Source organism: Chloroflexota bacterium, from assembly GCA_040902225.1.
Taxonomy (GTDB): Bacteria; Chloroflexota; Limnocylindria; order QHBO01; family QHBO01; genus CF-167.
In genome coordinates, this window is record JBBDXT010000007.1 from 221,769 (window position 1) to 279,439 (window position 57,671).

Below are 57,671 nucleotides of genomic sequence, written 5' to 3' on the forward strand. Positions count from 1 at the left end.
CTTGAGGTCTCGGTCGCAGCAGGGCGTTCGAGACGGTGCTGGCCGAATTGAAGCGGATCCCCCGTTTCAGTCGCGTAACAGACTTGGCCACGGCCATGCCAACAGCCAAGGGCCGCTGGCCTACGGAACCGTCAACGACGCTCGGGGGGCGCCCAACCGTGGATCAGCTCGTGGTGGTACCGAGGCGCGCCACCGTCCGCCGGCGAGCCGCGCGGGACCGGCGCCATGGGAGCCTTTCCCCGACGCGCGAGGGCGAAATACGGGCAGACGTCCGTCAGCGGGCAGAGGCCGCAGATCGGTCGCGGGGCCCGGCAGGTATCGCGCCCATGCCGAATCATCTCGACGTGGAACGGGTACATCTCGTCAGGCCGGAGTGCCGCCTCGAGCAGCAGGTGCGCGCGTTCGACATCGGTCCGGAGCGGGATCAGCCCCAGGCGCAGCGCGACCCGATGCACGTGGGTGTCGACCGGCAACGCGGGCCGGCCAAAGCCGAATAGGAGCACGATCGCCGCCGTTTTGCGTCCGATCCCCGGCAGCACCATCAGCCACGCCCGCGCCTCCTCCAGCGGCCACTCGCCGAGGAAGGAGAGGTCCCAGCTGCCGTGGGTGGTGCGTTCGACCTCCGCCAGGACGGCCTGGATGCGCCGCGACTTGGTGGGAGCCAGGCCACCGGGGCGAAGCACCTCCTCCAGCTCGTCGGTGGGAGCGGCCAGGACTTCGGGCCAGCTGGCGTACCGTGCCCGCAAGGCGGTGAAGGCCCTGAACGAGTTTGTGTCGGCCGTGTTCTGGGACAGGATGGTGAGGACCAGCTCGCTGACCGGGTCCACGCGCGGTCCCGCCCAGGTCGGGCGGTGATAGCGGTCGCCCAGCCGCTCGAGGACGAGGTCGACGAGGCGCCTGCGCGCGCGACGGTCGGCGGCGAGTTTCTGTGGGGAAGGCTTGCGGCGCGGAGGCATCGCGGATCAGGGCCTCGCCAGTGCCAGCCCGATCCCGACGCTGCGCGCCAGCCGCTCAGCGGCGTTCGTCAGCAGGCGATCGGTGTCGGCCATCGCCTCCTCGAGGGTCATCGGCCGGTCCCCAACCGGCTGGATCAGCCCGAACAGGCCGGACCCCTCGAGCGCCTCGGAGCCCGGCCCAAGCGTCCCGCACAGGAGGGCGACCGGGATGCCCTGCTTCCCCGCCAGGAGGGCGACTCCCATCGCCGCCTTCCCCGCCAGGGTCTGCTCGTCGGCGCGACCCTCGCCGGTGATCACCAGGTCGGCGTCCTCCAGGGCCGCAGCCAGGCGGACCATCTCGGCCACCACCTCGACACCCGGCCGCAGCGTGGCATTCGTGAAGCCGAGCAGCGCCGCGCCGGTTCCGCCTGCGGCGCCCGCCCCGGGCTGGTCCGCCACTGCCCGCCCGGTCACCGTCTCGATGGCCGCGCCGTAGATGCCGAGCGCCGCATCGAGGTCCGCCACAGCGTCCGCGTCGGCTCCCTTTTGTGGCCCGTACGTCGCGGCCGCTCCCGCCGGACCGGTCAGCGGGTTGGTGACGTCGGAGGCGACCACCACCTCGACCCGAGCCAGGCGCGGATCGAGTCCCGATGGGTCGATCACGATCAGCTCGGCCAGCGCCGCGCCGCCGGGCTTGAGGTCCGCTCCGCCCATGTCCAGGAACCGTGCGCCCACCGCGGCCAGCATTCCGCTCCCCCCGTCGGTGGTGGCAGACCCGCCGAGCCCCAGGATCACCTGCTTCACCCCGGCGTCGAGCGCGCTGCGCAGCAGCTCCCCGGTGCCACGGGTGCTCGCCATGCGGGCCGAGGCCGGCGTCCGCTCCTCCGTCGTCAGCTGCGCGAGGCCGGATGCGGCCGCCATCTCGACGAATGCGACGCGGCCGTCGTCGAGGAGGAGATAGTCGGCAGAGATCGGGCGGCCCAGCGCGTCGTGAGCGGCGACTGAGTTGCGGACCGCCCGCTCGCCGAGCGCCATCGCGACCGCCGCCAACGTCCCCTCGCCACCATCGGCCATCGGCGCCTGGACCACCTCGTCGACCGGTCGCGCCCGCAGCCAGCCGGCGGTGATTGCGCGGGCCACCGCGACCGAGTCGAGGGCACCACCGAAGGAGTCGGGAGCCACCAGGATGCGCAGCGGCGCGCCCATCAGCGCTTCAGCGAGCGACGCCGCTCCTGGTAGGCGGCCACGCTGCGCATCGGTGGACGAACCGCGTCGGCGACCTCGCGGACCTCGAGGTTGAATCGGTCCTTCTCCTGCCCGATCACCTTCATGCCGCGACCGACCTCGGTCAGCAGCTCGATCCGATGCCGCTCCTCGAGCTTGCTGATGGCGGCCTGCAGGATGGTGAAGCTCATCTGCGACAGGTTGGCGAGCGGCTGGTTGCGATGGATCCGTCGCTCGAGGTCGACCTGCCCGATGGAGGACAGCCCGGCCGTCTCGGCGATGTCGATCAGGAGGCCGATCTCGACTCCATAGCCGGTGAAGAACGGTACCGACTCGAGGATGGCGCGACGACCCGCGTATTCCCCCGAGAGCGGCTGGATGAATCCCGACAGCTCCGGAAAGAAGAGGTTGATCAGCGGCCGTGCCATCAGCTCGGTCACCCGTCCGCCACCCTCGGCGAAGAGGGTCAGGCCCTGGCGGATCGGGCGCCGGTAGAAGCCCTTCACGTACTGGATCCGCGGCTCGCGCAGCAGCGGACCGAGCAGCCCGTGCACGAAGCGCGGCTGGATATTGCGGATGTCGGTGTCGATCCAGGCCACGATGTCCCCGTCGAGCACGTGGAGGCTCTTCCACAGCGCCTCGCCCTTCCCGACGTAGGTGCCCATCTCCGGCAGGATCCGCGAGTGCCGCACCACCGGGACCCCGAGGTCCGCCGCGATCTCGCGGGTCCGGTCGCTGCTGTCGCTGTCGATCAGGACCAGCTGATCGAGAAGCGGGACGCGATCCATCAGCGCTGCCTTGATGCGCTTGATGACGAGCCCGATCGTCTTCTCCTCGTTGAGGGCCGGGAGCCCGAGGCTGATGGTGACGCCCTGCTTCTCCTTGAGCTCAACCAGCTTCGCCACGTCGCGGAACTCGGAGGCATGAAAGGTGTTCTCCGCGAACCAGCGGTCCACAACGGTGGGCAGTGCCCGACCGTCCTCGACGAACGCGTCGGCCGCCGCCAGCGTCCCCTCGGCGGCACGCAGCTCGTCGAAGAGCGAGACCGCCAGCTCCTGCTTGGTCTTGACCACCATCACGGTCGGCTTGGCGCGGGAGGCGACCGCCTCGGCGACTACTCCGAACAGGAAGCGACCATCGGGGGTCATGGTCGAGGGATTGGCCGATGCGCCCATCACCACCAGCTGGTGGTTGCTCGACTCGCGAAGGATGGCGGCACGCACCGACGCCGCCTCCCGGAGGATGCCGATTACCTTGCGTCCGCCGCGGTGCTCCGCCACGAAGCGGTCGAGCGCCACCTGCTCTCGGGCCAGCGCTCGCTCCCCGATCCCCTTGGGGACCACGTGCATGACCACCACCTGCGCCCCGAAGCGCTTGCCCAGGTCGCGGGCCAGTCGCATCGCCAGCTCGGCGTGGGGACCGCCGCGCACGGGCACCAGGATCGAGCTGACGTTGTCGAGGCCGCGCTGCTTCACCACGGCGATGTCCGACGGGGATTCCCGCACCACTGCGTCGATGGTTGGTGAGAAGACGGCCGACTCGGCCGGCCTGCCTCGAGTCGCGGTCGATCGCCTGGCGGCCGCTGGTGACGGGGGTCCGCCCCAGCCGAAGATCACGAGGTCCGCGCTCTCCTCGCCGACCGCCTCGATCACCCCGTCGGCGGCCCGGCGGCCGATGCGAACCATGGTCCGGAGCTCGACCTCCTCCTCGTCACCGAAGTCGAGGACGCGCTGCAGGAGGCGTCGCGCGGTGCGCGCGTGCGTCGCTCCCTCGGAGAGCGAGACGCCCTCCGGCACCTCGACGATTCCGAGCGCGGTGATCTCGGTTCGGCGTCCCTGACCAACCCCGGCACCGATGCGCACCAGGTCGCGCGCGGTGCGCGGATTGGCGAGGGGCAGCAGGATCCGGTACGGCTGGCGCCGGCGGGACGCCATCAGCCGGCCGCCTGGGCGCGCATCTCGCGCCAGCGCGTGACGAGGTACGGCTTGAGCTCCTCGAACTCGCGCGCCACCGCCTCGATCACACGTTCCGCCTGGTCGGTCGTCATCTCGATCGTCTCGGCGATGAAGCCTGCGGTCCGCCCGAAATAGAGCGGGGTCAGCGCCGCGAGGAGGCGCTCCCGGTCAGTGCCGGGCCGGTTGTAGGCCACGAGGGCGTCGTACAGGCACCGGATCCAGAGGTCGGCGGGGAAGTGGAAGGCGCCGGGCTCGCTCGGGATCTCGACCGACATGACGCGATCCAGCTGCTCGGACGAGAGGATCTGGGCCCAGGCATCCGCCTGTGACAGGCGCGCCGTCTCGAAGGTGTCGACCAGCTTGGCGTGGTTGACCTCCACCAGCTCCGGGGCGATCACCCGCTCGAATCCGTACTCGGGAATCGAATGCGAGCCGCGGACCTTGAGCCATCGGTCCTGGTAGCGGCCGGCGAGCCCGAAGAGGGTGCCGACCACCTGCCGGAACATCGGCCCCAGGTCGGAGGCGGGGTCCTTGGCGTCATGGATCTTGGCGCCCAGCCGCGTCTGGCAGACGGCGAACCCCTCGTTGATGGCCGAGTGCGTCATCCACACGTCGATCCCGAAGCGCGCGGTCAGCTCGTCGAAACTGTCGAGCTCCAGGTAGCGCTGCACCAGGTCGCCGCTGATCGCGAACTCGCCGCCGATCGGCTGGCGGATGCGCGCCCCGTAGAGCGCGCGGGTGAGCGGGTAGGCGATCGCGTTGGTGATCGTGCCGTCGTACTTGTAGCGCGCGTAGAGCGGCGCCACGAAGTCATAGCCGCCCTTGAGGATCGGTCCGGCCAGCAGCTCGATCCATTCGGGGGCGATGCTGCGCAGGTCGGAGTCGACCATCACCATCGCCTTCACCCCCAGCTCGCGCGCGACCTCGAACAGGGCTCGCACCGCGGTTCCCTTGCCGCTCAACCCGTGGTAGGTGAAGGTGATCCGCTGCAGCTTGTGGCGCGGGCTGACCAGGATGATCTTCTCGATGTACTCCGGACTCTCCGCGGTGATCGCCACGCGCGGCGTGTGGTCGGGAGAGCCGCCGTCGGAGTTGACCAGGATCGGCTTCAGGTCGGGGAAGTACTGCACCATCCCGGCCGTGGCGGCGCGCACCACGAAGCCGATCGTCTCGGCGTTGCCGAAGCTGGGGATGCCGACCATCAGGTCCGCCTGCCCCACGCGGCGGACCTCGGCGAGCCCGCTCGCGTCGAGCGCTGAGGGGATCGGCGTGGATCGAGTGGTCTTCAGCGGTGAGACCTCGTCATGCGCGGCAAGGGTAGCGCGCCGCGCGAGGCGGGTCAGGTCAGGATCGGCGATCAGGTCAGGATCGGTTGTAGAGCTTCAGCTCACCCTCTTCGACCTCGACCCCGACCTCCTTGCGGATCTGCTCCCAGGCGTCGAGGTCCCACTCGCCGACGAGGGTGATGGCCGTCCCCTCGCGACCGGCCCGCGCGGTGCGGCCGACGCGATGCACGTAGGTGTCGGCGTCCTCGGGGATGTCGTAGTTCAGGACGAACGGCAGGTCGGTGATGTCGAGCCCGCGCGAGGCGACGTTGGTCGCGATCAGGAACTGGATCTTGCCGGATCGGAAGTCGGCAAGCGTCCGGTCACGCTCACGCTGCGACAGGCCGCCGTGCAGCGCGGCCACGTTGCGCCCCTTGCGGGCAAGGGTGGCAGTCAGCCGGTCCACGCCGATCTGCGTGTGGCGGAAGACCAGGAGCCGATCGAACCCGAACTGATCGGTCAGTTCGGTGAGCGCGGCGACCTTGTCCTGCTCGGCCACGAAATAGACCAGCTGGCGCACCGTCTCGACGGTCCGCATCTCCGGCCGCACGATGATGTGCTCGGCCTGCTTGTCCATGAACCGATCGCAGATGCGCAGGACGGCGTACGGCATGGTGGCGGAGAAGAGCGCCGTCTGGCGATTGCGCGGGCAGCGCGACAGGATCGTCTCGACGTCGACGATGAAGCCCATGTCGAGCATGCGGTCGGCCTCGTCGAGGATGACGGTGTGCACCCGGTCCAGGCGCAGCTCGCCGCGGCGAATCAGGTCCAGCACGCGCCCCGGCGTCCCGACCACGACCGGCACGCCGCGCTTCAGGGCGGTCACCTGGCGGTCCATGCTCGAGCCGCCGTAGATGGCAACCGCGGCGACGTTGCGGAAGACGCCGATGCGGCGAATCTCTTCCGTCACCTGCACGCACAGCTCGCGGGTCGGCGTCAGCACCAGGGCCTGCACGAACCGGCCGGCGGGATCGACCTTCTCGACGATCGGGATCCCGAAAGCGGCGGTCTTGCCGGTGCCCGTCTGCGCCTGGCCGATCAGGTCCTTGCCGGCGCGCAGCGGGCCGATGGCGCGGGCCTGGACCTCGGTCGGGGCGGTGAAGCCCATCTTCTCGATGGCGCGGGCGATGGTGACCGGCAGCTCCATCTCCCCGAAGCGATGGGAACGCTGCGCCGCCAGGACGGCGGCCAGCAGGGGAGAGGATCCGGGATCGTCAGTCGAGGGATTGGCGTTGGGTGCTGGCGAGGGAGGCGGTGCCGCTCGGCGAGGCGCACGTGCGCGTCGGGGAGGGGCGGGCGAAGTGGTTTCAGGCAAACGGGGGCTCCGAGGGAGGGTGACTTGGCCTCGATCGTACCACGCAACAGGAGCCTAGGCCGAAGCCGGAGCCCCCGGTCGGGAGGCCTGCCGGTCCGCGCGGCCATCGGATTGCTGGCGATCGAGGGCTGCGCCGTCGGTCCGTGGACCCCTGGCGTAGCCGTTCGGGTGCGTCAGCTTCCATGCCCATGCATCGGCCAGCATCTGCTCGAGCTTGGAATGCTCCGGGTGCCAACCCAGGGCAAGCCGCGCCCGACGCGACGAGGCGACGAGCACAGGCGGGTCGCCGGTGCGGCGTTTCACGACGCGGGCAGGGATGGCGCGACCGGTCACCTTGCGGGCGGCCTCGACCACCTCGCGCACGCTGAAGCCCGCCGCCGAGCCCAGGTTGTACACCTCGAACGAGGGATCACCCTCACCGGTCACCTCGAGAGCGCGGAGGTGCGCGGCAGCCAGGTCGCGGACGTGGATGAAGTCGCGGATGCAGGTCCCATCAGGGGTCGGGTAGTCCTGGCCGAAGATCTGGACGTGCGTCGCTTCCCCGGCAGCCACCTTCAGCATCAGCGGCATGAGGTGCGTCTCGGGCTCGTGGTCCTCGCCGTTGCGCTCCGTCGCGCCGGCAACGTTGAAGTAGCGCAGGCTGATCGCCTGGAAGTCGTGGCTGGCCGCGAACCAGCGCATGGCGCCCTCGAAGGCGAGCTTCGAGGCCCCGTACGGGTTGATCGGCTCCGTTCGGTCCGATTCGGCGATCGGAACCCGGCGCGGCTCTCCGTAGACCGCGGCCGTGGAGGAGAAGACCAGCCGATTGACGCCGACGACGCGCATCGCCTCGAGCAGGGCAACCCCGCCGCCCACGTTCTTGCGGTAGTAGAGACCGGGGTCGGCCATGCTCTCGCCGACGAGCGACTTGGCGGCGCAGTGGAGGACCGCGTCGATGTGCTCCTGGCGCAGGATGTGCTCCAGGTGCCCCTGGTCCTCGATCTGTCCCCGTACCAGGCGGGCAGGGCGCACCACCGCCGAGGCGTGCCCGCTCGACAGGTCGTCGTAGACCACGACGTCGTGCCCCGCGTCGACGAACCTCTCGACGCTCGTCGAGCCCACGAACCCGGCCCCGCCGACGACCAGGATGCGCAACTTGAACCCTCCTCGCCGATCCGGGTCAGCGGGCCGCCGCGCCGACGTCGGCGGGCGATCCTGCGGTCTTGGGCGCCGGCTGCCGCTGCCAGGCCAGGAACTCGGCGGCCAGCTCGGGGCTGAATGTGGTCGAGATGCGGTCTGCTCCGGCCGACACCACCTCGATGAGCTGCGAGAGCTCGGTGAACTCGCCGGCGGCCTTCACCTGGAGATGGCCTCCCACCACCTCGTGCAGCAGGCGAGCCTGTTCGATGGTCGCGGCGGCCGGCTGCTCCCCATCCGAGGTGACCACGTACGCGGCCGCAGAGCGAGCCGCCAGCCGGCACGCACGCCGCACCAGCTCATCGCTGAGGGGGCCGGCGCGCACGATCACGCCGCAGGTGGCCACGGCCGAGTTGGCCATCTCGACCACGGCCAGCATGTCGTGCAGGACCACATCGTCATTCCCAGAGACGAGAGCCCCCGCGTTGAGCATGACGTCGATCTGGGTGGCGCCGTGCTCGAGCGCGGTGGAGGCCTCGAAGGCCTTGACGGCGGCAACCTGGCCGCCGTGGGGAAAGCCGATCACGGTTGCCACGCTGACCGGGCTCCGCGACAGGAGCCGCGCAGCCGGTTTCACCAGCCAGGGACTGACGAGGAGCGTCGCCATCTCGTGCTCAAGGGCGAGCCCGGCAGCGGCATGAAGGTCCGCCAATGATGCCGTCGGCTGGGTCAACCGATGCTCGAGCCGCGCTGTGCGCGCCAAGGCGGTCATCGCGGGGATGGGAACCTCCGCTCCACGTCATCGGCGCGTGGCACGCGCTCCGGATCGCCGATTGTAGCAGCGCCCTATCCGCTCGCCATGGCGCGGGCAAGTGTCAGCAGCTGTTCCCGCGAGTTGAGGGTCGGGTCCTCTACGACCGCTTCCAGCAGCGCCGCCAGCAATCGCCCGATGGCTGGGCCAGGCGGAATCCCCAGCTTGGTCACGAGGTCGTCGCCGGTGATCGCCAGCTGTTGCGCCTCCAGCGGATCGTCGGCAACGGCCGCCACTCGCTCACGGAGCTCCTTCCAGCCGCCCCGCGTCTCGTCGACGCCGGAGGCCACGTCGTCGGCCGCGCGCAGGGCGAAGAGGTCGGGCATGAGGTCCAGGCCGACGCGGCGCACGAAGCGCCGCACGGCCGCATCGGTCCAGTCGGGGGTGTAGGCGAACATGTGGTGGCGCACGAGGCGCCCGACGCGGGTGATCTCGGCCCGAGGTGCCCGCAGCCGCAGCAGGACCTGCTCGGCGAGGAGCGCGCCATCGCGGTCGTGGTGCAGGAAATGCCCGTCAGCCAGGCTCGTCGCCTTGCCCACGTCATGCAGCAGGCCCGCAAGGCGCAGCACGGGATCGCCCGACGGCAGCGCATCGGCCGTGCGCAGCGAGTGGTCGAGTGCATCCCCCGCCAGCCGCTTCGCCTGCGGAACGCCGCGAAGGGCCGCCAGCTCGGGAAACAGCACGCCGAGCAGCCCCAGGCGCTCCATCAGCTCGAAGGCGCGGGACGGCGGTGCGGCGTCAGACAGGATGCGCATCAGCTCGTCACGGATCCGCTCCCCGGAGAGGCCGGCCGCGTCCGGCGCGTGGGCGAGGATCGCGGCCTCGGTCGGCGGATCGAGCCTGAGATCCAAGCGCGTGGCCAGACGCACGGCGCGCAGGAGGCGGAGGGCGTCCTCACTGAAGCGCTCACCCGTGTCTCCGACGGCGCGCAGCAGGCCCGCCTCCAGGTCTGCCGCTCCGCCGTACGGGTCAACCAGCCGGCCGCTGCCTTCGGCGGTGGCTTCCGGGACCCAGGCCATGGCGTTGATGGTGAAGTCGCGCCGAGCCAGGTCGTCGGCCAGCGAGCGGCCCCAGCGCAACTCGTCGGGCCGCCGCCGGTCCCGATACCCCGCCTCGACCCGGTAGGTCGTGACCTCGATCCCCGGCCCGCCCTCCGGATCGCGCACCGTCACCGTGCCGAACGGGTTCTCCCAGGTGGCACCGGGAAACCGGCCCGCCACCGTCTCCGGCGGGGCAGAGGTCGCCACGTCCCAGTCGGCCGGCTCGTCGCCCCGCACCAGGTCGCGGACGCAGCCACCGACGAGCACCGCTTCGTCGCCTCCGTCACGGAGGGTGGTGAGCACCGCGGCCACGGCTGGTGGCAGGTCGATCCGAAGGGGATCGCCATCGCGCATCGGTTCCTCCCGGCCAGATGGCCTAGGCGCGCGAACCCGGGGCGTCGCTCAGGAAGAGGTAGCTTCGCCAGGCGTCGTTCTGCTCGTCGGCGAGGTAGGTGCCATACAGGTAGCGCACGTCCGCGCGCGGCGCGCGGGGCTCGCGGCGCAGCAGCATGCGCGCCTCGGCCAGCGTCTTGCTCCCCTTGCGGTGGTTGCAGGCGCGGCAGGCGGTGACCAGGTTCTCCCATTCGTGCCGGCCGCCGCGGTGCTTGGGGACGACGTGGTCGATGGTGAGATCGCGCGTCCCGGCGCCGCAGTACTGGCAGGTATGCGCGTCGCGCGCGAACACCTCGCGCCGGCTCAGCTTGACCCGCGGACGGGGGCGACGGACGAGGTAGACCAGCCGGATCACCGATGGGGCGGGGATCGCCAGCGTCGGCGTGTGGATGACCTGGTGGTTGCGCTCCAGCAGCTCGGCCTTCTCGGAGCCGAGCAGGTTGAAGGCACGCCTGATGTCGCAGACGTTGAGTGGCTCGTAATTCTGGTTCAGGACCAATACCGGTGCGTTGAGCAATCCGTGCCTCCGTGGCGCGGATGATAGCAACCACGCGCCGATCGGCTTTCGAGCGGTCCCGGCCGGGTGCGCAGGTGGGAGCTGAGCACGCTCCCGAGTACAATGCATGGCCGAGCGCGGCGCGGCGGCGCCGCCATCGGTCTCAAGCACGAAGTCGACACGAAGAGGCTGCATGGCCGGTATCGAAACCAGCACCTGGACGACCAAGGTCGGGCTCGCCCGAATGCTCTCCGGCGGGGTGATCATGGACGTCGTCACGGCCGATCACGCCCGGATCGCGCAGGAGGCGGGAGCGGTTGCCGTCATGGCGCTCGAGCGCGTTCCGTCGGACATCCGCAAGTTCGGCGGCGTGGCCCGCATGTCCGACCCGAAGCTGATCGAGGAGATCAAGGCCGCGGTCAGCATCCCGGTCATGGCCAAGTGCCGGATCGGGCACGTCGCTGAGGCGCAGATCCTCCAGCAGCTGGAGGTCGACTTCATCGACGAGTCCGAGGTGCTGACCCCGGCCGACGAGGAGCATCACATCGACAAGCACGAGTTCCGGGTCCCGTTCGTGTGCGGCTGCCGCGACCTGGGCGAGGCGCTGCGGCGCATCGGCGAGGGAGCGGCCATGATCCGGACCAAGGGCGAGGCCGGGACCGGCAACATCGTCGAGGCGGTGCGCCACATGCGCGCCGTGATGAAGGGGATTCGCGAGCTGGCCGGCATGCGCGAGGACGAGCTGTACGCGGCGGCCAAGGAGCTGCGTGCGCCGCTCGACGTGGTGCGCCAGACCGCGACGCTGGGCGAGCTGCCCGTCCCGAACTTCTCCGCGGGTGGCGTGGCCACGCCTGCCGACGCCAGCCTGATGCGCCAGCTCGGCGCGCAGGCCGTCTTCGTCGGGAGCGGCATCTTCAAGAGCGAGAACCCTGACCGCGTGGCGCGGGCGATCGTGATGGCGACGACCCACTGGGACAACGCCGAGATCCTGGCCGAGGTGAGCACTGGCCTGGGCGAGCCGATGCACGGGCTGGAGCTCTCCGAGATTCCGGCGGAGGAACGCCTGGCCGTCCGCGGCTGGTAGGGAGGCCGAGCACCGATGGCGCAGACCGTCCCTGCTCCCATACCCTTCGGCACGGCTGAGGCGCGCCGGCCGCGGATCGGCATCCTGGCCCTGCAGGGCGACGTTCGGGAGCACGCCAACGCGCTCCGCGACGTGGGCGCGGAGCCGATCGAGGTTCGCCTGCCCCGCGACCTGGTAGGGCTCGATGGGCTCATCCTTCCGGGCGGCGAGTCCACGACCATGCGCAAGCTGATCGACCTCTACGGGCTGCGCGAGCCGATCGTGGCTCTGGCACGCGGCGGCGCATCGCTATATGGCACCTGCGCCGGCATGATCCTGCTCGCCGAGCGCATCGCCGACGGCGACGAGCCGGTCCTGCGGCTGCTCGATATCACCGTCGAGCGCAACGCGTACGGACGACAGCTCGACTCCTTCGAGGCCGATCTGGAGATCCCCTCCCTCGGCGACGAACCGCTGCACGGCGTCTTCATCCGCGCTCCGGTGGTCAGCGAGGTGGGCCCGGACGTCGAGGTGCTGGCCCGCGACCAGGATGGCCGGCCGATCGCCGTCCGCCAGGGGCGAGTGATGGCGACCGCCTTCCACCCCGAGCTGACCGGGGATCGGCGGCTGCATCGGCTCATGCTGGAGCTCATCGCGCGGTGAAGGACGCAGCCGGCTCGATCAGGCCAGCGCGGCTCACCGACCGCCCGGCGCTCGTCGCCCTGTCGCGCCAGGTGCATGAGGGAAGCGAAGGTTTTCGCCGTTCGCTGGGCGTCCCCGCCCATTCCTCGGCGCCGCCACAGATCAGCCTGGCGGCGCTGATGCCGGCATGGGTGCCCCTCCGGTCGCCATCGGTGCACATGGTCGCCGAATGGGATGGCCAGCTGGTCGGCAGCTGCCGCGCCGTCGAGGAGCCGCACCGGGACGACTGGGTCATCACCGAGCTCGATGCCGCCGACTCGCCAATGGCGAGCGAGGTGCGCTTCGCGCTGCTGCAGGCGGTAATCGAGGAGGGGGGCAAGCGTGACGTGGCCCGCTACCACGCAGCCTGCGCCGATGTCCCGGAGAACATGGAGCTCTTCGGGCAGCTGAACTTCATGGCCTATGCCCACGAGGAGATCTGGTACCGGCCGCCGGGCCGGCTCGAGAGCGGACGCGCAGAAGACCTGCAGCCCGCCACGCCGCCCGATGCATGGCACCTGTTCGACCTGTGGACGCACACCACGCCGCCCGCGATCGCGCGGATCGAGGGATATGGCGCACAGGATTGGGAGCCGGTCGGGCACGAGGGGGTCGTGCCGCGCAGCAGCCTGAATCCGATCCTGCACTTCAGCGCCGTCAATGCCTGGCTCCTCCCCGAGGGCCAGCGCGTCGCCGGCTTCGCGCAGCACGGCGCGTGCAGGTCCGGGCCGCACTACCTGCGCTTCCTGGTGCGCGACGGTGCCGACGGCGCCGCCTTCCTGGGCGCCGCGTTGAGGGCGGCCGGCGACGAGGCCCTCTCTGCAGGGATCCTGGCTCCGGTGCGAACATATGAGGCAACGGGGAGGCAGGCCGCCAAAGCGGCCGGATTCGAAGCGGTGGGCCAGGTCAGCATGCTGGTGCGCGAAGTCCTGGCCAGCGCCCGCCAGCCCGCGATGGTCCCGGCAGTTTAGTCAGCGCGAGGAAGATAGCGACAAGGTGACCAAGCAAGAGACGACCGACGACCTGGACGCGCTGCTCGAGGCGCTCCCGCCCGAGATCGTGGCCCGCCTGCGCGGCTTCGCCAACCGTGCGGACCTGCTCGAGGTGGTGCTCGACCTTGGACGGCGTCCCGAGGCGCGCTTCACGCACGGCGAGGAAGTGCTCCTCGATCGAGAGATCGTCGAGGCCGATCTCGCCCAGGTCATCGACCACATCGGCGCCTTCGGGGGCGACAACCGGGCGGGCATCGAGCGCACCCTGCACCGCATCAGCGCCATCCGGAACCGGGCAGGCAAGGTGGTCGGGCTGACCTGCCGCATCGGGCGCGCCGTGTTCGGCACGATCGACATCATTCGCGACATCGTCGAGGGCGGGCAGAGCGTGGTGCTGCTGGGCCGGCCCGGCATCGGCAAGACGACGATGCTGCGGGAGGTGGCCCGCGTCCTGGCCGATGACCTCGGCAAGCGCGTGATCGTGGTCGACACCAGCAACGAGATCGCGGGCGACGGTGACATCCCGCACCCCGGCATCGGCGACGCGCGGCGGATGCAGGTGCGCATCCCGGCCGAGCAGCACGCCGTCATGATCGAGGCGGTCGAGAACCACATGCCCGAGGTGATCATCATCGACGAGATCGGGACGGAGCTGGAGGCGGCCGCGGCCCGCACCATCGCGGAGCGGGGCGTCCAGCTGGTCGGCACCGCGCATGGCAACACGCTCGACAACCTGATGCTGAACCCGACCCTGTCGGACCTGGTCGGCGGGATCCAGACCGTCACCCTGGGCGACGAGGAGGCCCGACGGCGCGGCACGCAGAAGACGGTGCTGGAACGCAAGGCTCCACCGACCTTCGACGTGGTGGTCGAGATCGTCGAGCGTGACAGCGTGATCGTGCACCGTAACGTGTCGGAGACGGTGGATGCCATCCTGCGCGGCCACATGGTCCCCCCCGAGTCGCGCTGGAGGGAGGGGGGCGAGCTGCGTGCCGCCACCAAGTACGACTACCACATCGCCGAATCCCCGACCGGCATCCCGGCCTTCGCTGCCCTCGAGCCGACGGGCGGCTTTGGGGCATTTGGCCGCGGCCGCGGCAACGGTGGTGGCGGGCCGGGGCTTCGGCCCCTGCCCGGGCGGGGGAGCGGGGGACGCGACACGGGACGCGGCAGGGCCCTGGTCGGCGAACCGTCGGAATCGTCCGACCCACGTCGGCACCTGGAGGTGGCGATGCGCGAATCGGCGGCGCCGGAGACCAGTGGCGTGGGCACGACGCCGGTGCGCTCCCATCGGCCCCTGAGCCTGTTCGGCTTCGGAGTCAGCCGCAAGCACCTCGAGCAGGCGGTCCGCGAGCTGGGCGTGCCGGTCCACGTGGCACGTGACCTTGACGAGGCCGATGCCGTCGTCACCCTCCGCAACTACTACCGTCGCAAGCCATCGGCGCTGCGTGACGCAGAGTCGGGCGGGATCCCGATCTACGTCCTCAAGACCAACACCATCATCCAGATGGAGAACCTGCTGGCCAGCCTGTTCGACCTGGAGGCCGATCCCTCAGCGGCTGCTTTGCACGAGACGGCCGAGGCGATCGGCCTGGTGCAGTCGAGCGGCAACCCGATGGAGCTGGCGCCGCAGAACGCCTACGTGCGCCGCCTCCAGCACCAGATGGCCGAGCGCAACAACCTCATGAGCCGCTCACGGGGGACCGAGCCGAACCGCCGCGTGGAGCTCCTCCCCGACGAGGGGCGTGCGTGGCGGTGAGCCGGTGAGCGCGGCCCGTCGCGGCCGCTTCATCACCCTGGAGGGCCCCGACGGGAGCGGCAAGACGACCGCCGCCCGTCACCTGGCCGAGTGGCTCCGCTCGCGGGCCGAGCCGACCGTCCTGACCGGCGAGCCGGGCGGCACGCCGCTCGGCGAGGAGGTTCGTCGCCTGGTCCTCCATGAACGCGACGTCTCGGATGACCTCGACCCCCGGGCCGATGCCCTCCTCTTCGCGGCCGCCCGAGCCCAGCACACCGCACGCGTGATCGAGCCTGCGCTGAAGCGCGGCCACAACGTGGTATGCGCGCGCTACCTGGACTCGTCGCTGGCCTACCAGGGCGCCGCCTACGGAATCGACGCCGATGCGATCCGCCAGCTGCAGCGCTTCGCCACCTATGACACGGTGCCGGACATGACGATCCTGGTCGACGTGCCGGTCGAGGTCGGCCTCGCCCGCAAGCGGCGGGGACAGTGGAACCGCTTCGAGGATACGGAGGGCGAGCGCTTCTTCGAGTTGGTGCGGCAGGCCTACCTGGCCTTCGCCGCCGCCGAGCCGGAGCGCTATCGGGTGGTCGACGGCTCGGGCAGCGTCGAGGCCACCGACGCGGCCATCCGCGCGGCCGTGGAGCCACTCGTCTTCAATCGATCGCCCTCCACGTGAGCTCGCCTGGCGCGCTCCTGGTCCTGTTCGACGCCGATTGCGGCTTCTGCGCCCGTTGCGCGATGGTCCTCCAGCAGCTTGATCGCAGTCACCGTCTTGCGTTCCTGCCGCTGCAGGATGCGGCATCGGTGCTGACCGGAGCCCCCAGCCGGGAGGAGCTGGCGATGACGTTGCACGTCCGAGACCTTGACGGCCGTTGGGTGCGCGGCGGCGCCGCCTGCCTTCGGATCGCGGCGGCCCTTCCGGTCCTCATGCCGCTGGCTTTCGCTGGTCGCCTTCCGTTTGCCTCGGTCGTGGTCGAGGGCGCGTATCGGCTGGTCGCGCGCAACCGACACCGGCTGAGTCGCGTACTCGGCCGTCCGGCAAGGCGCGATAAGCGGCAGTTATGCTCGCGCACCGAAGGGCCGCCGCGGGCGCCTGGTGATAAGCCAGCGTTATCAGGCAGCACAGATCGGGCTGTCGCGGTGCACGAGCATAAGCCTGGGTAATCACGCCATTCACCGTCCCGGAGGGGTGGCCCCCGGGCGCTCCTCTGCGGCATAATCGGCTTGTGAAGCTCGTGACCGCCATCGTCCACAGCGAGGATGCGGGCAACCTGGTCGACGCCCTTCTCGAGAAGGAGTTCCGGGCCACCCGGCTCCAGTCCTCGGGCGGCTTCCTGAAACAGGGCAACGCGACCATCCTGGTGGGGGTCGAGGATGACCAGGTCGACGCGGTGCTCGAGCTCGTGAGCGCCAACTGCCACTCGCGCAAGCAGTTCGTGAACCCCATGCCGCCGATCATGGAGCCGGGCGAGTTCTACATGCCGTACCCGGTCGAGGTCGAGGTCGGCGGCGCGACGGTCTTCGTAGTCCCCGTCGAGCGCTTCGAGCGCCTCTAGGACCGATACCGATGGCGGCCCCGGCATGGCTGGCCGCCCTAGAGCCACGCGCCCCGGACGTGGTCGCCGTGTGGCGAACGATCGACGACGAGAAGCCGGTCATCCGCGGCATCGCCTTTCGGCGCGAGATCCGACGGCGGGCGGGTCCCGGTAGCGCGGCGCGGATCCTGTCGCAGCAGGACGCGATCGCCGACGCGCTCGGAGCCGTACTGGCGGAGATGCCCGAGGCGCTCCTGCGGGCGCCGGGCGGCGAGGGCGACTGGAACGTGGTGCAGGCCTTCGCCCACACGACCGGCTCGCGGCGCTGGCTGGCCCACGCGGCGGCCCTCGCGGCGCGCGGCGAATGGCCGGCGGACCCTCCGCGGGTCGTGCCGGGCGTGCCGGGCCCCGCCGATGCGGACGTCGCCACTCTCCTGACGTTGCTCGGCAAGAGCCGGCGCTCGCTGGCCACGTCGGCCGAGGCGATCGCCGGACACGAGTCCGATCCCTGCCCCCTCGACCATCCCCTGGTGGGGCGCCTGCGCTGCGGGGAGTGGCTCCTCTTCGCCGGGGTCCACGACCTGATGCACCTTCGCCAGCTCCATCGCCTCAGGGTTGCCGGGCCGGGGGGCCAGGATGCCTGAGCGACCGGCGCCCCTCGTCCTGGTGGTCGACCCCGGCACCATCCCCGACCCGGATCTGCCGTTCGGGTCCTATGCCGCGGTCTGCATGGCCGGGCGGAGGCGGCTGGCGATCGAGCTGTCGCGCCGTCTCATCGCGGCCGGGTCGGGCGTCGCAGCCCTGCACGCAGCCAAACCAGCCACCGGAGAGGCGTTCCACTGGGGACGCTGGTACGCGGCCGCCGCCCGCGCCATGCTGGTCCGGGTCCGCGCGGAGGGGCGACCCCTGGACGGGATCGGCTACGCCGGAGCCGGAGCCCTGGCTCTCGCCGACGACGCGCTGATCGAGGGGATCGTCTCGGCCATTCCCGGCGAGGCTGTCGCCAACAACCGCTACTCGACCGATGCCTTCCTGGTCGCCGGGCAGCCATCCGGCCGGCTCACGCTGGAGGCGGCGCTGGCTGCACTCGAGGAGTGCTCGACCGACAACGCGGCAATGCACTGCCTGGAGGCCGCCGGCTTCGCGATCCGGGACATGTCCTCGGCGAGCTGGGCGCGCTTCGACGTGGATACGCCGCTGGACCTCGCGCTGCTCCGGGCCGGGACCCGGCTGCCGACCACCCGTCGCCCCGACGGCGTGGTCGCGGCCTTCCTGGAGATGGCGATCCTGCCCGGCGGCCACTCCCTCGAGGTCCCGCACCTGGCCGAGGTTGGGGCCGTCCTCCGCGACCGCGAGTCGCAGATCGTCGTCGCCGGTCGCGTCCCGTCGACAGCCTGGGCCTACCTCGAGACGGAGAGTGCCTGCCGCGTGCGTTGCTTCATAGAGGAGCGCGGCATGCGCTCAGCGCGCGACGCCGTCCCCCACTCGCTCCTCGCCGACTGGATGGATCGGCTCGGTCCGGCGGAACTGGTGAAGGAGCTGTCGACACTCGGTGACGCGGTGATCCTGGACAGCCGGGTGCTGATGGCCAGCCGCGCCGGGTCGTCGGACGCGACCACCTGGCCGCCCGCCGAGGAGCGGTTCGCCTCCGACTTCCTGGACGCAACGCCCGTCAGCACGCCCTGGCTGGCCGAGCTGACCGAGGCCGCGGCGGGCTCATCGGTGCCGTTCCTGCTGGGCGGTCACGCCCTCGTCAGCGACGGGCTTCGCATCCTCGTCGACGCCGCCTGGCTGGGCCGATAGCCAACGCCAACAACCGCCGATCCGGCTGCTAGACTGTTCGTGAAGCTGCCCTCGCGATGAGCGTGAGCGGCCGACGAAACGAGCACCAACCGTGCGGGGCCCCCAGGTCCTGCGCCCGAGCAACCGCGGAGCTGGCATGGATCAGACCGGACTGCTCTACGTCATCGGCTTCGGAATCGCAGCGTCGATCTTCCTCTTCGGGACGATCCTCTTCTCGTGGCTGATCACGCACCGCCGCCGGACGCCCCAGAAAGGGCTCCCCTACGAGTGCGGGATCGACACCATCGGCGACACCTGGTCGCGCTTCGGGCTCGCCTTCTACCTGTACGCCCTGCTCTTCGTGGCCTTTGACGTGGAGATCGTCTTTGTCTACCTGTGGGCGGTCGTCGTGCGGGACCTCTCCGTGCAGGGGATCGTCCTGATCGGCGTCTTCCTGGGGATCCTGCTCTTCGGAGAGCTGTACGCCTGGCGAAAGGGTGACCTGAAATGGCGCTGAAGACTCCCCCACCTCCCACCGCCGCGGAAGCGGAAAAGGTTCTCACCGGTGGCACGCCCCCCATCGTCATCCCCGATCAGGCTGGCGACGACCAGCTCCTGACCGAGTTCGGGATGGAGGAGCACCCGCAGGGCGGCTTCCACGGCCTGCTGGAGGTGATCCCGACCCGCGCGGACATCGTCCTGGACCTGATCCGCGCCAACTCGCTCTGGCCGCTCCTGTCGGGGCTCAGCTGCTGCGCGATCGAGATGATGAGCACCGCCACCAGCAAGAACGACATCGACCGCTTCGGGATGTTCCCGTTCCGCGCCTCCCCGCGCCAGGCCGACGTGCTGATCGTGGCCGGCACCCTGACGACCAAGATGGCGGGCCCGCTGGTGCGCCTCTGGGAGCAGATGCCCGAGCCGAAATGGTGCGTCGCGATGGGCACCTGCACCACATCGGGCGGTCGCTTCAAGCGCAGCTACAGCGTGGTGCAGGGGGTCGACCGGGTGATGCCGGTCGACGTCTACGTGCCGGGATGCCCGCCACGCCCGGAGGCTCTGATCCACGGCATGATGCGGCTCCAGGAGCTGGTCAAGCAGCGGCGCGGCGAGTGGGCGACCTACGTCGATCGCGGCGTGCAGCGGATCGACTGGGAAGGAGACGTGCGCTGACCGCCCCGGCCAAGGCGGGCGCCCTGGTCCGGCTCCTGCTCGATCGCTTCCCGGACCTGGCCGCCAGACTGTGGACCGACGAGGACAGCGTCGAGGTCTCGATCGAGGGCGACCGCAACGTGGCCCTGCTCCAGGTGTTGCGCGACGAGCCGGAGCTCAACTTCTTCTTCCTGGCCGATGCCGCCGCGGTCGACTACGGCGTCACCGAGCATTTCGAGGTGGTCTATCACCTCTACTCCGACCGTCATCCCGCCTGGCTCCGCGTCCGCGCACGGGTGCATCGCGCCGATCCCCACATCCCGACCATCACCGGCCTGTGGGAGGGAGCGATGTTCCACGAGCGCGAGATGTACGACATGATGGGGATCATCTTCGACGGTAACCGCGACCTGCGGCGGATCTACATGTCGCCCGACTACCGCAGCTTCCCGCAGCGCAAGGACTTCCTCCTGCCCGATGACGCCGCCGACTCATCGGCGGCGGGGGTGCGTCCGCTCGAGCGCCCCGAGACCTGGGACCTGACCCGCCTCTCCGACGAGCTGGGGCCCGGCGTGATCGCCCATGTCGAGGGCGAGTCATGACCAGCGAGGTGAAGATCCCCGACCCGCTCGACGTGGACCGGGAAGAGGAGGCACGGCTGCGTCAGGTGGCGGGCCTTCCCCCAGCCAAGGCCCCCGCCGGCGAGTACGCCGGCTTCGAATCGGTGGGGCTGCCGGAGCGGCCGCCGCAGACCGAGCGCGAAGTCGAGGTGTACACCCTCGAGGAGGGCGAGATGCTGGTCAACATGGGCCCGCAGCACCCCTCCACCCACGGCGTCATGCGCCTGGTGGTGAAGGTCCGCGGCGAAGTGGTGATCGATATCGATCCGGTGCTCGGCTACCTGCACCGCGGGATCGAGAAGCTGTGCGAGGAGGCCACCTACACCACGGTCCTGACCTATGTCGACCCAATGGACTACATCGCGACGATGCACAACGAGCACGCTCCGGCGATGGCCTTCGAGAAGCTGTTCGGGGTCACTGCCCCCAGGCGGGCAGAGTACATCCGCGCGCTGGTGGTGGAGCTGAACCGGGTCTTTAGCCACAGCCTGATGATGGGCTTCCTGGCCCTCGACATGGGCGGCCTGACCCCGATCCTGTACGGCTTCATCAACCGCGACGAGATCGTCGACATGCTGTCGGCGATCAGCGGTCAGCGCATGCTCTTCAACTTCTTCCGGGTTGGTGGCGTCAACTGGGACACCAACGACGAGTTCCTGTCGCGCCTCGGCACGTGGCGCAGCCACGTCCTGAAGAACGTCGAGATGAGCGAACGGGTGATGACCGACAACGAGGTCTTCCGCTCGCGGACGATCGGGATGGGGACCCTCTCCGGCAAGGACGCGATCGCGCTGGGCGTGTCGGGGCCGAACCTGCGCGCCTCCGGCGTGCCGTTCGACGTGCGCAAGGCGCATCCCTACTCGATCTACCCCGAGCTCGAGTTCGAGGTGATCACCCAGCCGGGCGGCGACTCGAACGCCCGCTACCTGCAGCGCGTCGCCGAGATCAAGCAGAGCATCCACCTGATCGACCAGATCGTGGACAAGATGCCGCACGGCGCGGTGCAGGCCCAGGTGCCGGGGATCATCCGGCCGAAGCCGGGCCGGGCCTACGCGGCCATCGAGTCGCCACGCGGCCTGTACAGCGTGTACGCCATCAGCGACGGCGGGCCGAACCCGTACCGCTTTCGGATGCGCGACCCGAGCTTCATCAGCCTCCAGGCGATCCCCAAGCTGATGCCCGGCCGGCTCATCGCCGACACGATGGCGGTCATGGCCAGCTTCGACCCGGTGATGGGCGGGGTCGACAAGTAGATGGACCTAGACCTGCTGTTCGGTGTCCTGCGCTTCCTGCTGGCCACGACCCTGATCCTGCTGCTGACCGTGCCGACCGCCTTCGTCGTCATCCAGATGGAGCTCAAGATCATCGCCGGCGCGCAGCTTCGCTACGGCCCCAACCGGGTCGGGCCGTGGGGGATGTTCCAGAGCACGATCCACGGCTTCAAGGTCCTCGCCAAGGAGGACCACATCCCGGACCAGGCGGATCGCGCAACCTTCACCCTCGCGCCATGGATGGTCTACATGGCGGCCGCCATGAGCATGCTGGTGATCCCGTTCGCGCCCGGCGCCATCGCCGCCGACTTCAACATCGGCATCGTCTACTTCTTCGCGGTGCTGGGCCTCAGCGTGGTCGGGCTGCTGGTCGCGGGCTGGGCGAGCTACAACAAGTACTCGCTGCTGGGTGGGCTGCGCAGCGCGGCGCAGATGGTGAGCTACGAGATCCCGCTCACCCTGTCGGTGGTCGGTGCCGTGGTACTGGCCGGCACGCTCAACTTCCGGGAGCTGATCGAGTGGCAGCGGGCACATGGCTGGATGCTGATCTGGCAGCCGGTCGGGCTGGTGATCTTCTACATCGCATCGCTGGCCGAGATCAATCGGACCCCGTTCGACATGGTCGAGGCCGACAGCGAGCTGGTGGCAGGCCCCTTCACCGAGTACTCCGGCATGCGCTTCGGCTTCTTCTTCTTCGCCGAGTACGTGGCCCTCTTCATCATGAGCGGGATCATGATCTCGCTCTTCTTCGGCGGGTGGCTGGCGCCGTGGCCCTTCCCCGACCAGCTGGATGGCTTCATCGGCACCGTCTACGGCGTCATCTGGTTCTTTATCAAGACCTACCTCTTCGTGGCGATCGCGGTCCTGCTGCGCGCCACGCTGGTCCGGGTGCGGGTCGACCAGCTGATGGGGATGGCCTGGAAGGTGCTGCTGCCGCTGGCCATGGTCAACCTGATCGTCACCGCCGCCGCGGTGCTGGTCTTCAAGCTGTGACGATCCCGGGCCTTGGCATCCTCAAGGGGCTGCGCCAGACCGCGCGCAACTACTGGGCGCCCAAGGTCACCAACCAGTACCCGGAGTCGCGCCCGACCATGCCGGACCGATGGCGTGGCCGCCTCGACCTGATCTACGACCCGTTCGGCGAGCACAAGTGCGAGGTCTGCTTCCAGTGCGCACAGGTCTGCCCGGTGGAGGCGATCGACATGAGCGGCTTCGATTCGACCGGGCAGCGCATCCGCTACGGCCTGCCGGAGATCTACGACGAGCGCAAGGATCCCAACGCCTATCGCCGCGCCGGCCTGCCCGCGGCGCCGATGCGCAACGCGGCGCGCTGGGACGAGGAGATCGACACGCCCTGGCTGCATGGCGTGATCGACGGCTTCGGCGGCAAGCCCGAGGCGCTGGTCGCCATCTTCTCCGCCGTCGAGGAGCGCTACGGCTACCTTCCTGAGCGGGCACTGCGCGAGTCGAGCGAGCGGATGTCGATCCACTGGGCCCAGATCTTCGGAGCAGCCGGGCTGGGCGGCTTCCGTCTCCTCCCGGCCGATGGGCACCTTGTCACCGTCTGCACCTGCGCCGCCTGCCGCTTTGCCGGCGGCGACGCTCTCCTGACGGCGCTGCGCACGGACCTGGGGATCGAGCCGGGCGAGACGACCGCGGACGGTGCCGTCACCCTCGACACCAGCGACGAGGTCGCGGCCGGAGCTCTTTCCCCGGCGCTGCGCATCGACACCATGGTCTATGGACCGTTGACCGTGGATCAGGGCCGCCACGTGGTGGCCGAGCGACGCAGGGCCCCGTCGCGCGGGCGCGCCGCGCAGCCCGTCTCATGACCGACGCGAGCACGGGCCTCTCCCCGCAGATCCGAATCCTGCCCGGCGGCGACCAGCGGGTGCTGGCGGAGATCGGCGTCGTCGACCCCACCAGCCTGGACAGCTACCGCAAGGCGGGTGGCTACGCCGGCCTGAAGCGCGCGATTGGGAAGCTGGGTCCCGAGGGCACCATCGACGAGATCGCCATCGCGGGCCTGCGCGGCCGTGGCGGCGGCGGCTATCCGACCGCCGACAAGTGGCGTGCCGCCCGCGCCGCGGCGGGTGACAGCAAGGTCGTGGTCGCCAACCTGATCGGCGCCGATCCGACCGCGCTTGGCGACCGGGCGCTGGCGGAGGGCAATCCGCATCTCGTGCTCGAGGGACTCCTGCTCGCCGCCTTCGCGACCGGCGCCTCGGACGCAATCATCGCAGTCCGTCGCGACTGGACGGTGGCCATCGAGCGGCTGCGAGCCGCGATCACAGAGGCCGAGGCCGCGCACCTCGCCGGCTACCTGGTCATGGGTACGGACTTCTCGTGCGTGGTGCGCGTCTGGGAAGGTGCGGTCGCCCTGGTCGCGGGCGAGGAGACGGCCCTGCTGGCCGCCCTGGCCGGGGATCGCGGCATGCCCGTCATCCGGCCCCCCTACCCCACCGAGCGAGGGCTAGGCGGCGCGCCGACCACTGTGCAGAACGGCGAGACGCTGGCGCACGCGGCCTGGATCGTGAGCCATGGAGCCAAGAAGTTCCGCGCCATCGGCTCGAAGGACGCTCCCGGCACAAAGCTGGTCACCATCTACGGGCGCGTGGCACAGCCCGGGCTGGTCGAGGTGGCGCTGGGAACGCCGCTCTCCGAGATCGTGGCGCTGGCCGGTGGCGGGACCGGGGCGACCAAGGCGGTCTTCGTGGGCGGCCCGGGCGGTGGCGCGCTGCGTGCCGACCAGCTGGACACCGTCTACGACTACGCTCCGCTGCATGCCGCCGGGGCCGGCATCGGCCTGGGCCAGTTCCTGGTGGCCGATGCCGAAACCTGCATGGTCGACTCCGCCCGCTTCTTCCTCGACTACTCCGCCCGCGAGGCCTGCGGCAAGGCGGTCCCGTGCCGGATCGGCACCAAGCGGCTGGTGGAGACCCTGGACCGCATCCTGGCGGCGAGCCCGCGGCCCAACGACGTGCTGCTGCTGCGCGAGCTGGCCCGCAAGATGACCGACACCGCCCTCTGCCACCTCGAGGCTCGCGCACCGGGACCGATGCTGACCACGCTCGACCGCTTCCCCGACGAGTACCGCGCCCACGCCGAACGGGGCGAATGCCTGGCCGGCTCATGCACTGCGTCGCAGCTGCCACCGCTCCTGACGCCACTGGCAGGCCTCTAAGATGCACCGGCCATGAGCTTCGCCACCGACGGCAACGGGAACGGCAAGGGCGCGCCGCTGCGCCCGGAGGACTACACCCCCATCTGGCCGATGGTGCCGGGCACCCGCAAGATCAGCGTCACCATCAACGGCGCGCAGGTCGAGGCCGAGGAGGGGCAGACCATCCTGCAGGCCACCCGCGTGCTGGGGATCGACGTCCCGACGCTGTGCTACGAGCCGAAGCTGGCGCCCTACGGTGCCTGCCGCATCTGCGTGGTCGAGGTCGAGGGCCAGGAGACCACGCCGATCAGCTGCGGGACGCAGATCACCGACGGGATGGTCATCACCACCCACTCCGATCGGCTGGTCGAGAACCGGCGCATGGTGCTGGAGCTGATCTTCAGCGACCACGACGCCTACTGCCTGCCGCCGTGCCAGTTCAAGTGCCCGACCAGGGTCGACATCCCCGGCTACCTGAAGCAGAACACCCTGGGCAATTGGGAGGAGGCGACGCGCATCCTGAAGCGCTCGCTGCCGTTCCCGGCCATCCTGGGCCGCGTCTGCCCCGCGCCGTGCGAGACACACTGCCGGCGCGAGGAGGTCGACACCGCCATCGCCATCCGCGACTCGCACCGCTACTGCGCGGATCGGGTGCTCGAGGTCGACGCTCCGGCCCCCACGCCGTGGCCCAAGGAGCCCGACTCGGGACGCCGGGTGGCGGTTATCGGTTCCGGCCCGGCAGGCATGTCGGTGGCCTATTACCTCCAGCTGCGCGGCCACCACTGCGACGTCTTCGAGGCCGATCCGGAGCAGGGCGGCATGCTGCGCTACGGGATCCCCGCCTATCGGCTGCCGAAGGAGTGGATGGACCGCGAGCTGAACCACGTCTGGGAGCTGGGCGCCACCTTCAGGCCGAACATGCGCCTCGGTCGGGACTTCCACGTCGCCGACCTGCTGGAGCAGGGCTACGACGCGGTCTACGTGGGCATCGGCTGCTACAAGTCCAACGAGATGGGGATCCCCGGCGAGGACGCGGACGGCGTGGTCAACGCCCTGGAGAACCTCTACAACAGCTCGCGCGGCGTCGAGATTCCCGCGCTGAAGGACGCGCGGGTGGTGGTCATCGGCGGCGGCTTCACGGCCATCGACTGCACGCGCACCAGCCTGCGCCAGCGCGCTGCCGAGGTGACCCTGGTCTACCGCCGCGACCTGAAGGACATGCCTGCTCAGGACGAGGTCCACGAGGCGATCGAGGAGGGGGCGCGCGTCATCTTCCAGGCAGCACCCGTACGGATCGTGACCGACAAGAACAACAAGGTCACCGGCGTCGAGTTCCAGCGCATGCACCTGGGCGAGCCCGACGAGAAGGGTCGCCGTCGCCCGGAGCCGATGCCCGGCACCGAGTTCACCGTGAGCTGCGACACGGTGCTGGGTGCCATCGGCCAGGGACCCGAGCTGACCTGGATCGAGAGCGAGCCCGAGGAGATCCGCGCGCAGCTCGAGACCAGCCGCCGCGGCACCCTGGTCAGCGAGGACGACATCTTCCGCACCGGCCTGCCGAAGGTCTTCGCGTCAGGCGACGTGCGCGCCGGAGCGACGACCGTGGTCGAGGCGATCGGAGAGGGGCGGCGCGCCTCCTATGCGATTGACTACTGGCTGCGCGGCCACAACCTCGACGATCCGCAGGTGCGCCGCATCGTGAGCGAGCCGCAGCCCAGCTTCCTGACCATCGTGCCCTTCACCGACGACGTGAAGGAGCCGAAGGCGGTGATGGGCAAGCTCGACGCGGCCACGCGCAAGCAGGACTTCGGGGAATACGAGTTCGGCTACACCGGCGACCAGGCCATGGCCGAGGCGGCGCGCTGTTTGCAGTGCACCTGCGAGGCAATCGGCCACTGCGACCTGCGCGAGGCCGCCATCGAGTACGAGACGACGCTCAACATGGCGATCGACGAGCGCTCGATCCAGGACAACCCGTACGTCGGCGCCAACCACGGCTACGGCCGGGACGAGACGCACTCCTTCATCCTGCGCGACTACTCCCGCTGCATCGACTGCGGCCGCTGCGCGCAGGTCTGCAAGGACATCGTGGGTGCCGGCTGCTACGACTTCATCGGCAAGGGCTTCGACTCGCTCGTCACCACCGCGGACTTCGTCTCCCTCAACGAGACCCCGTGCGTGTCCTGCGGCCGCTGCGCCGAGACATGCCCGGTCGGCGCCCTGATGCCGCGGCCACGGACCCTCGAGACGTACCAGCTCGACATGAGCCGATGCATCTTCTGCGGCATCTGCGCCGACGCCTGCCCGTACGACGCCCTGCGCTGTGGCCCTGAGTTCGAGTTCAGCGAGTACCAGCGCGATCTGCCGATGCTGGACATCCTCGAGATGTCCGACCGGGAGCGACCCACCAGGTAGGAGTTGATGGGGCGGCCGGACGCCCCCTCCGCTGGCTGGCGCGACAGCGATCGGGAGCGCCCGCCCACCCCTTCTTCTTCGTTCCGGTGGCTCAGGCGCTGGCCAATGGCAGTCGCTGTTGCACGACCGCGTACGGATCCTCGAGCTCCCAAGATCTGCCGAGCTCCCAGACAGGCGCCGCGAGCGAGAACAGAGCCGGCGTCGCAACGTAGAACCGGCCCCGCTTCTCGCCCATTGGCTCGAGCAGCCCGAGTTCGACGAGCCGCTTCAGATCACGGCCGCCGGCGTGTTCCGAGATCTCCGCGTTCTCGTGGTATTGGCCGTTCCGGACACGGAATCGCTGTGCGGCATCGAACAGGGCCAGCACCGTGCGTTCTGGCAAGCCATCACGGGCTGACCGGTCGGTTAGCACCGACCACAGCCGTTCAGCCTGGCGGGCCCGCCGCATGAGGGTCCGGGCCTGCCGGAAATGCGCGGTGAGGTTGAACCGAATCCACGGTGAGGCGTCGTTCCACGGCTGCCATGTGCCGCGTCCTACCTCAGCGAGAACGTCGTAATAGGCCTGCGTGTTCCGGCCCAAGTACTCCTCGACGCTCGCGAATTCGGTCTGCAGGATGCCTTCCTGCGACAGGACAAGCGACTGAATGATGCGGGCCATGCGCCCGTTGCCGTCGCGGTAGGGATGGATCATGGCCAGGTTCAGGTGAGCCATTGCGGCGCGCACGAGGGCGGGCACGCTCGTGGAGTCGTGAAGCTCGGCTACCAGCTCTTCCACTAGCCCGGGAACCTCGTCTCCGGGCGGCCCCTCGTAGACGATCTGACCCGATGCCTCGTTATGCACGTAGATCGGCCCTGGCCGGAAGAGGCCCGGCCCCTTGGCCATGTCGTACTTGAGCATCATGAAGTGAAGGCTGTTGATTAGCCCCTGGCTGTAGGCGAAGTGCGGGTCATTCGCCAGCTGCAGGACGTACGTCATCGCGTCCCGATAGCCCGCGATAGCCTGGCGCGTCTCCTCGGCGGCACCGAGCGGCTCCTCGCCCTCCGCCATCGCCATGGCATCGGCCAAGGTGACGATGTACCCCTCGATGGTGTTGGAGCCTTGGATCGCGCGTGCGAACATGACGCGGCGTAGCGACCCCGTCCAACGCCGGGGGCTCTGAGCCACCGCGTATCGAAGGTTGGTACGTAGATCGTCGATCTTCGCGACGACCTCCAGATCTTCGGCTGTAAGGTCGGGGGTCGTGAATAGCATCGTGGCTCACCGTACGGGGTGGATTATCCGATAAATCTCTGCGTGCTGCAGGATTCTAATCTGCACCATGAGGATTGTCGACCTCTAACCTGCACGTACGTCGCGGGCCCCTCTCCGCTTTCGCGCTCGCTCCCACCATCGGCGCACGTGCCATCGCGCACGGCTGTCCGACGTCATCTATGCAGTGCGGTGGCTCACGAAGTGACGCATTACGCCAAGGATGGCGTAGCCAACCAGGGCGCCGGTGACGTTGACGATGACGTCGTCGATGTCGGCTGAGCGGTCGGGGACCGCCAGCTGGGTGAGCTCGATGGCGGTCGAGACGAGGAGTGCAAGGAGGGCGACGCGCCACCATCGGTCCAGGGCGGGGAGAGCGATGGGGCCGAGGAGGCCGAGGGGGAGGAGCAAGGCCAGGTTGCCGAACAGGTTGCGCAGCCAGAAATCCGAGCCGAGGTTGTCCAGGTAGATCGCGAGCGTGTGGAACGGGACCAGGTTGTCATCCACGACCTGGCCTGGGCGCGGGTGCGCGGGCTGGAGGGCGAGCACCAGGCCGCCGATCAGCCACACGGCAAGGACGAGCGTGGCGAGCAGGCGCATGGGGCTACCTTGGCACGGATCGCGGCGCGAGCTGCGCTAGAATCGGAGGCGGCCTCGGATCTGCAGATCGGCGAGGCCGTTTGAGCGCCCGAACACTCGACAGGAGCCGCTGCCCTGGACCTCTCCGGCGTCCTCTTCGTCCTGCTCGCCGCTGGTGTCATCGGCGCCGGGCTGCTGGTGGTCACGCTGCGCAACATCATCCACAGCGCGGTCGCGATGATGGTCTGCTTCGGGTCGCTGGCGGGGATGTACGCGCTCCTGGGAGCCCCGATCGTGGCGGCCGCACAGGTCCTCATCTACCTCGGCGCCATCAGCGTCCTGATCCTGTTCGCGATCATGCTGACCCAGGCCGGCGACGCGAACCTGCCGTCGCCGTTCCACCGCCAGGTCTGGCTGGCGGCGCTCGCCGCGGTCGCGGTGGTGGGACTCATCGGCTGGGCCGTCACCGCGACGGATTGGGGCAACGCCACCGTCGTCATCGCGGTCAACCTGAACGCGATGGCCGTGGCGCTCTTCACCGACTACGCGCTGCCGTTCGAGATCCTGAGCCTGCTGCTGCTGGCCGCCATCATCGGCGCCATCTATCTCGCGAGGCGCCCTGAAGACGACGAGCAGGCCAACAGCTGATGGGCCTGCAGGCGTACCTGATCGTCTCGGCCATGCTCTTCGCGATCGGGATGTTCGGCTTCCTGGCGCGCCGCAACGCGATCCTGATGCTGATCAGCATCGAGCTGATGCTGAACGCGGTGAACCTGTCGCTGGTCGCCTTCAACGCGTACGACTACTACACCCCCAACGACTCCGGGGCGATCTTCGCGCTGCTGGTGATGGCCGTCGCGGCGGCCGAGGCGACGGTGGGACTGGCCCTGGTGATCGCCATCATCCGCACCCGCCAGACCCCCGAGGTGGACGAGTACTCGGACCTCAAGGAATGAGCCGATGACCGTCGAGTCGCTGATCGCGCTCATCCCGGCCCTGCCGCTGGCCGGCTTCCTGTTCGCGGTGCTGGTCGGCCCGCGCATCGATCGCTTCCCGGCACGTGGCCACGAGTCGCACGGCGAGGGCCGTGACGCGCACGCCGAGGTGGACGAGTCGGGCTTCCGCCCGGTCCCCAGCGAGGAGGAGCAGCGCGCCACCTCGCCGCATGCCGGGCACGCCGACGACCTGGCCAACAGCAACGGCGCCGATGGGGTCATCCCCGCCGACCTGAACGACGGGCTGGGCCAGGTGGGCCACGTGGTCGAGGGCGGGCCGCGGCCGGTCTACCGCTCGTGGTGGATTCCCACCGCGCTGGTGGCGGTCGGGTGGATCTTCAGCATGGTCGTTTTCGTCAACGTCGTGTTCGGCGGGCACGAGTACCACGTCTCGCTGTACGAGTGGATCGGCTCCGGCAGCTTCCACGTCGAGATCGCCTTCCTGGTAGATGGGCTGACCGCGATGCTGCTGCTGGTGGTCAGCACGGTCGGCCTGCTGGTCCACGTTTACAGCATCGGCTACATGGACGGCGACCGCGGTCTGTGGCGCTTCTTCGCCTACCTGAACCTCTTCATGTTCAGCATGCTGCTGCTGATCCTGGGCGACAACTTCCTGATGCTGTACGTCGGCTGGGAGGCGGTCGGGCTGTGCAGCTACGCGCTCATCGGCTTCTGGTACAAGAAGCCGTCGGCGGCGGGAGCCGCCAAGAAGGCGTTCATCGTCAACCGGGTCGGCGACTTCGGCTTCGGGCTCGGGATCTTGATGATCTGGACCCTGCTCGGCACGCTGGACTTCGAGGAGGTCTTCGCCACCATCGGCAGCACCCTCGATCCTGCCGCGGTGACGGTGATCGCCCTCCTTCTCTTCGCCGGTGCGGTCGGCAAGAGCGCCCAGTTCCCGCTCCACGTCTGGCTCCCCGACGCGATGGAGGGCCCCACCCCGGTCAGCGCCCTGATCCACGCCGCTACCATGGTCAACGCCGGGGTCTACATGGTCGCCCGCGCCAACCCGATCTTCGCGGAGAGCCCTACCGCCATGTGGGTGGTGGCCAGCATCGGTGTCTTCACCGCCATCTTCGCGGCGGCCATCGCGCTGACCCAGAACGACATCAAGAAGGTGCTCGCCTACTCGACCGTCAGCCAGCTCGCCTACATGTTCTTTGCGCTCGGCATCGGCGCATGGGTGGCGGCCATCTTCCACCTGGTCAGCCACGGCTTCTTCAAGGGGCTCCTGTTCATGGGCTCCGGCTCGGTGATCCATGGCGCGGGCGGCGAGCAGGACATGCGCTACATGGGCGGCTTGCGGGCGAAGATGCTGTGGACCTACGTAACCATGGTGGTCGGCTCGCTGGCCCTTGCCGGCATCCCGATCTTCGCCGGCTTCTTCAGCAAGGACGAGATCCTGGCCGAGGCCTTCGGGCGCGGCTACTACCTGTTCTGGGCGGTCGGCCTGCTGGTCGCCTTCATGACGGCCTTTTACACCTTCCGCATGGTGTACATGACCTTCCATGGCCGATGGCGTGGCCCGCGCGATGCCTGGCAGTACGTCCACGAGTCGGCACCGACCATCGTCGCGCCGCTCATCATCCTGGCCGTCCCGACCATCCTGATCGGCCTGCTGCTGGGCCTGCCTCCCGAGGGCGGGGTGATCCATGGCTGGCTGGAAGAGGTCTTCCACGGCGCCGAGGAGGCGGGAGCCGGGATCCTGCCCGGCTCGATCGCGGCCAGTGGGCACCACGAGTTCAGCCTCTTCGGCATCGGCGGCCTGCTGCTGCTGGCCGGCGCCGGAGTCGGTGCGGCAGGCATCTGGCTCGCCTACCGCTGGTACGTCCTCGACCCTGAGGCGCCGGCTCGCTTCGTGGCGCGCATCCCGTTCGGGCTCGGCCCGGGGATGTACGCCGCCAGCGTGAACAAGTACTACGTCGATGATCTCTACAACCTGGTCTGGGCCCGCGGCGGCGTGCTGGTCGGCAACGCGCTGTGGTGGTTCGATGCCAAGGTCATCGACGGGGCGGTCAACGGGGCCGGCTGGGTCGCCCAGCAGTACGGAACCCTCCTGCGCCGCACGCAGACCGGTCACGTCCAGAACTACGCGCTGGGCATGGCCGCAGGCATGGTGGTCGTGCTGGTCGCCTTCCTGGTCTTCCGCGCATGACTGATCTGCCGATCCTGAGCCTGGTCGTCTTCACGCCGCTGATCGGTGTGGCGCTGATCCTGCTGGTGCCCGGCGACATGCACCGCGTCATCCGCTGGATCGCGCTGCTTGCCGCGCTCGCCAGCCTCGCATTCAGCCTCTACCTGCTGGGCTACAGGCCCGATGGCGCCGAGTTCCAGTTCCGCGAGGACATCCCGTGGATCGCCGCATTCGGGATGCGCTACACGCTCGGCGTGGACGGCCTGTCGGTGGTGCTCGTGCTGCTCACCACCGTGCTCAGCGTGGTCAGCATCTTCTACTCCTGGGACCCGATCCAGACGCGGGTCAAGGAGTACTACGCCACCATGCTGCTGCTGATGATCGGCATGCTGGGCGTCTTCGTCAGCCTGGACCTGTTCCTGTTCTACGTCTTCTGGGAGCTCAGCCTGATCCCGATGTACCTGGTGATCGGGATCTGGGGCGGCCCGCGACGCATCTACGCAACCGTCAAGTTCGTGATCTACACGCTGGTCGGGTCACTGCTGATGCTGGTCGCCATCCTGGCCGTGGCGATCGCGCATGCCTCTGCCGGCAACCCCTTCACCTTCAGCTACGAGACCCTGCGCGATTTCGGCTACACCGACTCGCTGCAGGCGCTCGCCTTCGTCGCCTTCTTCCTGGCCTTCGCCATCAAGGTCCCGATGTGGCCGTTCCACACCTGGCTCCCCGATGCACACGTCGAGGCGCCGACTGCCGGCAGCATCATCCTGGCCGGGGTGCTCCTGAAGCTGGGCGGCTACGGCTTCCTGCGCTACTCGCTGCCGCTCGCCCCGGACGCGGCGGTCGCCTTCGCCCCGATCGTGATCGGCCTGGCGGTGGTCGCCATCCTGTACGGAGCCATGGTCAGCATGGTGCAGCCGGACCTCAAGAAGCTGATCGCCTACTCATCGGTCAGCCACATGGGCTTCGTGATGCTCGGCGTCTTCGTGTTCAACACCCAGGGGCTGCAGGGTGCCGTCTTCCAGATGATCAGCCACGGGGTGACGACAGGTGCCCTCTTCCTGCTGGTGGGGGTCATCTACGAGCGCACCCACGATCGCCAGATCGCGCACATGGGCGGGCTCAACGCCCGGCTGCCGCGTTACGCGGCGATCTTCGGCCTGTTCACCTTCGCCAGCATCGGGCTGCCCGGGCTGTCGGGCTTCATCGGCGAGTTCCTGGTCCTGCTCGGCGCGTTCCAGTACTCCGGCTGGGTCGCCGCAGCCACGATGCTGGTGGTGATCATCAGCGCGGTCTACATGCTGTGGATGTTCCAGCGCGTCTTCTTCGCCGTCCCGTCCGACTGGATGCGTCGCTCCTGGCCAGCGCTGACCGACATGACCCGCAACGAATGGCTGTCGCTGACGCCGCTGATCCTGCTGGTGGTGGGGCTCGGCGTCGTGCCCGGCCCCGTCCTCGACGCGATCTCGGCGCCAGTGGAGCGGATCCTGGACGTGGTGAACGCGTCGCCCGGGCTCACCAGCTGGAGCCTGCCGTGGTAGCCGCACAGCCATGAACGCCGACGACCTGTCCGCGATCCTGCCCGAGCTGGCGCTGACCGTGCTGGTCCTGGCGATTTTGACGATCGACCTCTTCCTGCGCCGCGAAGACAAGTGGCTGCTGACGCCGATCACGGTCATCGGCCTTGGCTTCGTGGGATATGCCTGCTGGACGGTGTGGGGCCTCAACCAGACCGTCTTCGCCGGTTTCTACCGCGTCGACGACCTTTCGGTCTTCTTCAAGGTCGCCACGGTCGTGATCGGGATCCTGGCGTCCCTCTTCGCGCCGGCCTACCTCGCTCAGCGAAAGCTGCCGCTCGGCGAGTTCAACGTGATCCTCCTCTTCAGCCTGAGCGGGATGTTCGTGCTGGCCTCGGCGAGCGACCTGATCACGCTCTTCATCGGCCTGGAGCTGATGGTGATGCCCGCCTACCTGCTGGCCGGCTTCCATAAGACCGATCGCTACAGCAACGAGGGCGGGCTGAAGTACTTCCTGCTCGGCAGCTTTGCCAGCGCGATCCTCCTCTTCGGCATCAGCTGGACCTACGGCCTGACGCATTCGACACGCCTCTCCGAGATCGGTGGCCTGGTGAGCGATGGCGGCGCCGCGGGCCTGGTCGCGATTGCGATGCTGACCGTCGGCTCGACCTTCAAGGCGGCCGCGGTGCCGTTCCACTACTGGACTCCGGACGCCTACCAGGGCGCGCCGACCCCGATCACCGGCTTCCTGTCGGTGGGTCCCAAGCTCGGTGCGTTCGCGCTGCTGGTCCGCGTCTTCGCAGAGGGGCTGGGCGTCAGCGGTGCCGACTGGTACGGGGTGATGGCGATCCTGGCCGTGCTGACCATGACCGGTGGCAACATCGTGGCGCTGGCTCAGACGAACGTGAAGCGGATGCTCGCCTACTCGAGCATCGCCCACACCGGCTACATCATCGCCGGCCTCGCCGCGTTCGCACACGCCACCGACCCCGCCATCCGGACCCAGGGGATCGAGGCGATCCTCTTCTACGTCCTCGGCTACGGGGTGATGAACATCGCCGCCTTCAGCGTGGTCGGCATGCTGCAGCGCGACCCACGCCGCTACGGCGGCCTCTCCGCCTTCGCCGGGCTGGCGGGTCGCGCCCCTGCCCTGGCCGCAGCGATGGCCGTCCTGCTCCTCTCCCTGACCGGGATCCCGCCCACGGTCGGTTTCTTCGCCAAGCTGTACGTGCTCGTGGCGACCGTGGATGCGGGGGTCGCCTGGCTGGCCGTGGCGATCGCCCTGAACGCCGCCCTGGCGGCCTTCTACTACCTGCGTGTCATCGTCTACATGTACATGCGCGAGCCAGAGGCCGATCCGGCGCCGATCGACCGCTCGCCGCTCACAGCCTTTGCGCTTGCGATCTCGGTGGCCGGCGTGCTCCTGCTGGGGCTCTTCCCGGACCCGATCATCAGCTTCCTGCGGGCGTCGGCTGCCAGTCTGCTCTGAGCGGGCCGCCACGGTAGACTCGGGCCGATGAAGGCCTCCTCCGCGCCGGGAACCGTGCTGCCGCTGCTCCTGGCCGTGGTCGGGGTGGGTCTCATCCTCGCCGGGCAGCTGCCCGTCGACAGGCCGGGAGCCAGCCTGCCGGGGATCCCCGAGCCGAGCGAGGTGGCGGTGGCCACTCCCACTCCCACGCCGGGTCCCTCGGGGTTCACGCCGGTGCCGACCCCCTCAGCCACCCCCATCCCCGACGATTGGGTGGCCAAGCAGATCGAGATCCCGTCGGTCGCGCTGAACGTGGCGGTCAAGCACGCGACCATCGGTCAGGGGGGCTTTCCGCCCGACGACGCCGCGTACGTTCTCTACCAGAGCTCGGAGCCGGGACGCGGCACGAGCACATACATCGTCGGGCACGCGCTTCAGCACCTCTTCAAGCGCCTCTGGAACGTGGTCCTGGGAGCGGAGGTCAAGATCCTCATGTCGGACGGGGTCGTGCTGCACTACGTGGTGACGGAGATCCACCCCAACGTCAGCTGTCCCGACGAGCGCGTCCCTGAGATGCCCAACCCGCCGCTCGCCCTCCAGTACCCGCCGCCGGGCAATTGCCCTGGCGCGGAGTGGGCGAGCCCCACCGACCATGAGCGCCTCACCCTGCAGACGAGCCAGGGCTTCAACCGCAACTGGGGCGAGCTGATCATCATCGCGGACCCGCTCTTCTAGCGGGCGCGACGCCGCCCCTCGACCAGCAGCGCGGGGATCACGGTCAGCACCGCCACCGCCAGCGCGATCTGGAGGACGAGGCGCAGGACGCCGGCCGCCTCCCCGCGTGACCACGCCTCGAGCAGGTCCACCAGCGCCAGGCTCGAGCGCGGGTCGACCGCAACGAACTCGGGGTGCCCCAGGCTGGTGACCAGGGCGTCGCGACGCGGCGGGTCGTTGATGAGCGCGGTCAGCTCGTCGATCCGGTTCTGGCCGATGCTGGTCAGAAGCGCCAGGCCGACGCTCATCCCGATCGTGCGGGTCACCTGCAGCATGGCGCTGGCCACCCCGTACGCGGATGCGCCGGCCGCCTCGACCGCGGCAGTCGCCCGCGGCGAGACGGTGAGCCCGAATCCGGCGCCGAAGATGGCCAGGTCGCGCTGCAATCGAGCCAGGTCCGTCTCGACCCCCCAGCCGGTTGCGAACCAGAGGCCGATGATGGTCAGCCCCACTCCGGCGACAGTGGTGAGCCGCTGGCCGACCAGCCCGGACCCCACCCCTCCCACGACGGCTCCGATCGCAATCGCCAGGGTCAGGGCGGTGAGCGCCGCGGCCGATCGGTCCGCGCCGGCGTTCAGCACGCGGCTGACGAAGACCGGCCCACCGATGATGGCCGTGGCCAGCGTGTAGCCGGTGAGCAGGCTGACCCCGTTCGAGGCCGCGAAGCGTGCGTCGGCGAAGAGGCGCGGATCGATCAGCGGCGCGGCCTGCCGCAGCTCGCGCAGCACGAACGCGACCGCGCACAGCGCCGACGCGGCCAACCCTCCCAGCACCAGCGGGTCGCCCCAGCCGCGCTCGCCGGCGAGCGACAACGCTCCGACGCCGGCGACCAGCGCCACCGACGCCAGCAGCCCAGCCGCCAGGTCCAGCCGGCCGGCGGCGCGCGGCGTCTCCACTCCCCCGGCGACCACGTACAGCAGGAGCAGCACCACCAGGCCGACCGGCACGTTCAGGAAGAAGATCCATTGCCAGCCGACCACGTCGAGTCCGGGGATCGGCAGCGCCACGTTCAGCAGGACCCATGCGCCGTAGGCGGGTCCGACCGCCATCCCCACGAAGGTCGCCGCCCCCTCGACCCCCAGCGCCGTCGCTCGCGCCCGGCCGGCGAAGAGGTGGCTGGCCAGGGCCATCGAGAGCGGGACGAGCGCTCCGCCGCCCAGGCCCTGCACCACCCGCGAGCCGATCAGCCAGGCGAGGCCGGTCTCGGGACCCGCGATGCGCGACAGGCCGGCGCCCAGGCTGCCGAGGCAGAAGAGTCCGAGGGCGATCAGGTACAGCCGGCGAGCGCCCCACAGGTCGGCGGCCCGCCCGGCCAGCGGCATCGCCACGATGTAGGCGAGAAGGTAGCCGTTGACGATCCAGCTGGCACGTCCCAGATCGGCCCAGCCGCCAAAGTCGGCGACGATCGAGGGCAGCGCGACGGCGACCACCATCAGCTCCGCGCCCCCCAGGAAGACGCCAAGCGAGGCCACCGCCAGGATCCCCCAGGCGGTGAGCTTCACAGATCGCTGCGCTCGAGCCCCGCCCCGGCCAATGCGAGCAGAACGGCTGCCGATGCCAGCGCGGCCCCGGCCGACTGGAGCGCGCCCGCCACCGGGCGAACGGCGGAGTCCAGGTGCGTCAGGAGGCCCAGGCCGCCGATCGGCAGCGGAAGCGCGCTCAACGGCGCCAGGAAGGCCGCCGCAACCAGCGGGGTGCTGACCGCCACAGCAAGGAGGGTCGCCGGCAGGTTCGGCAGCGTGGTGCCGATGAGGAGGCCCGCAGCTACGCCGGCCAGGGCGGTCCCTGCGGTTGCCGCCGCGGCCGCGGCGAAGGGGAGCGCGTCGGGCGGTGCCTCGGCCCGGCCGATGACCGCCAGCCAGGCACCGACTGCACCGAGTGCGAGGCCCGTGATGAGCAGGATGGCGAAGGCCAGGAACCACGAGAAGAGGACCGATGCGCGCGGCACGGCGCGCACCGCCATCCAGGCCACCGTTCCGCGGCGGCGCTCATGGGCCATGGTCAGCGCCGCCAGGCCCGACGCAACGCAGATCGCCGCGCCGGCGGCGACGGCGTACCAGAAGCTGGCCCCGCCGACCGCGGTCTCGCCCGCAAACTCGGGCGGCACCGCGCTGACCAGCATCCCGCCGACCACCGGCAGGCCGACCAGGGGGACCAGCCGGAAGCTGATCCACAGCTCGTGCAGCGCCATGCGCGTGAGCGTCCGGAGGCGCCTCATCCGGCCTCCGCGGCGTTCAGCTCGATGAGCGCGTCGATGCCCCGCCGCGAGAGCGCCAGGCCCCTCTGGTCGAGCTCGTCCACGGAGGCGTGCAGGAGCAGGCGACCCTTACGCAGGAAGGCGACCTGATTCACCAGCCCCGCCTCGCTGGCCGGGTAGCGGCTCGCAATCACGACGGTGCGCCTCCGACCCTGCATGGTCAGCAGCCGCGCCCGCTCCTCAGGATCCGCTGCCCGCAGCGGCTCATCCAGGAGGAGCACCTCGGGCTCCGTCAACATCGCCGAGGCGAGGGCGACGCGCTGGGCGAGGGGCTCGCCCCCGCGTCGAATCGGCTGGTCGAGGTGCACCCCGATCCGATAGTGCTCCGCCACCCCGTCGATCCTGCGCTGGATGTCAGGTGGATCGTATTCGGCGATGCGCCCCGCCAGGTCGAGCACTTCGCGCGGCGTCATCCACGGGTAGATCCCCGCCTCCGGACCCACGTAGCCGACGCGTCGCGCCCAGCCCGCCGCGGAGCTGTCAGGGCGCGCCACGCCCGCCAGCCGCACGATCCCGGACTGCATGCGGGAGAGGCCGGCCAAAATCCGCAGCAGCATTGACGCCGACTGCTCCGGCTGCGACACGACGAGGAGGCGCGCACCGACGCCGACCACCATGGTCAGGTCATCCAGGAGGCGCTGCCCGCGCTGTCTGCGAGTAACGCCCTCGCACACCACCGCTGCGGGCTTGAGCGTGCGAACCGACCGCGAGGCCCACAGCGCGTCGGGCGTGGAACTCGTCAGGGGTCGCACCTCCGCCGGCAGTCTAGCACGGGCGATTCTTGGCCCTTGACGCCCGGCAGGTCAGGGCCATATCATAAGCACCCGCTTATATCAATCCGCATTTGATAAAGAAGCACTACGCAATGACGCTTGCCACAGAGACCCGCGCGGAGCGCGATCTGCGCCGCCTGCGAACCCTCTATCGCGCGCTGGGTGACGAGACCCGGCTGCGGGTCATCAGCCTGCTGGCCGAATTCGGCCCGATGCCCGTCAACGAGCTGTCGGCCCGCGTCGTGCTGTCACAGCCACTCATCAGCTGGCACCTGCGCATCCTGCGACTCTCCGACCTGGTCGAGACGCAGCGCCAGGGCCGCGAGGTGATCTGCCGGCTGCGGACCGCCGCCTTCGAAGAGCTGCACGAGCTGGAGGCACGACTGATCGGCGGGACCTCCGGCATTGGCATGGCGCGCCCGAACCGCTCCTCCGAGGTGACCGATGTCGGCTAGCCATCCGCAGGCCGGGCAGCTGCCGCGGGGCGGCTCGCTGCTGTCGAACCGGCTGAAGGAGGCGGGCAGAGCGCTGCTCGCACCGTTGGTCCGGTTGGCGCAGCGACTCGGCATCACGCCCAATCGGGTCACCGTCATCGGATTCGTGGTGGTCGCCGTCGCAGCCGGGCTGGTTGCCATGGGGCAGCTCCTGGCCGGCGCGATCATCCTCGTCGCTGGGTCGCTGCTCGACGCGGTCGATGGGGCCCTGGCCCGCGCCACCGGTGGCAGCACCCCCTTCGGCGGCTTCCTCGACTCGACCCTCGACCGCGCGGCGGAGGCGATCCTGTACGTCGCCATCATCATCTACTTCCTGCAGGTCGACGCCGATCCGATCGGGCCCGTGGTCCTGGCGCTCGCCGCCCTGTGCGGCTCGTTCATGGTCAGCTACACGCGAGCCAAGGCCGAGGCAATCGGCATCTCGGCCGCGGTTGGGCTCGCTCCCCGCACCGAGCGGCTCGTGCTGATCGTGGCCGGCATCGCGCTGGCCGGACTTGGCCTGCAGATCGGCCTGATCGGCGCCATCGGCATCGTCGCCGCCCTCTCGGCGGCAACCACCATTCAGCGCATCTGGCACGTTCAACGCGAGATGACAGAGTCGCCGACGGCCGTCGCCGGCGACAGCACAGAGGAGAGATAGCAATCGTGGCCAGCACCAATGGCAAGGGCGCCCGCAACGGGCATCGCCCCACGGACGGCAAGATTCGGGTGGCGATCGTCGGCGTCGGCAACTGCGCCTCGAGCCTGGTCCAGGGTCGCCACTACTACGAGGACGCCAAGGACAACGACCTCGTCCCCGGCCTGATGCACGTGAACCTGGGTGGCTACCACATCCGCGACATCGACTTCGTGGCGGCCTTCGACGTCGACAAGACGAAGGTCGGCAAGGATCTGTCCGAGGCGGTCTTCGCGGGACAGAACAACACCATCAAGTTTTCCGATGTGCCGCACACCGGCGTGACGGTGGACCGCGGCATGACCCACGATGGGCTCGGCAAGTACCTGTCGGAGGTGATCGAGAAGGCCCCCGGCCCGACCGCGGACGTGGTCGGCATCCTCAAGGACCGCAAGGTCGACGTGATGGTCTCGTTCCTGCCGGTCGGCTCCGAGCAGGCCACCAAGTGGTACGTCGAGCAGGCGCTCCAGGCGGGCGTCGGCTTCATCAATGCCATCCCGGTCTTCATCGGTCGTGAACCGTACTGGCAGCGGCGCTTTGCGGAGCGGGGCCTGCCGGTGATCGGCGACGACATCAAGAGCCAGGTCGGCGCCACCATCACCCACCGCGTGCTGACCCGTCTCTTCATGGATCGTGGCGTGCGGATCGATCGCACCTACCAGCTGAACTTCGGCGGCAACACCGACTTCCTGAACATGCTGGAGCGTGAGCGCCTCGAGTCGAAGAAGATCAGCAAGACGAACGCCATGACCTCGATGCTCGACTACGAGATCGACGACGACAACGTGCACGTCGGCCCGTCCGACTACGTCCCGTGGCTCAAGGACCGCAAGTGGTGCCACATCCGCATGGAGGGGACCACCTTCGGCGACGTGCCGCTCAACCTGGAGTTGAAGCTCGAGGTGTGGGACTCCCCGAACAGCGCCGGCGTGATCACCGATGCGATCCGCTGCCTGAAGCTGGGCCTGGACCGCGGGCTGGCAGGCACGCTGGTCGGGCCCTCGTCCTACTTCATGAAGAGTCCGCCGCGCCAGCTGCACGACGACGTGGCCCACGAGCGGGTCGAGGCCTTCATCCGCGGCGACGACAACGAGACGCTGGTCGGCACCGAGACGCCGCCGAAGAGCACGCAGCGCAAGCTCGTTCCGGCTAAGGCCAAGGCCGCCTTCACCTAGACTGAGCGGGTGTCCAGCACGGCCAGCGCAACTGAGGTCGAGCGCCCACGGGCGGCAGCGGGCGAGCGGCGTCGGGAGCAGCTCACCTACTGGGGCTATCGGCTCGGCGAGCGGATCATCAACTTCCTGCCGCGTTGGCTGGTCCTCCCGCTCGCGGCGGCGGCCGGCAATGCGGCGCACGACCTGACCGGAGACAAGCGCGCCGTGGTGCGCGCCAATGTGGCGCATGTCCTGCACCTGCCGGCCGATCACCCGCGCGTGCGGCGAGCAGCTCGCCGGGCGTTCCGCAACTACGCCAGGTACCTGGCTGACGTCATGCGGCTGAGCACGCTGACGGCCGACGAGGTCGCGAAGCTGGTCGCCATCGACAACCTCGAGCTGCTCCATGAAGCGCGCGCGACCGAGCGCGGGGTGCTGCTCTGCACGGTCCATGTCGGCGGGATGGACCTGATCGCGCCAGCGCTGCACCGATTCGGGCACGAGATGCACGTCGTCGCCGACGACACGACCTACGGACGGCTGTACGAGCACCTGCGCGCGATCCGCGCTCGTCACGGGTTGACCCTGATCGGCTGGCGCAGCCTGCGCGGCCTCTTCCGCGCGCTGAAGGCGGGATCGAACCTCGTCCTCTTCTGCGACGGGGGATACCGCGACGGCGACGTGCCGGTCGAGTTCCTGGGCGAGCCGACCACCTTCCCAGCCGGCCCTGCCGCGCTATCGGCCCGATCAGGAGCGCCGATGCTGCCGGTCGCCTGCAGCCGCCTGCCGAACGACCGATTCCGGACCCGCGGCCTGCCGCTGATCACCGCGGCCAACGACTCCCCGGCGGAGACCTATCGCGCCACCCAGGCGCTCGCCGACGCACTGGGCAGCGTGATCGCCGAGGATCCCGGCCAGTGGTACATGTTCCGCCCGGTCTGGCCACAGACCGATGCCGATCGCGCGCGGGCGCGCGCTGCCCTCGATGCGGCGCGCCGCGGCGAGGACTGGACGAAGCCGTCGGCCTGATGGGAGGCCTGTTGCTGGGCATCGGCCTGCGTGCCGCCGACCTGGTTGCCCGCCTCCTGCCGCGACGCGCCGCCTACGCGCTGGCAGATCTCGTCGGCTGGGCCTGGTACCGCCTCGCGTCCAGACGCCGGACCCTCGTCGCCGCCAACCTGGCCCGTGTGAGCGCGGCAATCGGTCGCCCGACCGCCGGTCCCGCCTTCCGTCGGCTGGTGCGCAAGGCGTTCGTCGAGCACGCCCGCTACTACCTCGAGCTGCTGCGCATCCCCCATGCCTCCATCGAAGAGGTCGGAGCGATGGTCAGCGTCGATGACTGGGAGCGTTGGGAGCCAGTCCTGCGCGGGGGCGTCGTGATCGCGACGATGCATTTCGGGAACGCCGAGCCGTACGGTTCGTTCGTCGCCGCCCACGGCCTGCACGCCGTCGTTCCGGTCGAGGAGATTCGACCGAAAGCCCTCTACGACTTCCTCTTCGCCCGCCGGGCCAGCGGGCGCGGCGTCACGATGGTGCCGCTCTCCCAGGCTCGACGACCGCTGATGGAGGAGCTGCGCAAGGGCGGCATCGCGGGGGTGGTGGCCGACCGGAATTTTTCCGGTACGGGGCATCCCACCCTCCTGTTCGACGCGCCCACGAGCCTCCCCACCGGCCCGGCAAGCCTGGCGCTGCTCTCGGGCCGGCCGCTGCTGGTGGCTGCCAGCTGGCGAATCGGCCCGGAGCGGTTCAATGCCCGCGCCTGGCTGATCGAGGCGGAGCTCAGCGGCGACCGACGCGCCGACACGGCCGCCCTGACCGAGGCGATGGCTCGGCGCATGGAAAAGGCGATCAGCGTCTCGCCCGAGCAGTGGTTCGCCTGCTTCCAGCCGATCTGGGACGAGAAGAGGTCCCGGCGTGGCTGACGCGACACCTCTGAGACCACGAAGCGGTGGCGAGCGGGGCCGTGCGGACATGCACCTGCACACCCTGTACTCGGATGGCGTGATGGAGGTGCAGGCGCTGCTGGACCACGTCGAGCAGGCCACCGACCTCGACCTGATTGCGGTCACCGATCACGAGCGGATCGACGGGGCGCTGCGCGCGCTGGAGCTGCACGGCGCCGGCGACTATCACTTCGGCCTGATCGTCGGCGAGGAGATCACGACCCGGCGCGGCCATGTGCTGGCACTCTTCCTGAGCGAGCGCATCCCTGCCCTGCGTCCCCTTGAGGAGACGATCGAGCGGATCCACGCCCAGGGCGGGATCGCCATCGCCGCGCACCCGATGGCGCCGCTCACCCCCAGCCTGGGGCGCCGCAGCCTGCTGCGCCTGCACCGCGACCCGGAGGCCAGCCATCGCCTCGACGCCATCGAGATGCTCAATCCCAGTGTCGCCGGGCGCGCGCGGCGGCCCCACCGCCATGCTCTCAACCAGCTGATGGAGCTCGCCGCCGTCGGCAACTCGGACGCGCACGTGCTCGAGCACGTGGGGACCGGCTGGACCTGGTTCCGCGGGGCAAGCGCCGAGGACTACCGCAGAGCGATCGCGGACCGCACCACTGAAGCCGAGGGCGAGTACTGGACCCCCTGGCACAACGTCAGCGTCTACGGGCGGCAGCTGGTCGCCAAGGCACGGCACGTCCGGCATACTCTCCGTCCCACAGGAGAATGGCGATGAGTGAGCCGATCGCTCCGCCGGCGCCCCCGGTCGCGGTCGGTGCGCCGATCCCTGGCGCCCAATCCGTCGCCAATCGGGCCCCGCTGAAGGTCGGGATCGTGAGCCCGTACGGCTATCCCCACCCCGGCGGCGTCAACGAGCACGTCCGCCACGCCTACGAGGCGATGCGGCGGATGGGCCACGACGCCTGGATCATCACCAGCAAGTACGGCAAGGAACGGGAGGACGAGGGGCGCGTCATTCGGCTGGGGACCGGCTACGCGTTCCCTGCCAACGGCAGCATGGGCCGCGTCACGCTCGGCTGGCGCTTCAAGCAGCAGGCGCGCGAGCTCCTCGCCGAGCATCGGTTCGACATCCTGCATTTCCACGAGCCGTTCGTGCCGTTCCTGTCGCCGACCATCCTCGACCAGTCCGACACCGTCAACGTCGCCACCTTCCACGCCTTTGGCGGGTTCTCGCCGTCGTACTGGGTCGGCAAGTGGTTCGCGGGCCGCCTGGCGGCCAAGCTCCACGGCCGGATCGCGGTCAGCGGGGCCGCGCGCCACTTCATCAGTCGCTACTTCCCCGGCGACTATCGGATCATCCCCAACGGGGTCGACCTGGACCGATTCGCCGATGCGGAGCCGTTCGAGGAGCTTCGGGACGGGACGATCAACATCCTGTTCGTGGGTCGCTTCGAGGAACGCAAGGGCCTCATCCACCTGCTCCGTGCCTATCACCGCCTGCGCAAGCGCCACGTCGATGCGCGACTGCTGATCATCGGCTCGGGACCCAAGCAGCGCGAGTACCGCCGCTTCGTGGGGCTGCGCCAGGTGCGCGACGTGGAGTTCCTGGGCCGCGTGTCGGATGACGCCAAGGCGCGCTACTTCGCCAGCTCCGACATCTTCTGCGCGCCGGCGACCGGCCAGGAGAGCTTCGGGATCGTGCTGCTGGAGGCGATGGCCGCCGGCGTGCCGATCGTCGCATCGGACATCCACGGCTACAAGAACGTGGTGCAGCGCGGCGTCCAGGGGCTGCTGGTCGAGCCGCGCAACCACCGGGCCCTGGCGGCGGCGCTCTACCGCCTGTCGAACGACGAGGAGCTGCGGCACCGGATGGGTGAGGAGGGGCGCGCGAAGGCCCCCGAGTACTCCTGGGACCGCGTCACCGAGCAGATCGTCGACTTCTACCGCGAGATCCGGGAGGGGGCGATCAGGACGGGCACTCCCCGCTAGAGCGTCTTGCGGTAGACCCGCTCGGTCCGTACCACGCGAAAGCCGCTCGTCTCGTAGACCCCAAGCGCCCCGTTCGCATTCTCCGCGTCCACGCCGAGACCCGCACTCGTCATGCCCGCGTCGCGCAGGACGCGAAGGCTCTCGGCCACCAGGGCGCGGCCGATCCCCTGTCGCCGCCAGGCGCGACGGACGCCGACCGAGCTGAGCCAGCCGCGCCGCACACCAAGCTCGGCGTTCGCTTCCTTGTCGATCCGGTTCAGCACCTGGCCGACGATCTCGTCGCCCTGCCAGGCGACCACCCACAGGCTCATGTCGCGGCGTGGATCGGACTTCGTCCGCTCGAAGCTTGCCTCGCTGTCGTCGATCGCTCCCCAGTGGTCGCGAAAGACCTCGATCTCGGTCTCCCAGATGCGGCGCAGGTGCTCGTCGCGCGCCGGCCGCAGCTCGATCCCCGCGGGGAAGGGCAGCGGCTGAATGTCGTCGAGGGTCGGGCGCTCCATCTCGTAGTCGTAGCGCACGATCTCGTATCCGTGCCCCTCGAGCAGCGCCAGGCGGCCGGCCTCCGCCTCACTGGCCCAGCTCTGCAGGCGCTTGTCGACGTCGGGGTGCGCGGCGGCAACCCGCCGCTGTCGCTCCTCGGTCCAGCGCAGGAGCGCGGTCCCCAGGCCGCGGCGCTGCCAGTCGGGATGCACCTGTCCCCAGACCTGGTAGTTGCGGCCGCCGTCATTGTCCTGTTCCCAGCCGCCCTCGGTATATGCGACCACCGACCCGTTCACCTCCGCGAAGAGCAGGTCGGCCGCCAGGTCGAGGTTCGTGGGGTGGTCCAGCCAGCTGCTGAACTGCGCCAGTGAGAACCGGTGTGGAATGCCGTTCGCCACCATGCCGGCGTTGACAAGCTGCGCGATCGCTGCATCGTCAGCCGGGCGCTGGATGCCGCGGAACCGCAGACCGGGGATCGGCGGGGCGTCGGATAGGGTGATCGTCATGGCGTGATCTCCATCGGCTTGCGATAGGCGGCCGAGCGTCGGTGGATCTCGAAGCCGGCACGCTGGTAGAGGCCCAGCGCGCCCGTCGGGTTGTCGCTGTCGACGCCCAGCATCGCCTCCTCCATTCCAGCCTCGCGCACGCGGACGAGGGCGCGCGCCACCAGGGCCGCTCCGAGCCCACGCCGTCGCCAGGCGCGACGGACGAAGACGGTCTCGAGCCACGCGCGCTTCCGTCCGAATTTCTGGTTCTCGTCGGTGTAGATCGCGTTCGTCACCGCTCCAGCGACCTCGTCGCCGTCCCAGGCGGCGACCCACAGCCCTGGATCGTGATGCGGTGCTGCGAGCCGGGCCTCGAAGGCCGAATATGAGGGGTCGAAGCCGCCCCAGTGATCAGCGAACGCCTCGACATCGGCATCCCACAGCTGCTTCTGGCTGGCACGGTCAGCGCCGACCGGCCGGATCTCGAGTCCCTCGGGCATCGGCGGCACGTCGATGTCATCGAGCGGAGCTCGCCGCATCTCGAAGAAGAAGCGCACCTGCTCATAGCCGAGACGGGTGATGAGCTTGACCTTGCTCACATTCAGGTCGTTGGACCACGTGCCGAAGCCCAGCGGCCGTCCGGCCGACCTCGCGGCGGGGTGCGCCCTGGCGTGCTCCTCCTGCCACGCCACCAGACGCCGCCCGATCCCCCGGCCCTGCCAGTCGGGGTGCACGTAGCCGCCCAGGCGGAACTCGCGGAGGCCGTCGGTCGTATCGGCCCAATCCACCCACCCATACCCGACCAGCGCGCTGTCCACCTCGGCCAGGACCACGTTCTGACTCGGGTCGAAGGTCTCGGTCGTGTGACCGAGCCAGTGCTCCAGGTCGGCGACCGTGGTCAGCTCGTCGACGCCATTGGCGACGTACACCGCGTTGGCGATCGGCGCCATGAGCGCGGCCGGCGCCGTCCCGCCCGTGTGCGTGCGGAGGGAAAGGCCCGGGATCTCGGTCAGCATGGCTACCCCACTCTCTTCAGCTTGCCGGTGCGCTTTGCGTAGCGCTCGGCGCGCCCGAAGGCCCACAGGCCCAGCGGGATGAACACGATCCCCATCAGGACCAGCGGCCAGACATCGCCGAGCAGATCGGCCACGCCCACGCCGTCGATCAGCCCGGCGCGCGTCGCGTCGAGCACGTAGGTCGCCGGGCTGAAGTTCGAGAGGAACTGCATCCAGCCGGGGAGCACGTCCACGCTGTAGTAGACGCCGCTGATCAGGAGCAGCACCGACTGCAGCACGAAGGTCATCTGCGCCCCACGCTCGACGTACATCAGCGGCAGGATGGCGGTCATGATCCCGATCCCGATGAACGAGACCGAGCCGAGCACCATGAAGACCGCGGCGGTCACGAAGTTGGCGCGTGACAGGTCGAGCTCGAAGAAGAGGGCGAGCACCACCAGCACCACCACGGTGTGCACGAAGCCGAACGCCACCGCGTAGACCGTCGAGCCCAGCATTTGCGCATAGCGCCGCACGGGGGCCATGAAGGTGTACTCCAGCGTCCCCTCCCAGCGCTCCCAGCTGACCGTTTCGGCGATGAAGCTGAAGACGACCGACAGGTAGTTCCAGAAGACGGCGCCGATCACCAGCGTCATCAGCAGCCGGGTGTCGCCCTGCCCCTGTCCGATCAGCGACACGGCCAGCGCGCCCGCCACCGCATAGACCAGGAAGGCGACCTCCCAACCCCAGTAGCGCTTGGTCAGGTTGAAATTCCGCTCGACAAAGGCGAACGAGGCTTTCAGCTCGCGGGTCATGAGTGCCATCGGTCTAGTCCTCGTCGTCCTTCTCTTCGTCGTCTCCCAGGTCGTCGTCCAGCGAGCGGCCGGTGTAGGTCATGAAGACGCTCTCCATGGTCGGCTCCAGCCCGCGCTCATCGGCCACCTTGGCCTTCAGCGCCTCGGGCGTGTCCTCGACCACGATCCGCCCGTCGTTGATGATCGCAATCCGGTCGCAGAGCCGATCCGCCTCCGCCAGGTCGTGCGTGGTCAGCACGATCGTGGCGTCATGGGTGTCGCGCAGCTCCTCGATGAAGGTCTGCACGTCCAGTTTCGACCGCGGGTCGAGACCGGTCGTCGGCTCGTCCAGGAGCAGCAGGGTCGGGCTGGTCAGCAGCGCCCGCGCGATCGCGACCTTTTGCTGCATCCCCCGGCTCATCTGCTCCAGCGGCCGGCTGAGTCGCTTCTCGCCGATCCCCAGCCGTGCCAGGATCGAGATCGCCTCCGCTCGGGCGGCCTTCGGCTCCATGCCGTACAGCCGCGCCGCGTAGGCCAGGTTCTCGAACGGGCTCAGCTTCTTGAAGAAGGCGGCGTCCACGCTCACCCGGTTGATGACGCGCTTGACCGCCATCTCGTCCCGCTCGATGTCGTGGCCGAAGACCTCGACTTGTCCGGCGTCCAGCGTGAGCAGCGTGCTCACCAGACGGATCAGGGTCGACTTACCGCTCCCGTTCGCGCCCAGCACGCCGTAGATCTCGCCCCGGCGGATCCGGATCGTGACGTCGTTCACGGCCATCACCCGCTTGCGCTTGCGCCCGACCACGAACTCCTTGGTGACGTGCTCGACGAGCAGGGCCAGAACGCCGTCGTCCGAGAGGACGCGGTTCGTGCGCGAAGGCGCCGGCACTGCCGGGCGCATCGCCTCGGTCTTCGGTTGTTCCAGCAGGGTGGTCATCTCAGGTTCCTCTGGGTGATCTGTCATCACTCGCTCGATTGTCATGATTGGCCGATGAAATGGAGAGAGCCGCGGGTCCTGCGTGGTCCGCGGCTCTTGCTCCTCGCCGGTGGGCGAGCATCAAAAAACCGTGGACCCGATCTGGCCCACGGCTCGTGGCTTGTGCTTGGCGGCCCTGCCGCCATGGCATCAGCTCGAGGGGGGCGCAGATCTCCCGCCGTCGGCGCCGTTGGTAGGCGTCGTGAGGCGCTCGATTCGGGCGCTGTGCGAGAGTCTCATGGCTAGAACACACGTCCTCGTTGAGAGGTTGGCCGGGCGGCACCACACAGCGGTAAGGCAAGGTCGGGGCCGCCGCGGGAGTCTACGACCCGGTCTCTGGCGATGTCAAGCCGATTCCGGGGTAGTAGTTAGAGGCCGTCAAAGTTGCCGCGGCCGGGGGGAGCGGGGGATCGCCGGCCCTGCCGTCATGTGTTTCATGGGCCCACCTAGGCCTTCTGCGAAGGTGTGGCGGGCAGTACTAGAGGATCGTGGGCTGCGTACCCGTGCCAACCAGGCATTGCGGCATTTGATTCACGATGAAACGCCAAGCGTTGCGAGCATCGTCCGAGGTGAAATGGGGTTGGCTCTCCAAGTAGTAATTGGCTAGACCCCAATCCAGCCAGCCCATGTCCGGACGCCACATCACGTTCTGGGGACCCGCATGGCCGTAATGGCACAGGCCCAAGTAGTGCCCGATCTCGTGTGCCAGGACGTACTGGAATACATAGGACGGCCAGTGATCGCGGTGGAGGACAGCCGAGCCACGCTCTCCTCCGCTGTTAACCGTGGAGCAGCAGCTGTCGTTTCGATCCGGTGGAGTCGTGCATGAGGCTGCCCGCGTGCCCTCGAGCTGGCTTCGGCCAACGGTCAGACCGAAGTGCTCGCTGTCGTCGACGAGGTGATAGCGGAAGTTTCCCAGCGTTAGAAGTGTGCACTCCTCGCCAGACTCACCGTTGCGCAGTTCCTCGCGCACCAGCCACGGACTAATGAACCCATCCGAGAAGCGGAATTCGTCCTCGCCACTGATGTCATGCACCCCGTAATTGTGGAACCACGAGAAGCGTTCGCTGTCGTTCCATTCCAGCTTGATGCCAAGGTCATGACACCTCTCCGTGGCGATCCGGATTTTCTCGGCGACCGCCTCATCGGACATCGCGTAGATGCGTATGCGCCCTGTCCGCCCCTGACTATGGATGTAGCGCGAAAGTGTCCAGCGCGTGACCGGGAAGGAGCTCTCGTTCCCCTGCGAATCGACCTCTTTCACCACCGTGCGCGGTCGCGGTACGAAGTCGGCCGAATCGAAGCTGAGAAGCCGTGACATGGCATAGAGGTCGATTACGCCGCTCTCGTGCCACTGCCAGAGTGGGGACGTCGCGCTGTCCAGGCGCAGCACTAGGTGCCTAGCTTGAAGGGGTAGACCCCAGCCAGCCCGATCAAGACCGACACGATCGCGGGCCGCTTGTAGCGCGACGGGATCCGAGCCGAACTTCGTGTTCAGGAGGTCCGAGACGAAGCCACGCAGCGATGACCGATCGTACTTGCCAACTATGCCTCCAATGACGTACCCGCCGAAGATGAAGCGAGCCGCATCCACGAGGAAATCGAGGAAATCCATGAAGAGGTTTCCGAATCCTTCGACGACGCCGACGAAGTCGAGCCGTAAGAGGTCCCCGAAGATGCCAATTACATCCCGAGCGGCATCGAAGAAATCTCCGATGAGATCCTGAGCGCCCTCTAAGAGCCCATCTAGGAATCCGCCGACAATGTTGCCGGCATTGCAGGCAAAGTCGCCGCCATTGGCGCACAACCAGTCGGTGCCGTCTTCAATCTGGTCCTGTGCCCAATCAATGCCCGTATCGACGGCATCGTCCACCGTGTCGACGACCGCATCGGCCGCGTCCTCCACGGCATCGCCGACAGTCGACGCGACTGACGAGACGGCATTCCCGATGTCACTCAACCAGCCCATGCGCCGACCTCCGCAAGTGGCCTTTCCCCATTCATCTCAGCTAGGGTCGCCTCTCGTTCATTGAAACTGCGCCCATCCGTGCGGGCCAGGCACAGCATGTCGCGCAGATTGCGGCGTGGCGAATCCCCGGCGGCACTCTCCCACTTGGGCAGGACCTTGCCGAAAGCGCGCACGTTCCACGTCGCAATCAACAGAATTGCGGTCGAGGGTCTTGGGTGGGATCGAGGAGGCGTCCAGGGCTGCCCGCAGCGTGGCGATATCGGCAAGCGCCTTCGCGGGTGCGCCGCTCGGGAAGCTATCCATGCCAGATCTCCTCCCCTATTGAGCCGGACTAGAGTCGTTCGTCTAGGCTCTGACCGGCGATGAGATAGTCATCGCGCGAGGCGAATTGCACGAGCAAAATGATCTCGCTATCGCCTGCTTGCCCGCCAGCAAGTCTCCTTTCCAGCAGGAACGTCGGAACCGGTGATCCCTTGATTTCCACGCGTACGCCCCACGAGATGTCCAAATCGCTGACCTGCCCGACCTGCCACGTCAGCTCGGACCAATCGACACTCTTGATATCGTCCACGAACGCCGCCATATCGTTGTCGTAAACAACGTCTTGAGTCTTGGCTGTCAGGTGCTCCCAAGCAGTCGTGGTGTCGCCGGTAGCCAGCGCGCGCATGAAGTCGTCCGCGGCGCCGCTGGCTAGGTCGGGGCTCCCAATCTGTGCGCACGCGGTTAGTCCAAAGGCGAAAACAAGGATTGTCCCTGCGATTGCGTGACGGCCCACGGTTAACCCCCTATTGCCAGCCAGCCCGGGACCAGTAGACGTCATTCTGCAGGACGTCGCTCACGCCTGGATTCTGCCGCTTGAAATCTGCGATTGACAAGTCGACGAGATACACGTAGCCGCTCGCCTCCAAGCGTTCAAGCGTCGCGAGGTCGGGCACGGTCACATTGGCTGACACGATACCCATGACGCCGACATTGGCCTCGCTCGCCTCCTCATCGACCCATTCGGGATTCGCCCCTGGCCGCGTCATGACATATGTCACTCTGAGGCCATTGGCATCCGGCTCGGTCACGAATTCCAGATCCGCCACCGAAACGCCGAGCGCTTCGAAGTCTAAGAACTCGCTCCAAGTGAGCGGGTATGCGAATGTGACCACGCCGTCGGCAGGCCCGAGGTTACTTGTGGTGCGTGCGAGTTCACGCGTGCCGCGAGCATATGAAATGAGGCCACTGCCTAACTGCGCCGCGAGGTGCACATCCCCATCAGCGGCAAGAGTCGCTGTGTAAGGCCTTCCATTCGCGACTCTTAGGCTCGCGACATCCTGTGTCGCGGGCGCCGATTCGGGGGGAGCGATCGCGGCGAATTGGGAGTTGGAGGGATAGTAGGTGTCGGTGTCGTTCGGCAGAGGGGTGTTGCAGCAGTGGGTATCCCACTTGTCGCAGAAGAACGGGCAACCCGCCGTCGAGAGATTTTCGAAGTACTCGAGGTGCCCACCATCGGGGTCGTACCTGCAGCAGACCTGGTTCCCGTTGACGTAGTAGGTGTACGAGTGTGACCAACGGACGGAGCTGTAGTACCACGTGTTCGCAGCGGGGAACGAATTGCTTTCTGAGACGATCTCGGCCTCGTCGTCTTTCGAGTCGCCGTTGTCGTCATCGAGATCCGTGTACGGGTTCAGGATAGTGGTGCCGAAAAGATAGGCTTCGACGTTGTGATTAAAGTCAGTTTGGTCGATGGTGAACTTGATGCCGTTGGCTTGGTTTGTCCGCTGGTGGGGCGCGTTGGTGGAGTTCCAAATCATGTAGATCCGCGCCCTGAACGAATCGTCCGTGGTTTTTCGGGTGAACGGGTAGCTATACACGTCGTATTCTTCGTAACTCCACCAGTCGTCGGTTTCGTGGTTCGCCGACACAGGGCTGCTGAGCGCGGCGCCGACGAAGATTGCCGCAGCAAACACTCGCAGTAGTCGCACGGGTTGCTCCTTTACCGGCGAGGGCGTTCGAGTAGTAGTCGTAGGTGCTGGACTTGGCGAACAGCAAGATGTACTCATGGCCGGTTACCGGGCGGTCCAAGACAGGCTCTGGCATGTGGGCGCGAGTTTCACGGAGCAGCTGCCCATCTTCATCATCCGGGAGCGGGCGCTGTTTCGACCAGATGATCATGGAGCGGAGCCACAGTCCCCGCTTTTGCACAGCCTGCGCAACGAGGAATGGAATTAGTGTCAGATCCTTGTCCTTGAGTCTGCGATCGTGCGCCGAGCAATCCCGGCCTTCTCGTCATCCTTAAGGTTCCACACGTTCTGGGGCCCTCGCGCTCGCCACCGGGGGAGCCGTCGCGCTGGCGGCACAGCGGGGCTACTTCGACCAGAACCTCCTCGCCGGGGCGTGGCGGCTCTGGCCGCTGATCCTGGTCGCCATCGGCTTCTCGATCCTTGTCTCGAGGGGAATGCCGCAAGCTTCACCCTCAATCCCAAAGATGGCTGCGGGGGCCGCCGCCTGGGAAGTGCCATACGTGGCGGGCGGCGTCGCGGAGTACCTGGACGTCGTGATGTGGATCGTTGTGCCGTTCGGGCCAGGGCCGGCCGACACCGCCGTGGGTCAGCCGGCCGCAGCCGGCGCAGATCCGGTCACGAGCTGGAATGCACAGCCGCACCGCACAGAGCGCCGCTCAGGGAGCGGGTCGAGGATCTTCGGGCTGATCCTGATCGGGCTCGGCCTGTACTTCCTCGCGCGGGAGTACCTGCCCGGGGTCGACTTCGATCGGCTCTGGCCGCTGCGGCTCGTCATGCTCGGCGTGATCCTCCTGTACGGAGCGATCCGGAGCCGCCCAGCCTGAAGTATCCGACCCCGAGCCGACGCTGCTCGCGGCTGCTCGCCGAGCGGCAATGAAGTCTCGCCCGAAGAGTGCAAAGGCTGCCGCACCCAGCGAGACGACCAGGCCGATCGCCAGCTTGACGCTGTCGGCGCTGAGCAGCTGACCGCGAGGGCCCTGCGGCGGATCGGGGAACTGGAACGCGTAGTTCCACGGGGCCAGGGCGCGGGCCGCGTTGATGTACCAGTCCGGCATGGCGAGCGCGGACCCGAGCGGGAAGATGAGGAGCCCGGCGACCACGGCGAGGACCAGGAAGGCGATCGCCAGGGACCGATAGGCCCACGTCCGGAGGCCCTCGTCCACCACGTACGCCACCGCGATCATGGCGATCAGGACGGCGGTGAAATAGTGGTAGTGGAAGGTCGCCCGCTCGATCCGGGTCCAGGGCAGGTACTGGAGCACGAACGCGGCGACGAGGAGGGTGAGGGCGAGCGATCGGCGACGCCAGGCCTGCACCGCGCACCACAGGATGGCCGGGATGCCGGCCCAGAACAGGATCGGGTTGCCGCCGTTGTAGATGACCGCCATCTCGCGGTTGTCGTACGAGTGGCTGTAGAACCAGACCGGCTTCAGGTCGAGCGGCCAGCTCCACCACGGCGAGGCGGCCGGATGCCCGGCCTGCAGGCCGAAGTGGTAGCCGAACATCTGCGACTGCATCTCGTCCAGCGACCAGCCGTAGCCGGGGCCCAGCTTTTCGATCGAGATGCCGTGCCCCAGCTGGAGATACGGGATGTAGGCGACGAAGTAGATGAGCAGCGGAACCACCAGCAGGCAGGCCCCGACCCATGGCCAGGCGAAGCCAGCCATCTCGCCGGGGATGTACCAGCGCCGGTCGCTGCTCGGCTCCCGGAGGGAGCGCCACGCTCGAGCGAGGAGCAGCAGACCCGCCACCGCCAACATGATCCAGGCGGGCCAGGCGGCCTGCGCCCCGCGCGCCAGGAAGGCAAAGAGGAACTCGACCGCGCTGCGTGGCTCCCGACCCTCCACGGTCGAATAGGCGATCGCGAAGGCCAGGCCGATCCCCCCTCCCACCACCCCGATCGGTGGGAGCGCCAGGATGTCCATCGGCGAGAGCTGAATCGGCCGCCGCCAGACCAGCAGCAGCGCCACGGCAAGCGCCAGGAAGCACACCACCAGGAACGGCCACGGGGCGCCAAAGCCCGCCACGACCGTGATGAAGGCGATCCCCGCCACCAGGAAGAATCTGCCGAATTGCGATCGGGCCAGCACCAGCACCCACAGCCCGATCAGCGCGTACCAACCCACCCACTTGCTCGCCGCGGCCAGGCCGATCAGGACGCCGACCAGCGGCAGCGCCCACCAGGCGCTGCGCGCCCATCGGCCTGACCAGACCTGCCAGAAGAGCGCATAGCCGGCCAAGATGAAGGTCGCCACGAAGATGTCGTTCATCGAGATCCGGCTCATGACGTAGCTCATCCCGTCGAAGGCCACGAACAGGGCCGCCAGCACCGCGATGCGCCGGCGCGGGAAGAGGGTCGCGGCGAACAGGTAGATGATCCCGACCAGCGCGGCTCCGAATACGATCCCCGCCAGGCGCCAGGCGAAGGCATTGCTGCCCGCGTCGATCGACACCAGCCGGCTTGGTCCGCCAGCTCCCTCGTCGGTCGAGACCAGCAGCAAGCCATGGTCGTCCCCCTGGGCCTCGTCGGAGATGTCGAAGGCCATGGCCAGGGCCTCGCCCGGGAGGACGGTCGTGTCGAAGGCGGCAAAGCCGGCGCTCTGCGTGCCGCCGTTGCCAAGCGGCGAGACGGCCCATACGACCGGCTCATCCGTCCGCTCCCGCACCCCCGCGACGTAGACGATGTTGGCCACCTGCTGCCAGCCGATCGCCACCGCCGGACCTGGCAGCGGGACCGTGTCGATCAGCTGCGCGCTCTCATCGAAGACGCTGAGCCCGCCAAGGACAGGCCCGTGCTCGTCGTCAGCCGGCAGCGGGCCGAGGGGGACCCAGACCTGGAGGTTCTTGCCGCTCCCCTGCACCAGCAGCGGGCCTACCGGGGTCGAGGGAAGCGCGATCTTGCCATCCGAGCCGACGTCGGTCTCGGGTCTCAGCGTGCCGCCGTCGAGCACGATCAGTCCCGAGCCCGCCCGGTCGACCGCTACCACCCGCGGGTCGGCGACCTCGCCCGATCCCCCCGGTACGTAGCCGACTCCGGTCGCCACGAGGTCGGAGCTGGCCAGCTCGACGCCCGTCTCCCGCTCGATCTCGACGATCCCGTTGGGTCCGAGGAAGAGGATCACCGTCTCTCCGTTGGGGACCACGATCTGCGTCACCGCCGCCAGGCCGGTCTCGATCTGGGCGACGCCGGGCGGTGGACCGCGCTCGCCGAGCTGGCCCAGGAAGGCGGTCATGTCGTAGGCGGACACCGCGCCGCCCGAAGCCAGCCCCACCAGGAGCCGGTCGCCATCCTCGTCATACGCCATGCTGGCCACCGGGCCCTGGGCGCTCCAGGAAGAGACCTGCTCGCCGGTCAGCACCTCCCGCGCCGTGATCACCTCGTCTCCGGCCGTGGTGAAGACGATCGACTTCGGTCGGGTCTGCGCCGTCCGCTGCGGAGCGATGGCGATGGCCGTGGCGGGGGCCTCGAGATCGGTCCCGCCGACGACCTTGTTGGGGTCCGCCACCAAGATCCCGGCGGCGATCAGGTATTTCGCCAGCGGCGGATGAGTCCACTCATACGTGTCACGGGTCCAGCCCTCCTGCCAGTCGGCCAGCCACTCGGTCGCGGTGCGCGCGTGGTAGACCTCGTCGAAATGGGTGTGCCGCGGCAGCTCCAGGCGCCACAGCCGGAACAGGAAGGCGGCAAGGATCAGCGTCGCCAGCAGGAGCAGGTCGAGCCGGTCCAGGCGTCGCCGAGGCTCTTCGACGTAGGTCGGATCGCGGCGCAGCCCGGCGGGGAGGCGCCATCGCCGAGGCGCCGCGGCGCCCTCGGGCGTGACCGCGGGTGCAGCCACGGGCGCCGAAACGAGCGGCCCCCTTTCGGTCCGCGCGCGTTGCACCCCTCCCTCTTGCCGGACGCCCAGCGCCATCTCCGCCGCCCGGACCAGCAGCCAGGCCAGCGCGATCACGATCATCAGCGAGAGGAGGTAGATGCCGGTGTCGTTGAAGACGACCGTCGCCAGAACCGGGTCGCGCGGCATCGGCTCACGGAAGAGGCCCGGGTTCATGGGATGGTCGCCGCCGGCGAACGAGAAGTCGGTGGTGTAGAGCCAATAGACGTTCGAGAAGAACGAGAGGGTCAGCACGAAGTAGAGCGCCGCCCATTTCCAGGATCGGGCCACCAGCGGGGCGGCCAGCGCCAGCGCCGGGAAGAGATAGCGCTCGTGCACGCGGGTCGGCAGCGCGAAGAAGGCGACGGCCAGCACCAGGGCGCACACCAGGATGCCGGCGGGGTCGTCGCGGCGCGCGACGGTCCACAGCGCAACCAGGGCGGCGATGCCGAAGAGGCCTGCCCCCACGAGCTGCCAGCTGATCGGTGTCGAGCCAATCACGAAGGCGATGCCCGATCCATCGGCGCAGGTGGGCGGAAGGGTGTCGCAGCCCCAGCGGTACGCATCGCCCAGGCCAGTCCACGGGTTGCGCCACAGGTTGAAGGCGTTGATGGTCAGGCCCTTGTAGGTGTTGCTCGCCGCGATGAAGCGGTCGACCAGGCTCAGGTTCGGATCGGCGGGTGCCCAGATGGCAAGGCGGAAGGGCAGGATGACCAGGACCAAAGTGCCGAGGCCGGTCGCCAGCGAGGTGAGGATCCTGATCGGATCCGCTCGGCCGGCCTGATCCGGGTCGGATGAGCGGCCGAAGAGATGGCGCTTGATGCCGACCACCGCGACCAGTGGAATCAGGAAGCCGAACTGGAACTTGACCAGCATGGCGAGCACGGCGCCAGCCGCCGCGGCCTCGGTCCAGCCGCGAGCGAGCATGTAAAGCGTCGCCAGCACCACGAGCGTGCCGACCGAGTCGACCTGGCCCCAGACCGCGGAGTCGAAGATGGTTCCAGGGTTGAAGAGATAGATGACAACCGCCACCAGGCCAAGCCGCTCGCCGCTCCACGACCCCAGCCATCCGTCTCCGTAGCGGCGCGCGTAAAGGAAGAGGA

At 68.8% G+C, this 57,671-nt stretch carries 51 protein-coding genes (1 of these 51 only partly in view); 29 read left to right on the plus strand and 22 right to left on the minus strand.

The window, feature by feature from the left end:
- Positions 1–131: 131 nt before the first annotated feature.
- The 9 genes from nth to WEB29_09825 all read right to left on the minus strand — a co-directional run bounded on the left by nth (position 132) and on the right by WEB29_09825 (position 10,631).
- On the minus strand, positions 132–956 hold the full coding sequence (gene nth / locus WEB29_09785) for an endonuclease III (protein ID MEX2137218.1): 825 nt from the start codon (positions 954–956) through the stop codon (positions 132–134).
- A 6-nt stretch (positions 957–962) separates the two neighbouring features.
- The gene (locus WEB29_09790) at positions 963–2,141 is read right to left on the minus strand and encodes a glycerate kinase (protein ID MEX2137219.1); all 1,179 of its coding nucleotides are present in this window, start codon (positions 2,139–2,141) and stop codon (positions 963–965) included.
- Complete coding sequence (locus WEB29_09795; GenBank protein MEX2137220.1) at positions 2,141–4,093, minus strand: glucosyl-3-phosphoglycerate synthase; 1,953 nt, start codon at positions 4,091–4,093, stop codon at positions 2,141–2,143. Before WEB29_09795 ends, WEB29_09790 begins: the two co-directional genes overlap by 1 nt.
- Complete coding sequence (locus WEB29_09800; GenBank protein ID MEX2137221.1) at positions 4,093–5,334, minus strand: glycosyl transferase family 2; 1,242 nt, start codon at positions 5,332–5,334, stop codon at positions 4,093–4,095. The genes WEB29_09795 and WEB29_09800 overlap by 1 nt, the downstream gene beginning before the upstream one ends.
- Positions 5,335–5,476: 142 nt before the next feature.
- A complete protein-coding gene (locus tag WEB29_09805) occupies positions 5,477–6,586 on the minus strand; it encodes a DEAD/DEAH box helicase (protein ID MEX2137222.1) in 1,110 nt (369 codons plus the stop codon).
- A 222-nt stretch (positions 6,587–6,808) separates the two neighbouring features.
- Positions 6,809–7,888, minus strand: a complete 1,080-nt coding sequence (gene galE, locus WEB29_09810) for a UDP-glucose 4-epimerase GalE (protein ID MEX2137223.1) — start codon at positions 7,886–7,888, stop codon at positions 6,809–6,811.
- A gap of 25 nt (positions 7,889–7,913) precedes the next feature.
- The gene (deoC, locus tag WEB29_09815; protein MEX2137224.1) at positions 7,914–8,642 is read right to left on the minus strand and encodes a deoxyribose-phosphate aldolase; all 729 of its coding nucleotides are present in this window, start codon (positions 8,640–8,642) and stop codon (positions 7,914–7,916) included.
- Positions 8,643–8,716: 74 nt separating this feature from the next.
- Positions 8,717–10,075 (minus strand): CCA tRNA nucleotidyltransferase, encoded by a 1,359-nt coding sequence (locus tag WEB29_09820; GenBank protein MEX2137225.1) that lies wholly within the window; start codon positions 10,073–10,075, stop codon positions 8,717–8,719.
- A gap of 22 nt (positions 10,076–10,097) precedes the next feature.
- Positions 10,098–10,631: an HNH endonuclease gene (locus WEB29_09825; GenBank protein MEX2137226.1), complete on the minus strand. Its 534-nt coding sequence runs from the start codon at positions 10,629–10,631 to the stop codon at positions 10,098–10,100.
- A gap of 181 nt (positions 10,632–10,812) precedes the next feature.
- On the opposite strand from WEB29_09825, the gene pdxS reads away from it, so the two are divergent.
- The 16 genes from pdxS (at position 10,813) to WEB29_09905 (ending at position 27,028) form a co-directional block, all read left to right on the plus strand.
- On the plus strand, positions 10,813–11,694 hold the full coding sequence (gene pdxS / locus WEB29_09830) for a pyridoxal 5'-phosphate synthase lyase subunit PdxS (GenBank protein ID MEX2137227.1): 882 nt from the start codon (positions 10,813–10,815) through the stop codon (positions 11,692–11,694).
- Positions 11,695–11,709: 15 nt separating this feature from the next.
- Complete coding sequence (gene pdxT / locus WEB29_09835; GenBank protein ID MEX2137228.1) at positions 11,710–12,336, plus strand: pyridoxal 5'-phosphate synthase glutaminase subunit PdxT; 627 nt, start codon at positions 11,710–11,712, stop codon at positions 12,334–12,336.
- Positions 12,333–13,325, plus strand: coding sequence for a hypothetical protein (locus tag WEB29_09840; GenBank protein MEX2137229.1), 993 nt, complete (start codon positions 12,333–12,335; stop codon positions 13,323–13,325). Before pdxT ends, WEB29_09840 begins: the two co-directional genes overlap by 4 nt.
- A 25-nt stretch (positions 13,326–13,350) precedes the next feature.
- Complete coding sequence (locus tag WEB29_09845; protein ID MEX2137230.1) at positions 13,351–15,105, plus strand: R3H domain-containing nucleic acid-binding protein; 1,755 nt, start codon at positions 13,351–13,353, stop codon at positions 15,103–15,105.
- A gap of 4 nt (positions 15,106–15,109) precedes the next feature.
- Entirely contained in the window at positions 15,110–15,766 is a 657-nt protein-coding gene (gene tmk, locus WEB29_09850) for a dTMP kinase (protein ID MEX2137231.1), read from the plus strand.
- Between the two features lie 550 nt (positions 15,767–16,316).
- On the plus strand, positions 16,317–16,646 hold the full coding sequence (locus WEB29_09855; protein ID MEX2137232.1) for a cyclic-di-AMP receptor: 330 nt from the start codon (positions 16,317–16,319) through the stop codon (positions 16,644–16,646).
- An 11-nt stretch (positions 16,647–16,657) separates the two neighbouring features.
- Complete coding sequence (locus WEB29_09860) at positions 16,658–17,269, plus strand: DinB family protein (GenBank protein MEX2137233.1); 612 nt, start codon at positions 16,658–16,660, stop codon at positions 17,267–17,269.
- A complete protein-coding gene (locus tag WEB29_09865; protein ID MEX2137234.1) occupies positions 17,262–18,428 on the plus strand; it encodes a hypothetical protein in 1,167 nt (388 codons plus the stop codon). Before WEB29_09860 ends, WEB29_09865 begins: the two co-directional genes overlap by 8 nt.
- Before the next feature lie 136 nt (positions 18,429–18,564).
- On the plus strand, positions 18,565–18,924 hold the full coding sequence (locus WEB29_09870) for an NADH-quinone oxidoreductase subunit A (protein ID MEX2137235.1): 360 nt from the start codon (positions 18,565–18,567) through the stop codon (positions 18,922–18,924).
- Positions 18,925–19,037: 113 nt separating this feature from the next.
- Positions 19,038–19,580 carry an NADH-quinone oxidoreductase subunit B gene (locus tag WEB29_09875; GenBank protein MEX2137236.1) on the plus strand — a complete coding sequence of 181 codons (543 nt, stop codon included), beginning with the start codon at positions 19,038–19,040 and terminating at the stop codon, positions 19,578–19,580.
- Positions 19,520–20,161 carry an NADH-quinone oxidoreductase subunit C gene (locus WEB29_09880; protein MEX2137237.1) on the plus strand — a complete coding sequence of 214 codons (642 nt, stop codon included), beginning with the start codon at positions 19,520–19,522 and terminating at the stop codon, positions 20,159–20,161. The genes WEB29_09875 and WEB29_09880 overlap by 61 nt, the downstream gene beginning before the upstream one ends.
- Positions 20,158–21,432 (plus strand): NADH-quinone oxidoreductase subunit D, encoded by a 1,275-nt coding sequence (locus tag WEB29_09885; GenBank protein ID MEX2137238.1) that lies wholly within the window; start codon positions 20,158–20,160, stop codon positions 21,430–21,432. Before WEB29_09880 ends, WEB29_09885 begins: the two co-directional genes overlap by 4 nt.
- Complete coding sequence (nuoH, locus tag WEB29_09890) at positions 21,433–22,443, plus strand: NADH-quinone oxidoreductase subunit NuoH (protein ID MEX2137239.1); 1,011 nt, start codon at positions 21,433–21,435, stop codon at positions 22,441–22,443. It abuts the gene before it with no gap.
- Positions 22,440–23,282, plus strand: coding sequence for an NAD(P)H-dependent oxidoreductase subunit E (locus WEB29_09895; GenBank protein MEX2137240.1), 843 nt, complete (start codon positions 22,440–22,442; stop codon positions 23,280–23,282). Before nuoH ends, WEB29_09895 begins: the two co-directional genes overlap by 4 nt.
- The gene (locus WEB29_09900; GenBank protein ID MEX2137241.1) at positions 23,279–24,634 is read left to right on the plus strand and encodes an NADH-ubiquinone oxidoreductase-F iron-sulfur binding region domain-containing protein; all 1,356 of its coding nucleotides are present in this window, start codon (positions 23,279–23,281) and stop codon (positions 24,632–24,634) included. The genes WEB29_09895 and WEB29_09900 overlap by 4 nt, the downstream gene beginning before the upstream one ends.
- Positions 24,635–24,646: 12 nt before the next feature.
- Positions 24,647–27,028: an FAD-dependent oxidoreductase gene (locus WEB29_09905; protein MEX2137242.1), complete on the plus strand. Its 2,382-nt coding sequence runs from the start codon at positions 24,647–24,649 to the stop codon at positions 27,026–27,028.
- A 91-nt stretch (positions 27,029–27,119) separates the two neighbouring features.
- Here WEB29_09905 and WEB29_09910 read toward each other — a convergent pair whose 3' ends face one another.
- Both WEB29_09910 and WEB29_09915 read right to left on the minus strand, forming a co-directional pair.
- Entirely contained in the window at positions 27,120–28,148 is a 1,029-nt protein-coding gene (locus tag WEB29_09910) for a Fic family protein (protein ID MEX2137243.1), read from the minus strand.
- Between the two features lie 309 nt (positions 28,149–28,457).
- Positions 28,458–28,877, minus strand: a complete 420-nt coding sequence (locus WEB29_09915; GenBank protein MEX2137244.1) for a VanZ family protein — start codon at positions 28,875–28,877, stop codon at positions 28,458–28,460.
- Between the two features lie 177 nt (positions 28,878–29,054).
- On the opposite strand from WEB29_09915, the gene WEB29_09920 reads away from it, so the two are divergent.
- Genes WEB29_09920 through WEB29_09945 form a run of 6 tightly spaced genes read left to right on the plus strand, consistent with a single transcriptional unit; the run spans position 29,055 to position 35,705 of the window.
- A complete protein-coding gene (locus WEB29_09920; protein MEX2137245.1) occupies positions 29,055–29,504 on the plus strand; it encodes an NADH-quinone oxidoreductase subunit J in 450 nt (149 codons plus the stop codon).
- Complete coding sequence (gene nuoK, locus WEB29_09925; protein MEX2137246.1) at positions 29,504–29,812, plus strand: NADH-quinone oxidoreductase subunit NuoK; 309 nt, start codon at positions 29,504–29,506, stop codon at positions 29,810–29,812. Before WEB29_09920 ends, nuoK begins: the two co-directional genes overlap by 1 nt.
- 4 nt (positions 29,813–29,816) lie before the next feature.
- Complete coding sequence (nuoL, locus tag WEB29_09930; GenBank protein MEX2137247.1) at positions 29,817–32,006, plus strand: NADH-quinone oxidoreductase subunit L; 2,190 nt, start codon at positions 29,817–29,819, stop codon at positions 32,004–32,006.
- Positions 32,003–33,526, plus strand: coding sequence for an NADH-quinone oxidoreductase subunit M (locus WEB29_09935; GenBank protein ID MEX2137248.1), 1,524 nt, complete (start codon positions 32,003–32,005; stop codon positions 33,524–33,526). Before nuoL ends, WEB29_09935 begins: the two co-directional genes overlap by 4 nt.
- Positions 33,527–33,536: 10 nt before the next feature.
- Positions 33,537–34,991 carry an NADH-quinone oxidoreductase subunit N gene (locus tag WEB29_09940; protein MEX2137249.1) on the plus strand — a complete coding sequence of 485 codons (1,455 nt, stop codon included), beginning with the start codon at positions 33,537–33,539 and terminating at the stop codon, positions 34,989–34,991.
- A gap of 27 nt (positions 34,992–35,018) precedes the next feature.
- Complete coding sequence (locus WEB29_09945) at positions 35,019–35,705, plus strand: sortase (protein MEX2137250.1); 687 nt, start codon at positions 35,019–35,021, stop codon at positions 35,703–35,705.
- On the opposite strand, the gene WEB29_09950 is transcribed toward WEB29_09945, so the two are convergent.
- Genes WEB29_09950 through WEB29_09960 form a run of 3 tightly spaced genes read right to left on the minus strand, consistent with a single transcriptional unit; the run spans position 35,702 to position 38,753 of the window.
- Entirely contained in the window at positions 35,702–37,246 is a 1,545-nt protein-coding gene (locus tag WEB29_09950; GenBank protein ID MEX2137251.1) for an MFS transporter, read from the minus strand. The two genes, WEB29_09945 and WEB29_09950, sit on opposite strands and share 4 nt — an antisense overlap.
- On the minus strand, positions 37,243–37,962 hold the full coding sequence (locus tag WEB29_09955; GenBank protein MEX2137252.1) for a hypothetical protein: 720 nt from the start codon (positions 37,960–37,962) through the stop codon (positions 37,243–37,245). Before WEB29_09955 ends, WEB29_09950 begins: the two co-directional genes overlap by 4 nt.
- Positions 37,959–38,753 carry an ATP-binding cassette domain-containing protein gene (locus WEB29_09960; GenBank protein ID MEX2137253.1) on the minus strand — a complete coding sequence of 265 codons (795 nt, stop codon included), beginning with the start codon at positions 38,751–38,753 and terminating at the stop codon, positions 37,959–37,961. The genes WEB29_09955 and WEB29_09960 overlap by 4 nt, the downstream gene beginning before the upstream one ends.
- 113 nt (positions 38,754–38,866) lie before the next feature.
- On the opposite strand from WEB29_09960, the gene WEB29_09965 reads away from it, so the two are divergent.
- The 7 genes from WEB29_09965 to WEB29_09995 are packed head-to-tail and all read left to right on the plus strand — an operon-like array spanning position 38,867 to position 44,988.
- A complete protein-coding gene (locus WEB29_09965) occupies positions 38,867–39,229 on the plus strand; it encodes a metalloregulator ArsR/SmtB family transcription factor (GenBank protein ID MEX2137254.1) in 363 nt (120 codons plus the stop codon).
- On the plus strand, positions 39,219–39,908 hold the full coding sequence (locus tag WEB29_09970; protein MEX2137255.1) for a CDP-alcohol phosphatidyltransferase family protein: 690 nt from the start codon (positions 39,219–39,221) through the stop codon (positions 39,906–39,908). Before WEB29_09965 ends, WEB29_09970 begins: the two co-directional genes overlap by 11 nt.
- A gap of 5 nt (positions 39,909–39,913) precedes the next feature.
- Positions 39,914–41,119 carry an inositol-3-phosphate synthase gene (locus WEB29_09975; GenBank protein MEX2137256.1) on the plus strand — a complete coding sequence of 402 codons (1,206 nt, stop codon included), beginning with the start codon at positions 39,914–39,916 and terminating at the stop codon, positions 41,117–41,119.
- Between the two features lie 9 nt (positions 41,120–41,128).
- Positions 41,129–42,127, plus strand: a complete 999-nt coding sequence (locus tag WEB29_09980; protein MEX2137257.1) for a lysophospholipid acyltransferase family protein — start codon at positions 41,129–41,131, stop codon at positions 42,125–42,127.
- Positions 42,127–43,020 carry a hypothetical protein gene (locus WEB29_09985; GenBank protein ID MEX2137258.1) on the plus strand — a complete coding sequence of 298 codons (894 nt, stop codon included), beginning with the start codon at positions 42,127–42,129 and terminating at the stop codon, positions 43,018–43,020. The genes WEB29_09980 and WEB29_09985 overlap by 1 nt, the downstream gene beginning before the upstream one ends.
- Entirely contained in the window at positions 43,013–43,774 is a 762-nt protein-coding gene (locus WEB29_09990) for a CehA/McbA family metallohydrolase (protein MEX2137259.1), read from the plus strand. The genes WEB29_09985 and WEB29_09990 overlap by 8 nt, the downstream gene beginning before the upstream one ends.
- Positions 43,771–44,988: a glycosyltransferase family 4 protein gene (locus WEB29_09995; protein ID MEX2137260.1), complete on the plus strand. Its 1,218-nt coding sequence runs from the start codon at positions 43,771–43,773 to the stop codon at positions 44,986–44,988. Before WEB29_09990 ends, WEB29_09995 begins: the two co-directional genes overlap by 4 nt.
- Here the strand turns inward: WEB29_09995 and WEB29_10000 are convergent.
- From WEB29_10000 to WEB29_10035, 8 genes are all read right to left on the minus strand, one after another.
- Positions 44,985–45,974 carry a GNAT family N-acetyltransferase gene (locus WEB29_10000; protein MEX2137261.1) on the minus strand — a complete coding sequence of 330 codons (990 nt, stop codon included), beginning with the start codon at positions 45,972–45,974 and terminating at the stop codon, positions 44,985–44,987. The two genes, WEB29_09995 and WEB29_10000, sit on opposite strands and share 4 nt — an antisense overlap.
- Complete coding sequence (locus WEB29_10005) at positions 45,971–46,969, minus strand: GNAT family N-acetyltransferase (protein MEX2137262.1); 999 nt, start codon at positions 46,967–46,969, stop codon at positions 45,971–45,973. The genes WEB29_10000 and WEB29_10005 overlap by 4 nt, the downstream gene beginning before the upstream one ends.
- A gap of 2 nt (positions 46,970–46,971) precedes the next feature.
- Positions 46,972–47,772: an ABC transporter permease gene (locus WEB29_10010; protein MEX2137263.1), complete on the minus strand. Its 801-nt coding sequence runs from the start codon at positions 47,770–47,772 to the stop codon at positions 46,972–46,974.
- A gap of 4 nt (positions 47,773–47,776) precedes the next feature.
- Positions 47,777–48,679 carry an ABC transporter ATP-binding protein gene (locus WEB29_10015; GenBank protein MEX2137264.1) on the minus strand — a complete coding sequence of 301 codons (903 nt, stop codon included), beginning with the start codon at positions 48,677–48,679 and terminating at the stop codon, positions 47,777–47,779.
- Between the two features lie 517 nt (positions 48,680–49,196).
- Positions 49,197–50,687, minus strand: coding sequence for a hypothetical protein (locus WEB29_10020; GenBank protein MEX2137265.1), 1,491 nt, complete (start codon positions 50,685–50,687; stop codon positions 49,197–49,199).
- A 331-nt stretch (positions 50,688–51,018) separates the two neighbouring features.
- Complete coding sequence (locus tag WEB29_10025; GenBank protein ID MEX2137266.1) at positions 51,019–51,354, minus strand: hypothetical protein; 336 nt, start codon at positions 51,352–51,354, stop codon at positions 51,019–51,021.
- Between the two features lie 118 nt (positions 51,355–51,472).
- Positions 51,473–52,657 (minus strand): hypothetical protein, encoded by a 1,185-nt coding sequence (locus WEB29_10030; protein ID MEX2137267.1) that lies wholly within the window; start codon positions 52,655–52,657, stop codon positions 51,473–51,475.
- A 695-nt stretch (positions 52,658–53,352) separates the two neighbouring features.
- Positions 53,353–57,671, minus strand: the 3' portion of a protein-coding gene (locus WEB29_10035; GenBank protein MEX2137268.1) for a phospholipid carrier-dependent glycosyltransferase. 376 nt of this gene lie beyond the right edge of the window; 4,319 of the gene's 4,695 nt are visible here — the last part of the coding sequence; its start codon lies off the right edge, out of view; the stop codon is at positions 53,353–53,355.

What these genes read in the sequence shown, in the direction of transcription:
- deoC (MEX2137224.1), bottom strand. Translation starts at nt 8,642, where the DNA reads ATGACCGCCTTGGCGCGCACAGCGCGGCTCGAGCATCGGTTGACCCAG.
- WEB29_09900 (MEX2137241.1), top strand. Translation starts at nt 23,279, where the DNA reads ATGACCGACGCGAGCACGGGCCTCTCCCCGCAGATCCGAATCCTGCCC.
- WEB29_09945 (MEX2137250.1), top strand. Translation starts at nt 35,019, where the DNA reads ATGAAGGCCTCCTCCGCGCCGGGAACCGTGCTGCCGCTGCTCCTGGCC.
- WEB29_09790 (MEX2137219.1), bottom strand. Translation starts at nt 2,141, where the DNA reads ATGGGCGCGCCGCTGCGCATCCTGGTGGCTCCCGACTCCTTCGGTGGT.
- WEB29_10005 (MEX2137262.1), bottom strand. Translation starts at nt 46,969, where the DNA reads ATGCTGACCGAGATCCCGGGCCTTTCCCTCCGCACGCACACGGGCGGG.
- WEB29_10015 (MEX2137264.1), bottom strand. Translation starts at nt 48,679, where the DNA reads ATGACCACCCTGCTGGAACAACCGAAGACCGAGGCGATGCGCCCGGCA.
- WEB29_10020 (MEX2137265.1), bottom strand. Translation starts at nt 50,687, where the DNA reads ATGGGCTGGTTGAGTGACATCGGGAATGCCGTCTCGTCAGTCGCGTCG.
- WEB29_09875 (MEX2137236.1), top strand. Translation starts at nt 19,038, where the DNA reads ATGGAGGAGCACCCGCAGGGCGGCTTCCACGGCCTGCTGGAGGTGATC.
- WEB29_09955 (MEX2137252.1), bottom strand. Translation starts at nt 37,962, where the DNA reads ATGAGGCGCCTCCGGACGCTCACGCGCATGGCGCTGCACGAGCTGTGG.
- nuoH (MEX2137239.1), top strand. Translation starts at nt 21,433, where the DNA reads ATGGACCTAGACCTGCTGTTCGGTGTCCTGCGCTTCCTGCTGGCCACG.
- WEB29_09885 (MEX2137238.1), top strand. Translation starts at nt 20,158, where the DNA reads ATGACCAGCGAGGTGAAGATCCCCGACCCGCTCGACGTGGACCGGGAA.
- WEB29_09970 (MEX2137255.1), top strand. Translation starts at nt 39,219, where the DNA reads ATGTCGGCTAGCCATCCGCAGGCCGGGCAGCTGCCGCGGGGCGGCTCG.
- WEB29_09940 (MEX2137249.1), top strand. Translation starts at nt 33,537, where the DNA reads ATGAACGCCGACGACCTGTCCGCGATCCTGCCCGAGCTGGCGCTGACC.
- WEB29_09795 (MEX2137220.1), bottom strand. Translation starts at nt 4,093, where the DNA reads ATGGCGTCCCGCCGGCGCCAGCCGTACCGGATCCTGCTGCCCCTCGCC.
- WEB29_09995 (MEX2137260.1), top strand. Translation starts at nt 43,771, where the DNA reads ATGAGTGAGCCGATCGCTCCGCCGGCGCCCCCGGTCGCGGTCGGTGCG.
- WEB29_10025 (MEX2137266.1), bottom strand. Translation starts at nt 51,354, where the DNA reads ATGCGCGCGCTGGCTACCGGCGACACCACGACTGCTTGGGAGCACCTG.
- nuoL (MEX2137247.1), top strand. Translation starts at nt 29,817, where the DNA reads ATGACCGTCGAGTCGCTGATCGCGCTCATCCCGGCCCTGCCGCTGGCC.
- WEB29_10000 (MEX2137261.1), bottom strand. Translation starts at nt 45,974, where the DNA reads ATGACGATCACCCTATCCGACGCCCCGCCGATCCCCGGTCTGCGGTTC.
- WEB29_09965 (MEX2137254.1), top strand. Translation starts at nt 38,867, where the DNA reads ATGACGCTTGCCACAGAGACCCGCGCGGAGCGCGATCTGCGCCGCCTG.
- WEB29_09910 (MEX2137243.1), bottom strand. Translation starts at nt 28,148, where the DNA reads ATGTTCGCACGCGCGATCCAAGGCTCCAACACCATCGAGGGGTACATC.
- WEB29_09915 (MEX2137244.1), bottom strand. Translation starts at nt 28,877, where the DNA reads ATGCGCCTGCTCGCCACGCTCGTCCTTGCCGTGTGGCTGATCGGCGGC.
- WEB29_09985 (MEX2137258.1), top strand. Translation starts at nt 42,127, where the DNA reads ATGGGAGGCCTGTTGCTGGGCATCGGCCTGCGTGCCGCCGACCTGGTT.
- nuoK (MEX2137246.1), top strand. Translation starts at nt 29,504, where the DNA reads ATGGGCCTGCAGGCGTACCTGATCGTCTCGGCCATGCTCTTCGCGATC.
- WEB29_09860 (MEX2137233.1), top strand. Translation starts at nt 16,658, where the DNA reads ATGGCGGCCCCGGCATGGCTGGCCGCCCTAGAGCCACGCGCCCCGGAC.
- WEB29_09905 (MEX2137242.1), top strand. Translation starts at nt 24,647, where the DNA reads ATGAGCTTCGCCACCGACGGCAACGGGAACGGCAAGGGCGCGCCGCTG.
- WEB29_09870 (MEX2137235.1), top strand. Translation starts at nt 18,565, where the DNA reads ATGGATCAGACCGGACTGCTCTACGTCATCGGCTTCGGAATCGCAGCG.
- nth (MEX2137218.1), bottom strand. Translation starts at nt 956, where the DNA reads ATGCCTCCGCGCCGCAAGCCTTCCCCACAGAAACTCGCCGCCGACCGT.
- pdxT (MEX2137228.1), top strand. Translation starts at nt 11,710, where the DNA reads ATGGCGCAGACCGTCCCTGCTCCCATACCCTTCGGCACGGCTGAGGCG.
- WEB29_09865 (MEX2137234.1), top strand. Translation starts at nt 17,262, where the DNA reads ATGCCTGAGCGACCGGCGCCCCTCGTCCTGGTGGTCGACCCCGGCACC.
- WEB29_10010 (MEX2137263.1), bottom strand. Translation starts at nt 47,772, where the DNA reads ATGGCACTCATGACCCGCGAGCTGAAAGCCTCGTTCGCCTTTGTCGAG.
- WEB29_09935 (MEX2137248.1), top strand. Translation starts at nt 32,003, where the DNA reads ATGACTGATCTGCCGATCCTGAGCCTGGTCGTCTTCACGCCGCTGATC.
- WEB29_09805 (MEX2137222.1), bottom strand. Translation starts at nt 6,586, where the DNA reads ATGGAGCTGCCGGTCACCATCGCCCGCGCCATCGAGAAGATGGGCTTC.
- WEB29_09820 (MEX2137225.1), bottom strand. Translation starts at nt 10,075, where the DNA reads ATGCGCGATGGCGATCCCCTTCGGATCGACCTGCCACCAGCCGTGGCC.